At 63.3% G+C, this 56,325-nt stretch carries 58 protein-coding genes (2 of these 58 only partly in view); 49 read left to right on the plus strand and 9 right to left on the minus strand.

Going from position 1 to position 56,325, the window contains the following annotated elements:
- From traL to traN, 17 genes are all read left to right on the plus strand, one after another.
- Positions 1-191, plus strand: partial view of a type IV conjugative transfer system protein TraL gene (traL, locus tag FZ983_RS24265; RefSeq protein WP_149226218.1) — the 3' portion only. 91 nt of this gene lie to the left of the window's left edge; 191 of the gene's 282 nt are visible here — the last part of the coding sequence; its start codon lies beyond the left edge, outside the window; it ends in the stop codon at positions 189-191.
- 16 nt (positions 192-207) lie between these two features.
- Complete coding sequence (locus FZ983_RS24270; RefSeq protein WP_149226220.1) at positions 208-861, plus strand: TraE/TraK family type IV conjugative transfer system protein; 654 nt, start codon at positions 208-210, stop codon at positions 859-861.
- Positions 858-2,072 carry a type-F conjugative transfer system secretin TraK gene (locus FZ983_RS24275; protein WP_149226222.1) on the plus strand — a complete coding sequence of 405 codons (1,215 nt, stop codon included), beginning with the start codon at positions 858-860 and terminating at the stop codon, positions 2,070-2,072. The genes FZ983_RS24270 and FZ983_RS24275 overlap by 4 nt, the downstream gene beginning before the upstream one ends.
- Positions 2,069-3,553 (plus strand): TrbI/VirB10 family protein, encoded by a 1,485-nt coding sequence (locus FZ983_RS24280; protein ID WP_211102976.1) that lies wholly within the window; start codon positions 2,069-2,071, stop codon positions 3,551-3,553. Before FZ983_RS24275 ends, FZ983_RS24280 begins: the two co-directional genes overlap by 4 nt.
- A gap of 91 nt (positions 3,554-3,644) precedes the next feature.
- Positions 3,645-4,268: a type IV conjugative transfer system lipoprotein TraV gene (traV, locus tag FZ983_RS24285; protein WP_149226224.1), complete on the plus strand. Its 624-nt coding sequence runs from the start codon at positions 3,645-3,647 to the stop codon at positions 4,266-4,268.
- Between the two features lie 7 nt (positions 4,269-4,275).
- The gene (gene traA, locus FZ983_RS24290) at positions 4,276-4,626 is read left to right on the plus strand and encodes a TraA family conjugative transfer protein (protein WP_247883952.1); all 351 of its coding nucleotides are present in this window, start codon (positions 4,276-4,278) and stop codon (positions 4,624-4,626) included.
- Positions 4,627-4,868: 242 nt separating this feature from the next.
- Entirely contained in the window at positions 4,869-6,395 is a 1,527-nt protein-coding gene (locus tag FZ983_RS24295; RefSeq protein ID WP_149226227.1) for a thrombospondin type-1 domain-containing protein, read from the plus strand.
- Positions 6,396-6,608: 213 nt separating this feature from the next.
- Entirely contained in the window at positions 6,609-8,216 is a 1,608-nt protein-coding gene (locus tag FZ983_RS24300) for a thrombospondin type-1 domain-containing protein (RefSeq protein ID WP_149226229.1), read from the plus strand.
- Positions 8,217-8,505: 289 nt separating this feature from the next.
- Positions 8,506-12,240: a hypothetical protein gene (locus FZ983_RS24305; RefSeq protein ID WP_188092490.1), complete on the plus strand. Its 3,735-nt coding sequence runs from the start codon at positions 8,506-8,508 to the stop codon at positions 12,238-12,240.
- Positions 12,241-12,444: 204 nt separating this feature from the next.
- Positions 12,445-13,170, plus strand: coding sequence for a DsbC family protein (locus FZ983_RS24310; RefSeq protein ID WP_149226233.1), 726 nt, complete (start codon positions 12,445-12,447; stop codon positions 13,168-13,170).
- Positions 13,170-15,620, plus strand: coding sequence for a type IV secretion system protein TraC (traC, locus tag FZ983_RS24315; protein ID WP_149226235.1), 2,451 nt, complete (start codon positions 13,170-13,172; stop codon positions 15,618-15,620). The genes FZ983_RS24310 and traC overlap by 1 nt, the downstream gene beginning before the upstream one ends.
- Positions 15,592-16,062, plus strand: a complete 471-nt coding sequence (locus FZ983_RS24320) for a hypothetical protein (protein WP_149226237.1) — start codon at positions 15,592-15,594, stop codon at positions 16,060-16,062. Before traC ends, FZ983_RS24320 begins: the two co-directional genes overlap by 29 nt.
- The gene (locus FZ983_RS24325) at positions 16,059-16,577 is read left to right on the plus strand and encodes a S26 family signal peptidase (RefSeq protein ID WP_149226239.1); all 519 of its coding nucleotides are present in this window, start codon (positions 16,059-16,061) and stop codon (positions 16,575-16,577) included. Before FZ983_RS24320 ends, FZ983_RS24325 begins: the two co-directional genes overlap by 4 nt.
- Before the next feature lie 891 nt (positions 16,578-17,468).
- Complete coding sequence (locus tag FZ983_RS24330; protein WP_149226241.1) at positions 17,469-17,717, plus strand: hypothetical protein; 249 nt, start codon at positions 17,469-17,471, stop codon at positions 17,715-17,717.
- Between the two features lie 72 nt (positions 17,718-17,789).
- Entirely contained in the window at positions 17,790-18,920 is a 1,131-nt protein-coding gene (locus FZ983_RS24335) for a TrbC family F-type conjugative pilus assembly protein (protein WP_149226243.1), read from the plus strand.
- A gap of 53 nt (positions 18,921-18,973) precedes the next feature.
- Positions 18,974-19,942 (plus strand): TraU family protein, encoded by a 969-nt coding sequence (locus tag FZ983_RS24340; protein WP_348771070.1) that lies wholly within the window; start codon positions 18,974-18,976, stop codon positions 19,940-19,942.
- Between the two features lie 297 nt (positions 19,943-20,239).
- Complete coding sequence (gene traN / locus FZ983_RS24345; protein WP_149226247.1) at positions 20,240-22,933, plus strand: conjugal transfer mating pair stabilization protein TraN; 2,694 nt, start codon at positions 20,240-20,242, stop codon at positions 22,931-22,933.
- A gap of 1,293 nt (positions 22,934-24,226) precedes the next feature.
- Here the strand turns inward: traN and FZ983_RS24350 are convergent.
- Positions 24,227-25,141: an AcaB family transcriptional regulator gene (locus FZ983_RS24350; RefSeq protein WP_149226249.1), complete on the minus strand. Its 915-nt coding sequence runs from the start codon at positions 25,139-25,141 to the stop codon at positions 24,227-24,229.
- Between the two features lie 335 nt (positions 25,142-25,476).
- On the opposite strand from FZ983_RS24350, the gene FZ983_RS24355 reads away from it, so the two are divergent.
- The 19 genes from FZ983_RS24355 to FZ983_RS24435 all read left to right on the plus strand — a co-directional run bounded on the left by FZ983_RS24355 (position 25,477) and on the right by FZ983_RS24435 (position 40,189).
- Positions 25,477-25,701, plus strand: coding sequence for a hypothetical protein (locus FZ983_RS24355; protein WP_149226251.1), 225 nt, complete (start codon positions 25,477-25,479; stop codon positions 25,699-25,701).
- Between the two features lie 85 nt (positions 25,702-25,786).
- The gene (locus FZ983_RS24360; RefSeq protein ID WP_149226253.1) at positions 25,787-26,332 is read left to right on the plus strand and encodes a single-stranded DNA-binding protein; all 546 of its coding nucleotides are present in this window, start codon (positions 25,787-25,789) and stop codon (positions 26,330-26,332) included.
- Between the two features lie 56 nt (positions 26,333-26,388).
- The gene (locus tag FZ983_RS34280; RefSeq protein ID WP_188092491.1) at positions 26,389-26,556 is read left to right on the plus strand and encodes a hypothetical protein; all 168 of its coding nucleotides are present in this window, start codon (positions 26,389-26,391) and stop codon (positions 26,554-26,556) included.
- Between the two features lie 94 nt (positions 26,557-26,650).
- Positions 26,651-26,914: a hypothetical protein gene (locus FZ983_RS24365; protein ID WP_149226255.1), complete on the plus strand. Its 264-nt coding sequence runs from the start codon at positions 26,651-26,653 to the stop codon at positions 26,912-26,914.
- A gap of 109 nt (positions 26,915-27,023) precedes the next feature.
- Positions 27,024-28,178 (plus strand): phage recombination protein Bet, encoded by a 1,155-nt coding sequence (gene bet / locus FZ983_RS24370; RefSeq protein ID WP_149226257.1) that lies wholly within the window; start codon positions 27,024-27,026, stop codon positions 28,176-28,178.
- Between the two features lie 94 nt (positions 28,179-28,272).
- Positions 28,273-28,491 (plus strand): hypothetical protein, encoded by a 219-nt coding sequence (locus FZ983_RS24375; protein WP_149226259.1) that lies wholly within the window; start codon positions 28,273-28,275, stop codon positions 28,489-28,491.
- 78 nt (positions 28,492-28,569) lie between these two features.
- On the plus strand, positions 28,570-29,577 hold the full coding sequence (locus FZ983_RS24380; protein ID WP_149226261.1) for a lambda-exonuclease family protein: 1,008 nt from the start codon (positions 28,570-28,572) through the stop codon (positions 29,575-29,577).
- Between the two features lie 90 nt (positions 29,578-29,667).
- Positions 29,668-30,618, plus strand: a complete 951-nt coding sequence (locus FZ983_RS24385; protein ID WP_149226263.1) for a CbbQ/NirQ/NorQ C-terminal domain-containing protein — start codon at positions 29,668-29,670, stop codon at positions 30,616-30,618.
- Positions 30,618-31,415 carry a hypothetical protein gene (locus FZ983_RS24390; protein WP_149226265.1) on the plus strand — a complete coding sequence of 266 codons (798 nt, stop codon included), beginning with the start codon at positions 30,618-30,620 and terminating at the stop codon, positions 31,413-31,415. The genes FZ983_RS24385 and FZ983_RS24390 overlap by 1 nt, the downstream gene beginning before the upstream one ends.
- Before the next feature lie 113 nt (positions 31,416-31,528).
- Positions 31,529-32,971, plus strand: coding sequence for a DUF3150 domain-containing protein (locus FZ983_RS24395; RefSeq protein WP_149226267.1), 1,443 nt, complete (start codon positions 31,529-31,531; stop codon positions 32,969-32,971).
- 73 nt (positions 32,972-33,044) lie between these two features.
- Positions 33,045-35,270: a VWA domain-containing protein gene (locus tag FZ983_RS24400; RefSeq protein WP_149226269.1), complete on the plus strand. Its 2,226-nt coding sequence runs from the start codon at positions 33,045-33,047 to the stop codon at positions 35,268-35,270.
- 96 nt (positions 35,271-35,366) lie between these two features.
- Complete coding sequence (locus tag FZ983_RS24405) at positions 35,367-36,062, plus strand: hypothetical protein (protein WP_149226271.1); 696 nt, start codon at positions 35,367-35,369, stop codon at positions 36,060-36,062.
- A 100-nt stretch (positions 36,063-36,162) separates the two neighbouring features.
- Positions 36,163-36,471: a hypothetical protein gene (locus FZ983_RS24410; protein ID WP_149226273.1), complete on the plus strand. Its 309-nt coding sequence runs from the start codon at positions 36,163-36,165 to the stop codon at positions 36,469-36,471.
- A 104-nt stretch (positions 36,472-36,575) separates the two neighbouring features.
- Entirely contained in the window at positions 36,576-37,091 is a 516-nt protein-coding gene (locus FZ983_RS35180; RefSeq protein ID WP_149226275.1) for an RNase H family protein, read from the plus strand.
- Between the two features lie 354 nt (positions 37,092-37,445).
- Positions 37,446-37,574: a hypothetical protein gene (locus FZ983_RS35125; protein ID WP_282187032.1), complete on the plus strand. Its 129-nt coding sequence runs from the start codon at positions 37,446-37,448 to the stop codon at positions 37,572-37,574.
- Between the two features lie 106 nt (positions 37,575-37,680).
- Positions 37,681-38,076, plus strand: a complete 396-nt coding sequence (locus tag FZ983_RS24420) for a hypothetical protein (RefSeq protein WP_149226277.1) — start codon at positions 37,681-37,683, stop codon at positions 38,074-38,076.
- A 76-nt stretch (positions 38,077-38,152) separates the two neighbouring features.
- Positions 38,153-38,365, plus strand: a complete 213-nt coding sequence (locus FZ983_RS24425) for a hypothetical protein (protein WP_149226279.1) — start codon at positions 38,153-38,155, stop codon at positions 38,363-38,365.
- Positions 38,366-38,450: 85 nt separating this feature from the next.
- The gene (locus FZ983_RS24430) at positions 38,451-38,753 is read left to right on the plus strand and encodes a hypothetical protein (RefSeq protein ID WP_149226281.1); all 303 of its coding nucleotides are present in this window, start codon (positions 38,451-38,453) and stop codon (positions 38,751-38,753) included.
- Between the two features lie 77 nt (positions 38,754-38,830).
- Entirely contained in the window at positions 38,831-40,189 is a 1,359-nt protein-coding gene (locus tag FZ983_RS24435; RefSeq protein ID WP_149226283.1) for a toprim domain-containing protein, read from the plus strand.
- A gap of 327 nt (positions 40,190-40,516) precedes the next feature.
- Here the strand turns inward: FZ983_RS24435 and FZ983_RS24440 are convergent, their stop codons facing one another.
- Entirely contained in the window at positions 40,517-41,548 is a 1,032-nt protein-coding gene (locus tag FZ983_RS24440) for a M48 family metalloprotease (protein WP_149226285.1), read from the minus strand.
- Positions 41,549-41,716: 168 nt separating this feature from the next.
- Here FZ983_RS24440 and FZ983_RS24445 point away from each other — a divergent pair, with 168 nt between their 5' ends.
- Positions 41,717-41,983, plus strand: a complete 267-nt coding sequence (locus tag FZ983_RS24445) for a hypothetical protein (protein WP_149226287.1) — start codon at positions 41,717-41,719, stop codon at positions 41,981-41,983.
- A gap of 59 nt (positions 41,984-42,042) precedes the next feature.
- Here FZ983_RS24445 and FZ983_RS24450 read toward each other — a convergent pair whose 3' ends face one another.
- Together FZ983_RS24450 and FZ983_RS24455 are read right to left on the minus strand one after the other, a co-directional pair.
- Entirely contained in the window at positions 42,043-42,573 is a 531-nt protein-coding gene (locus FZ983_RS24450) for a hypothetical protein (protein WP_149226289.1), read from the minus strand.
- A 5-nt stretch (positions 42,574-42,578) separates the two neighbouring features.
- Positions 42,579-43,520: a DsbA family protein gene (locus tag FZ983_RS24455; protein WP_149226291.1), complete on the minus strand. Its 942-nt coding sequence runs from the start codon at positions 43,518-43,520 to the stop codon at positions 42,579-42,581.
- Between the two features lie 157 nt (positions 43,521-43,677).
- On the opposite strand from FZ983_RS24455, the gene FZ983_RS24460 reads away from it, so the two are divergent.
- A complete protein-coding gene (locus tag FZ983_RS24460) occupies positions 43,678-44,247 on the plus strand; it encodes a hypothetical protein (RefSeq protein WP_149226293.1) in 570 nt (189 codons plus the stop codon).
- Positions 44,248-44,437: 190 nt separating this feature from the next.
- On the opposite strand, the gene FZ983_RS24465 is transcribed toward FZ983_RS24460, so the two are convergent.
- On the minus strand, positions 44,438-45,037 hold the full coding sequence (locus tag FZ983_RS24465; RefSeq protein ID WP_149226295.1) for a hypothetical protein: 600 nt from the start codon (positions 45,035-45,037) through the stop codon (positions 44,438-44,440).
- Between the two features lie 442 nt (positions 45,038-45,479).
- Here FZ983_RS24465 and FZ983_RS24470 point away from each other — a divergent pair, with 442 nt between their 5' ends.
- The 8 genes from FZ983_RS24470 to traF all read left to right on the plus strand — a co-directional run bounded on the left by FZ983_RS24470 (position 45,480) and on the right by traF (position 50,292).
- Complete coding sequence (locus tag FZ983_RS24470; protein ID WP_149226297.1) at positions 45,480-45,908, plus strand: hypothetical protein; 429 nt, start codon at positions 45,480-45,482, stop codon at positions 45,906-45,908.
- Positions 45,909-46,113: 205 nt separating this feature from the next.
- Complete coding sequence (locus FZ983_RS24475) at positions 46,114-46,485, plus strand: hypothetical protein (RefSeq protein WP_149226299.1); 372 nt, start codon at positions 46,114-46,116, stop codon at positions 46,483-46,485.
- Positions 46,486-46,673: 188 nt separating this feature from the next.
- Positions 46,674-47,300, plus strand: a complete 627-nt coding sequence (locus tag FZ983_RS24480; RefSeq protein WP_149226301.1) for a hypothetical protein — start codon at positions 46,674-46,676, stop codon at positions 47,298-47,300.
- A gap of 108 nt (positions 47,301-47,408) precedes the next feature.
- Positions 47,409-47,807, plus strand: a complete 399-nt coding sequence (locus FZ983_RS24485; RefSeq protein ID WP_149226303.1) for a hypothetical protein — start codon at positions 47,409-47,411, stop codon at positions 47,805-47,807.
- A gap of 128 nt (positions 47,808-47,935) precedes the next feature.
- Positions 47,936-48,217 (plus strand): hypothetical protein, encoded by a 282-nt coding sequence (locus FZ983_RS24490; RefSeq protein ID WP_149226305.1) that lies wholly within the window; start codon positions 47,936-47,938, stop codon positions 48,215-48,217.
- A 108-nt stretch (positions 48,218-48,325) separates the two neighbouring features.
- Entirely contained in the window at positions 48,326-48,847 is a 522-nt protein-coding gene (locus FZ983_RS24495; protein WP_149226306.1) for a hypothetical protein, read from the plus strand.
- Positions 48,848-48,858: 11 nt separating this feature from the next.
- Entirely contained in the window at positions 48,859-49,029 is a 171-nt protein-coding gene (locus FZ983_RS34290; RefSeq protein WP_188092493.1) for a hypothetical protein, read from the plus strand.
- Between the two features lie 297 nt (positions 49,030-49,326).
- Positions 49,327-50,292 (plus strand): conjugal transfer protein TraF, encoded by a 966-nt coding sequence (traF, locus tag FZ983_RS24500; RefSeq protein ID WP_149226307.1) that lies wholly within the window; start codon positions 49,327-49,329, stop codon positions 50,290-50,292.
- Here the strand turns inward: traF and istB are convergent.
- The 4 genes from istB to FZ983_RS24520 all read right to left on the minus strand — a co-directional run bounded on the left by istB (position 50,235) and on the right by FZ983_RS24520 (position 53,708).
- The gene (gene istB, locus FZ983_RS24505; RefSeq protein ID WP_085082852.1) at positions 50,235-50,966 is read right to left on the minus strand and encodes an IS21-like element helper ATPase IstB; all 732 of its coding nucleotides are present in this window, start codon (positions 50,964-50,966) and stop codon (positions 50,235-50,237) included. The genes traF and istB overlap by 58 nt on opposite strands.
- Entirely contained in the window at positions 50,953-52,473 is a 1,521-nt protein-coding gene (istA, locus tag FZ983_RS24510) for an IS21 family transposase (RefSeq protein ID WP_136702786.1), read from the minus strand. Before istA ends, istB begins: the two co-directional genes overlap by 14 nt.
- A gap of 133 nt (positions 52,474-52,606) precedes the next feature.
- A complete protein-coding gene (locus FZ983_RS24515; RefSeq protein WP_188092494.1) occupies positions 52,607-53,377 on the minus strand; it encodes a tetratricopeptide repeat protein in 771 nt (256 codons plus the stop codon).
- A gap of 85 nt (positions 53,378-53,462) precedes the next feature.
- The gene (locus FZ983_RS24520) at positions 53,463-53,708 is read right to left on the minus strand and encodes a hypothetical protein (protein ID WP_149226311.1); all 246 of its coding nucleotides are present in this window, start codon (positions 53,706-53,708) and stop codon (positions 53,463-53,465) included.
- 119 nt (positions 53,709-53,827) lie between these two features.
- Between FZ983_RS24520 and FZ983_RS24525 the strand changes: the two genes are divergently transcribed.
- The 3 genes from FZ983_RS24525 to FZ983_RS24535 all read left to right on the plus strand — a co-directional run.
- Complete coding sequence (locus FZ983_RS24525) at positions 53,828-54,157, plus strand: metalloregulator ArsR/SmtB family transcription factor (RefSeq protein ID WP_149226330.1); 330 nt, start codon at positions 53,828-53,830, stop codon at positions 54,155-54,157.
- Positions 54,150-54,806, plus strand: coding sequence for a cation transporter (locus tag FZ983_RS24530; protein WP_247883953.1), 657 nt, complete (start codon positions 54,150-54,152; stop codon positions 54,804-54,806). Before FZ983_RS24525 ends, FZ983_RS24530 begins: the two co-directional genes overlap by 8 nt.
- Before the next feature lie 66 nt (positions 54,807-54,872).
- A protein-coding gene (locus FZ983_RS24535) for a heavy metal translocating P-type ATPase (protein ID WP_149226313.1) crosses the window boundary here: on the plus strand, positions 54,873-56,325 show its 5' portion. 1,280 nt of this gene lie beyond the right edge of the window; the window shows 1,453 of its 2,733 coding nt (coding positions 1-1,453); it begins with the start codon at positions 54,873-54,875; its stop codon lies off the right edge, out of view.

The raw sequence follows: 56,325 nt of genomic DNA on the forward strand, positions 1-56,325 counted from the left end.
ACGTCATCGGTATTTTCACTGGAAACGTGCTGATCATGACGGCGCTCGGCTTTGCCGCCTCGTCTCTCTACAAGAGATTTCGCGACGGGCACCCGGACGGTTACTTGCAGCACCTGCTCTATTGGATCGGGTTGATGCCCACGAGCGCGCGCACTATCCGCAATCCGTTCGCCGATCACTACAAGCCTTGAGCCGGGACACGCACAGATGCATTTGAAGGATTTTCTGGCGTCCTGGCAGGGGGCCAGAGCTGAGAACAGGTTCCAGAGGGCAGCTAACCTCGGCCTTCTCGGCGTCGCCCTCCTGCTGGCCATCAACGCCATCGCCAAAGACAAGACGGTGGTGATCGCCCCGCCGGAACTGACCAAGGCCGTCGAGGTTTCGCGATCGTCCGCCAATCAGGACTATCTGGAGGCTTGGTCGTGGTCGACGTCCATGCTGCTCGGCAACATCACGCCAGCGAATGCGGATTTCGTGCGCAAGGGTCTGGAGCCCCTACTGGCTCCGGACATCTTCCACGGAGTTATGAAGTCTGTGGAAAGCACCATCGACGAAATCAAACACAACCGGATCACCGCACGCTTCGATCCGCGCAAAATCATCTATGAGCGGGAGACGAGCAAGTATTTCGTCACCGGATATCGCGTCGTAACGGGGCCTTCTGCCGATGAGAAGCGTGAGGAGGCAACCTACGAGTACACGTGGACCGTACGGAACTTCCGGCCACAGATCACCTCGGTTACGAACTACGCGGGAGCCGCGCAGACCTCCGCAGAGAGGGAGCGCCGGCAGCAAATTCAGGAGCGTGCCCAGCGGATCGAAGATCTGAAGGCTCGCAAGAACCAGGAGAACAAGCCGTGAAGCGGGTCCAGCCCATTATCCTGGCCAGCGTGAGCGCCTTCGCCGTTCTCGTCGGACACCAGATCGCACAGGCGCAAACTCCGGAGCTTCCGGTGGCGCCGTTGAGTGAGATTGAGGCCGCCTACGATAGTTCCAAGGCCGCCGCTCCGGCCTCCGAGTTGGACACCCTGCAGAAGGCTATCCAGGAGGAGATTGACGCGCGCGGTGGGAAGCCCAACGTAACGCTGCCTTCTCAAGCTTCCAAGGGTGCTGCACCGGCAACGCCGGTCGCCACGACCCCGCCGCGCTCGGCATCTCCGACCACTCCCGCCACGACGCAGGCAGTGGTTCGGTCCGGCACCGCGGCGGCTCCGAAGGTTGAAAGCGCAGTGGAGCTTCCGGCCGTGCCTTCCAGTGTCGTTGCTCCAAGCGCGGCTCCACCGCCCGAGGATCTGGCTGCGATGACCCAGCCGGCCGTTATCACCATCCGCCCTGGCACCACGGAGCTGTTGGCAGTGGCGGAGGGGCACGCGAACCGCATCGTAACGCCGTTTGCCGAACCGGCGGTCATGACGACAAGCGATGCCAAGTTCAAGGTTTCCGGAAACGTCGTCTACGTGTCCACCACTTCGCCTGCGACGATCTTCATCACGCCGAAGGGAGATGAGTCCGTGGCGATTCCGCTCGCCCTCGTGCCCCGGCGCGTTCCCCCGCGCGAAATCCAGCTGCAGCTGCCTCGCGGTGGTGTCTGGAATGCCTCGTTTGCCGCCGGCGGGGTTGGCGCGGCCGGCGCAGCCGTGGCTGGCAACAAGAAGGCGCAGCATTGGGAGGAGAGTCAGCCGTACGTCGAAACGATCCGGTCGATCATGCGTGAGATTGCACTCGGCACCGTGCCCAGCGGCTATCAAATGCGCGACATGGAGCGTGGCGAACAGACCGTCGGGTGTACCGGGCCGGCCGGTGTCACGTTCCAGTTTGGTGGCGGTCAGGTGATGGAAGGGTCACACCTGCAGGTCGTCATCGGCGTTGTCTCCAACCAGTCAGGATCGTCCGTCGAACTGGCCGAGCCCTGGTGTGCCGGACCGAACGTCGCAGCGGTCGCATATTGGCCGAACAACGTTCTCGCCGCCGGTCAGTCCACTGAGGTTTTCGTGATCCGTCGCCCAGCACTGCCGTCGGACACCGACGCGCGTCGGCCGTCGCTGCTGACACGAGCGGGAGCGGTCCGGTGAGCGTACTGAATATCACTGAGCACTGGCGGAACGCGAATCCGACGCTCCGTCGGGTGGTAACCGTCGGTGCGATCGCGACGTGCTTGATCACGCTTGTCGCGATTTTCCAGCCGGGCGATCGAGTCCGCGCGTCGCGCAAGGACCCGAACGCGATCCAGGAAAATGTGCTGCTCGATAAGAACACGCGGCAGGTGTCTCTCGACAGCATGGCCGCGCGGATCGAGAACCTCGAAACCAACTTGGCGAAGAAGGAACAGAAGATCGAGCGCCTGGAGGAGGACCTGAAACGCAAGCAGCGCGAACCGGCGCAGTCCAGCGATCCGGATCGGTCTGCGTCGGATATGCAGCTTCAGGAATTGCAGAAGCGTGTCGGCGACCTTCAGCAAAAGCTCGCGGATCAGGAGAAAGGCGCGGTGCCGGCGCAGGGCGGCCGCTCGCCTATCGGCCGTGCGCCTACCGAGATGGCGCAGCGTCCGGGGCCGACGCCCGCAGCTCTTCGCCCGCCTACCGCACCGCCGAGCTCGGCAGAGATGTACGAAAAGAGCGGCCAGCCTTCAGGGCAGGGGCAAGCTGACGGTGCCAAGGTCGAGCGTACCAACGCCGCCGCATCCGGGTCACAGGCTGCCGGCGACATCCGGGTGGTGGTTGAGGAGGTGCCAGAGACCCCGGTGGACGAGATCCAGGAGGAAACTGCGCAGAACTATCTCCCGTCCGGCTCCATTTTCTCCGGCACCCTCATCACCGGCATGGATGCCCCCACGGGAAACAGTGCCCGGAAGGAGCCGTTTCCCGCCCTCCTGCGCATTAAGCATGACGCCATCCTGCCGAACCGCTGGAAGGCGGACGTGAAGGAGTGCTTCCTGCTCGCTGCGGGCTTCGGTGATCTGTCCTCTGAGCGCGCGTATTTGCGCGGAGAGACGATCAGCTGCGTCACTAAGCAAGGGAAGGTGCTCGAAGCAAATTTCCCGGCCTATGCCGTTGGCGAAGACGGTAAGGCAGGCATCCGCGGGCGCTTGGTGAGCAAGCAGGGACAGGTGATCGGCCGCGCGCTGATGGCTGGCTTTCTTGATGGTGTGAGCAAAGCGTTCGATGTGAAGCCGGTCCCGGTCCTGGCAACCAGCAACACGGGCAAGTCGCAGTATGCTGACGTGTTTGCGGGTGAGCAATCGCTGCGGTCCGCTGCTTTCGGCGGCGCATCGTCCGCGCTCGACAAGATCGCTCAGTTCTATCTCGACATGGCGTCCAACATCTTTCCCATCATCGAGGTGGATGCAGGCCGCAAGATCGACCTCATCGCAACTCGTGGCATCAGCTTGACCTTCAAGAAGAAGGGGAAGGAGCAGGCGCTCCAGGACATGCGGTTGCCGGGCCAAGGGCAACAAGGCTCCGGCGCCGCGGGAGGAACTTCCGGGCTCCTGGGGTCGATGTTCGGGTTTGGTGGCAACGGTGCCGGCGGTATGGCCGGTAATGGGCCACGTTGATGTTTGAGAAAGACGTTGAAAGTCGTTGTCTTTCGGCGGCGCGAGAAAAATCAGAACGCGGCAAACTGCCCCCGAAACAAGGTTGCGAGAAATGAGCCTAAATTCCTCGAAGGTTATCGCCTGCCTGGCGCCGCTCCTCCTTGGCGCGTGCTCCAACCTCGGGATCGGGGCTGGCGATTACAGCTGCTCGGGAATGCCGCAAGGTGTCTCCTGCAAGAGCGCCCGGGAGGTCTATGAGCTGACAAATACCCGCGATGCGGTGAACGGCTTGACGTTAAGCCAGGAGGCCCAGCGCAACACGGAAAGCGCGGCGGAGACCGGGTTGGTCCAAACCATGCGGAAAGCGGCAGCGTCCGACCCGTCGGCACTCGGCGGCTCTCCGGTTGGCTACGGCGCGACGCCCGTGGCTTACACCGACGATGGCCGTGTGCCGATCCGCACACCCGCTGTCGTCATGCGTGTTTGGATTGCCCCGTATCAGGACAACAAGGGTGATCTGCATATGCCGGGCCTCGTCTTTAGCGAGGTCGAGCCGCGCAAGTGGCAGGTCGGTCTGCCCGACGCGGCGTCCGGTTCCCCGTCGGCCTTCCGGCCCCTTGAAGCGACTGCTCCCAAGGCGAAGCCGCCGGCCCACGATAGCGCCCCGGTCCGGCCGGCAAAAGCTGCGGACAAGTCGGAGCACGTTTCCTCAATCCCCGTAAAGCAAGGGAAGTAGCAAGACCATGAAGCACCGCATTCACCCCAACACGCAGGTCGCGCTGGCGCTCGCGCTGATCGTCGCCTTTACCGCGGGCGATGTGTTCGCTGGCACAGGCGGCACGGCGTTCGACGACATCTGGCTGACGCTGACCGATTGGACCCAAGGAACGCTCGGCCGCATCATCGCCGGCTCCATGGTCGTCGTCGGCTTGGTCGGCGGCGTCGCTCGCCAGAGCCTGATGCCGCTGGGCCTCGGAGTTGGCTCGGGCATGGGTCTTTACAACACCCCCACCGTGATCGATTCGATCATGACCGGTACTTTGCCCGTGCAAGTCTCGGAAGTGGTCGCGACCACTCCGGTGCTGCCCATCTAGGACATCTGCACGGACGGGTGGACAGGCAACAAGGGCGCTTCCACACCGGAGGCGCCCTTTTACTATGTCCGCTCGGAGCCCCACAGTAGCAGGCGGACACTCACGCGACGCGCGGAGGCACCGCCAATAGACGATGGTTTTGAGTGCCTTTCAGCGGCGCGAAGAAAGGCTGCGTTGTGGAACTCTCCAGGCTGCGCGTAACCGCCCTCGGATGGCGGCCTCGCGCCGTGCTGGAGGGGGTTATGAGAAAAGTCACCGCGGCGCTGCTGCTCTCGATCATCGCCATGCCGCTCGCCGCGTGGGCGCAGAGTGGCCCATTGCTCGAGCTGCGGGTGAAGAATGCCGGGGAGGCCACGGGGCTGGAAGGAGCAACGTATCCAAGCGTTGTCAGCCCCGCCGCGCCGCGGCCGGACGCGGTGGTGAGCGGCGCCGCCGTCACCATCACGGACTTTCGTGATTTGGTGCTCTCGGTCAATGGTGCGCCGGCGGCGGTGACCAGTGTCACCCTGCAGAATGGTGGGGGCAGCGCCGGACGGGCCGAGGCGCTCGGTCTCTACATGGACAAGCCGCTCGCCGCCACGATCAGCGCCGGGGCGGAACACTTCACGATCACGGGCGACAATTGCTCCGCCGCCCTGCTGGGGCCACCGGGTGACGCGGGAAGCACCTGCCAGGTGACCGTGCAGCCGCGCGCCAGCTGGTTCGGCCCATTGTCCGGGACACTGCGCCTGAGCACCGGCGGCTACACGATGGACGTGCCGCTGTCGGGCACGGCGCGGCATTTCGATCTGCCCAACCTGACGATCACGTCCATCGCGGGCGCACCCACATCGTTGAACGTCGCCGGGCAGACCGAAGGGGAATGGCGCGTGTCCGCCTCAGCCACCTTTCGGGTCACCAACACGTCGACCGAGGAGGCCACGGACATGCTCGTGGCTTTGTTCGGTGGAGACAATCCAGGCAGCTTCGAGTTCGTCAGCAACGCGTGCTCGGGGCAATCCCTGGGGATAGGCGCGTCCTGCGATATCACGGTCCGAGCACGCGCCGATCGCAATGGCAGCTACGCCGGCATGCTCCTGCTCGCGAACCACAACCAGCCCAGTGTTGCGCTCGCAGGGACAGCTACGGGCTTCTTGCCGGTGGCGTGGAAGACCGCCGTATGGGGGGCGTGTGACAACGCCTGCGGCACATCCAGCCGGTCACGGTCGGTATGGTGTGAGCGCTCTGATGGCGTGACCGTTGCCGACAGCTTCTGCGGGGCCGGGAAGCCGCAAACGGTGGAAGCATGCGCCAGCTACGCCACCTGCACCTACGCTTGGCAGGTGGGCGATTGGGGAGGTTGCTCCGCGTCGTGCGGTGGCGGATGGCGCAGCCGGTCGGTCTGGTGTCGCCGATCAAATGGCGAGCAAGTGGATGGGAGCTATTGTGGGTCTGCACCGGCGTCGAGCGAGCAGTGTAATACGCATGCCTGCCCAAGGATCGCGATGCAATTCCCCTCCTCCGTTCCGGCGCCCGAAGGATGTGGCCAGTTCCGCATCGAGTTTATCAACGTCACTCCATACGCTGGCCGGCAGACGTTTGAGGGGAACTGTGCCATTGCCGGCGATCACGACTGGCCCGGCGGCTACGCATTTGGAAACTATGACCGCTGGGTCTGCGATGATGGCAACAACATGCGCCGTGGTTGTGTCGGTCGCTATTGCTCGTGGGCTCGTGGGCCGAATGGTGAGGACATTCAATCCTGTGCGACCGTTGACTTCCGCTACTAAGGCGAGTTGTGCCCGGCCGTGGCGGCATTGCCTATCGCAAGGCCTGTCTTCCGGGGTTCGTAACCTCCGCTTACGCTAAGAGCGGCGACACCGCCGAAAGACGATGGTTTTAGGTGCCTTTCAGCGGCGCGAAAAATGGCTGCGTTGTGGAACTCTCCAGGCTGCGCGTAGCCGCCGTCGGCAGGCAGGTTCGGGCTGTGCTGGAGAGGGTCTATGAGAAAAGTCACCGCGGCCCTGCTGCTCTCGATCATCGCCATGCCGCTCGCTTCCTGGGCGCAGAGTGGCCCATCGCTTGAGCTGCGGGTGAAGAATGCAGGGGAGGCCACGGGGCCGGAGGGCGCGACGTATCCGAGCGTTGTCAGCCCCGCCGCGCCGCGGCCGGACGCGGTGGTAAGCGGCGGCGCTGTCACCATCACGGACTTTCGTGATCTGGTGCTCTCGGTCGATGGTGCGCCGGCGGCGGCGACAGGCGTGATGCTGCAGAATGGCGGGCGCAGCGCCGGGCGGGCCGAGGCGTTGGGTCTCTACATGGACAAGCCGCTCGCCGCCACGATCAGCGCCGGGGCGGAACACTTCACGATCACAGGCGACAACTGCTCCGGCGCCCTGCTCGGGCCGCCGGGCGATGCGGGAAGCACCTGCCAGGTGACAGTGCAGCCGCGCGCCAGCTGGTTCGGCCCATTGTCCGGGACACTGCGCCTGAGCACCGGCGGCTACACGATGGACGTGCCGCTGTCGGGCACGGCGCGGCATTTCGATCTGCCCAACCTGACGATCACGTCCATCGCGGGCGCACCCACATCGTTGAACGTCGCCGGGCAGACCCAAGGGGAATGGCGCGTGTCGACCCCGGCCACGTTCCGGATCACCAACACGTCCACCGAAGAGTCCACGGACATGCTCGTGGCTTTGTTCGGTGGAGACAATCCAGGCAGCTTCGAGTTCGTCAGCAACGCGTGCTCGGGACAGTCTCTTGGGGCAGGCGCGTCCTGCGATGTCACGGTCCGAGCACGCGCCGATCGCAATGGCAGCTATGCCGGCACGCTCCTGCTCGCGAACCACAACCAGCCCAGTGTTGCGCTCGCAGGGACAGCTACGGGCTTTCTGCCCGTTGCCTGGAAGACCGCTGCATGGGGAGCCTGTGAAAACGCCTGCGGCACGTCCAGCCGCTCACGGTCGGTATGGTGTGAGCGCTCTGATGGCGTAGCCGTTGCCGACAGCTTCTGCGGCTCCGGGAAACCGCAAACGGTGGAAGCATGCACCAGCTACGCCACCTGCACCTACGCTTGGCGGAGCGGCAACTGGGGAGCCTGTGCCAATGCCTGCGGAGGCTCCAGCCAGAGCCGCTCGGTCTGGTGTGAGCGCTCAGACGGAACCTCGGTCGATGGCAGCAACTGCGGCTCGGCCAGCCGGCCAAACGACTCTCAGAGCTGCACCAACTATTCAGGCTGCTCGTACTCCTGGGTGGCGGACGGCTGGGGCGGTTGCTCTGCCTCGTGCGGCGGCGGCAGCCAGTCGCGCTCGGTTTGGTGCCGACGCTCCGACGGTGCGTCGGTCGATGGCGGCAACTGCGGCTGGGGCAGCCGGCCAAACGACTCTCAGAGCTGCAACACGCATGGGTGTTGTGTTGGAAATATGGGCCAGGCCTGCGCCCGGTATTGGTGCCAGTCCACCTATGGAGACTCCTGCGGTAATTGGATCGCCACGCCGTCTACGTGCGAGCAGTACCGCGGCGGATGGATAACGTCCTGCTCTGAAGGGAACAGCATCTGCTGTGGCGTTAATGATGGTCGGATCCAGTGCAATGGCAGCTGCCAATAAGCGCTGCCTAGCGGTGAACTCGCACACCGTCTACTGGGGGGACTGCGCCAACACCTGCGGCGCCCTCGACAGGCTGGCATCAACAACCTGCGCCGCGGCTGTGTCGGCTGCAACTGCTCTTGGGGTCGTGGGCCGAATGGCAAGGAGATTCGAAGCTGTGCAATCGTTGACTTCCGCGAACAGGGGGAACTGGCCTCAGTCCTGGCGACGGTGCATATCGCGGGCACGGTCTTGCGGCGCTCCTCTCCATGAACACGCCAACCGGCTGAGGTCCACAGCCCTCGCCGTTGTGACGACTATCGGCGCTGTTCTGCTGATCACCAGCGGCGTTGCAATGGCTGAGAGTTATGGCGGCACAGCGCCTCACATCGAGCATCGTGCGGGCGATGCCGCGTCGTTCAAAGTAATCGGACCGGGAACCAATGTAACTGGTGATCCTGTGATCTTGACCCTCGCCAACCGCGCCGAGGGCTACAAGATCATCACCGATAATCCTCTCCCGTCTTCCTGGGTGGGTGATTACAAGCTTTCTGCGACGACGAGAGATGGGAATGGGGCGTCGGCCACCCGGGAGTGGACGATCACATACGCGCCAGCCACCGTTCCCGTCGTGACAGCGGCCGCCAACGAAATCTGGATCCCAGGGGTTCAACACAGCTTCCGTAACGGCGCTCGTCTAAATCCGCTGACCACAGACGCCTGGAAACTCCCAAATGGGGTCACGCTTGGCGGCACGCACGAGATGCGCGTTTCAATGCACAAGGACTCAAATGTCTCGCTGGTGATTGCCGGCGTGAGGATAAATCCCGGCGATGTGGGTGTGCCGATCGGCTCCTATGATTTTTCCACCGCGTCGGGAAAGCTCTCGTTGCCTATGATGGCGGCGGACGACGGGCGGGAAGGGCAGGCTCGGCTCTGGATCACCACTGTCGCTCCGAACAGCCCTGGCGTTGATCTCCGGGTGAACACCTGGGTGCCGCATGTTGCCATGAAGGCTGAGTCCTGGTCCGTGCGTCAGGCATTTGACATGGCGAAGCTCAAGGTCGAGCCGGTCGCTGGAAACCGATGCGAACTGACGTCCAGCCGTTCGACCGCGCGATCCAGTGACGCACTGGCCGCGCCGAAGTGTCTCGTTGAGTGGGAACCACTGCCGACGGACCTCAAGCCCGTAACCGCGCTGACGCCCATGGCAGAGGGACGCATGTGGGTCCACGGAGCGTACGACGTCGGCTACAAGATCAGCTTGGTCGATCCCAACGATGTGCAGGTGCGCGTAGCGTCGGGTACGGCGACGCTCACTGTTACGCCCATCGGCAATCTTCTCGCCTACCAGCCGCAGCGTTCGTCAGATCGCGCCTACCGGCTGGTCCAGCCCTTGGACGTGATGTTGAAGCAGTCAGCGGGACCGGCCTGCGACACGTATTGGAGTTATGAGGGGGCAGAGTATCGGTCCTCCGATGCGGTGGTGCGCTGTGCACTGACATGGACGGCGTTGCCCAACACGCTGTCCCAGGATCAGTATTGGGTGCGCCCCTACTTGAAGGGGGCACTGGAGCAGGCCGGCACTCAGGAGGTGCGGTGGAAGGTCGATGTCATCACCCCGCTGGGCTCCAAGATCCCGGCTGGAGAAGGATCGTTTGCGTATAACGTGATTGAGCCCCCGGTGCCGGCAATCACGGAGGACATGCTGACCGTTCTAAAAGACGGTCTCTACGCGGTCTCGCGTGACGGCGGCTACGCCGGCAACTCCGTGATCAAAGGAGCTAACGCAGTCTACCGTGTCTCGGTCGTGCGCGGAGGCGAGGTGATCGAGGATGGTGAGTTCGATGCCTCCCCCTGGGGAGAGACGAGGGAGATACAGCGGCGCCTGAACGCGGTAGAGGCGGAGCTGTGGAGCCGCACACCCTGGACCGTGAAGGCCCGCTACTCCCAGATGCCCGATAACAAGTCCGAGCGTACGTTCGAACTGCTCGCTGTTCCTAATGCCAACATCAAGCCCGTCGTTACGGTGCCGACAACGTTCATGTTGGACACCCAGGACCTGCCGGTCGCGGTGGGCATTCGGGACGTCTACAAACAGGAGGCGGGCTACAATGCCGAGACGATGGGCGTGTGGGAGGTCCGCCTCGTCAAGTACATCGATTATCAGACGACCGAGCCGCTGACCGAATTCGTCTCGGCGGACAACGGCGACGTTTCGTTCACGCTGCCGGAGGGCACCTTCGACACCGGCTACGTCCGCCTCACGGCTGAGGCGCGCGTCAAGTCGCCGGTTCCGGAATACTCGCGCACCGAATTTGCGATCCGGCCGCTGAACCTCACCGTCGTCAAGGGCGGTGCGATCGGCGCCGGCCTGACGGCACGCCGGATCACCGGTGAAGCACCGCTCACTTCCATCTTTAGTCTTGCCCTCGATCACCGCCTGGATGCTACTGCCCTGGGCACCGTGACCTGGCAGGTGAGCGCTGATGGTGGATCGACGTGGAGCGTTGTTCCCCCAATGCGGAACAACAAAATGCGCCTGTCGTACACGTTCCCGAAAGGTGAGTACGATGTGCGTGCGGTCCTCCAGAACAAGTTCTCCGGTGCGGAACACACGACAGACCCGATCCATGTCATCGCTTACGACGTGCCGCAGGGCAAGTTGGACGGCCCCGAGCACGTTTTCCTCGGCGGCAATGGTCATTACAAGCTGCTGCTCACGCACAAGGGCGAGCCGGTAACCGACGAGCAAGTCTCGGTCGAGTGGTCGCTGGATGCCGGGAAATCCTTCACCCCCGGCAAGCTGGAATTCAACGTCACCCGCAACGAGCCGGAGCGCATGGTTCTGGTCGCCCGCGCCCGTATGCTGGACGCGCCTGCCGACGACCCGTTTGCGTGGCGTGAACTGCGGCGGCGCGTCAACTTCGTGCCGGTTCGTCCGCCGATGATCCGCATCGTTGGCCCGGCGCGTGTCGAGTACCCGCAGACCGGCACGTTCCGCGGCGTGATGGGCCTGCCCTACCGGAACATGGATGTGGAACTGCGTGGGTGGTGGACACTTCCCGACGGGACTCGTGTCGATGGGCCGCTGCTGACCTGGGGGCCTACGTCGGAGAACCTGGCAGCTGACACGGTGACGCTCACCTACCACGCTGAGATTGTCGGATTCGACGGTACCTTGGGCAGCGAAGACAAGCGCGTGCGTGTCTGGGAGTACGTCTGGCCGGAGTTCAGCCTGGAGCCGACCAGAAGCTCACAGTATGCGCCGGCGGATGTGACGGTGCGCCTGCGCCAGATCGGACGGCCGATGCAGCTGGACAACCCGACTTACAGCTGGACGCTACCGCCGGCCGCCACATTGCTCGAAGACGCCAACCAGACGATGCGAGTTGTCCGAACCGAGACGCCGGGGGCCTATCCGTTCTCTGCGTCCGTTTCCGACGCTCGCGGCAATTCGTCGACGGTGACCACGACGGTGAACATGCTTGCCGCTCCGAACTACAACATGACGCTCGCAGTGTCTCCGTCCAACCCATACTACAGAGCCCCTCTGGACCTAACGTTGAAGCCATCGATTACGGGGGGCCATCCAAGTGACCGGATCACATCGCTCGCCTACTATCTGAACGGCGCGCCGACCGGGCCTGCCGGGTCCTATTCGAAGATGAGCCTGGGCGAGGGTACGCACACGGTGGAGGCGCGAGCGAAGACGCTGATGGGATGGAGCTTTGGGGCCACGCAGACCGTCACCGTAGTGGCCAACACACCGCCTCGCTGCACCGCCACCATGCGGGAGTGGACGAGTGGCTGGATTTACTATGCCGATTGCCGCGACGACGACGGACGCATCGTAGGGTACCGCTGGACGCTCGATGGCGAGCCGGTTTCCTTCAACTCCAACCGGATCTCGGTATCAAAGCTGTCTCGCAGCGATACCCCGCTTGTGACGCTGAGGGGGGTTGATGACTCCGGAGCGGAATCACCGGAGGTGACTGCTGGGGCCGAGGTCGAACCGCCGGAAGTCCCGCCGACAACTCCTTAGCTCCCCCCAAGCGGTAAGGATGCGAGGCAAAGCTCCGGCTTAGGACGCCAGGCTTTTCCGCCTCTCGCGCAATCATCTGCGCATGTTGTCAAGGATGGTCACGCCGTCGAAAGACGCTGGTTTTAGACGTCTTTCGACGGCGCGAAGAAACAGCCGAAATGAGTAGCCTCCAAGCCAGAAGTTTCCTGCACTTGGAGGACTACCGTGCGCTTCGCACTCGGACTTTCGGTCGCATTTCTGGCCCTGTCCTGCAGCTTGGGACCGGCCTCGGCCGAGACCGAGGCCCAGCTCAATCGCAACGCCCTGACGGCCGGAATCACGGCAATGGAAAAGCTCCCCTCCGGCGGCTTTACCGCCGTTGAGGGCGAGGGCTTTCCTGGGATGGCGTTCATCTCCGACAATGGCCGCTATGTGGTGCGCGGAGAGCTTTACGACACTTGGACTGGAAAGCGGGTGAGCAGCCTGGCCGACCTCCGCGACAACGCGAGCCGCGTCCAGCTCTCCAAGCTGGGTGTGACGCCGGCTGAGTTGGGCGCATTCCGCTACGGCTCCGGTGCGAAGGAAGTGACGATCTTCGTCGACCCCAAGTGCCCCTACTGCCACGGCGTTTTGCAGCAAATGCCCGCGCTGGCAGGCAAGTACACGTTCCAGGTCATCGTCGTCCCCGTTCTCGGCCAGGAAAGCGAGCGGCTGACGCGCATGGTGTCCTGCGCGACCGACCCTGCTGCGGCGCTTGCGGCGCTGATGGCCGGTCCGATACGCGACAGCCTGCCGCAGAACGAAAACTGCAACCTGCTGCCCATCCAGAAGCGACTGGTGACGGCGCAGCTTGTCGGTGTGAAGGGTGTTCCCTTCATGATCGCGCCGGACGGCCGCACCAAGGGTGGGCTTCCCCAGGACCTCGACAGCTGGCTGGAGGGCCGCATCTAATGCCCCTGAACCAACGCTACAAGGCCGATCGGTGCGGCGAGCTGCTGATGCCGCTCGCCTACGAGCCTGATAGCGAGATCTTCTACTGCGCAGACCAGACCATCGGCTTTGGGTTCATGTGCCGACCGCTCACCTCTGGTGATCCTAAGGCGGCCGAACGCCTCAACGTGATGCTAAAGGATGCGTGGCCGACGGACACCATCCTCCAGTTCATTCTGCTCGGTTCGCAGAACATTCAACCGCCCCTGTTCCACATGCGCCAACTCCGGGCCGGGCAGGAAGACCCGCTGCTGCTGGAGACGGTCGAGCAACGCGCGAAGTTCCTGACGGCCGGCGTCAATGACCCTGTGGAGAAGCGCAGCGGGCTGCGTGTTCGTGACATCCAGCTTCTCGTCACGGTCAAACTCCCGCTGTCCGGCCATGAACCCACCCAGGCCGAGCTGGACCGGGCCAGCGAGCAGAAGGTGACGGTGCAGAAGAGCCTTGAGTCGGTGGGCCTCTCGCCGATCCCCCTTACGTCGCAAGCATGGCTGGACGTGATGGTGCCGCTCATCAACCAGGGCAAGGATGCCTCCTGGCGCCTGGATGGGACGAGCGAAATCGAAACCGACAAGCTGCTGCGGGATCAGGTGTTCGACTATCAGACCGACCTGAAGGTGAGCGCGAAAGGGCTGTCGCTGGGCGAAACCCGCGTCCGCACGCTGTCGATCAAGCGCTTTCCGCAGCGCATCTATTTCGGGCAGGCAGCCAACTTCATCGGTGACATGTGGGAGGGGATTCGTGGCATTCGCGTTCCCTTCATGATCAGCGCCAGCCTTCATTATCCGGACCCGCAGAAAGCCAAGGCGGGCCTTTCAACGAAGCGTCAATGGGCGACCAATCAAGCCATTGGCCGCATGCGCATCTTCGTGCCGAAGCTGGCGCACAGGAAGGACGATTTTGACGTCCTGTTCGAGGCGCTGGACGACGGTGACCGGACCTGCCGCCTCAGCCTGTCCATGACCCTGTTTGCTGACGATGACGATGCCGCCACAGGCGCTGTGTCGAGCGCTCAGGCCTATTGGGGCGAGATGGGCTACAACCTGCTGCCCGACAAGTTCTTCTGCCTCCCGATCTTTCTGAACGCTCTGCCGTTCGGTGCGGAGAAGAAGGCAATCAAAGAGCTGTTCCGCTACAAAACCATGGCCACGCGTCAGGCCGTTCCGCTTTTGCCGGTGTTCGGTGATTGGCGAGGCACGGGCACGCCGGTTCTCAATCTCATCAGCCGCAACGGCCAGCTGATGTCACTGTCCTTGTACGACAGCACATCGAACTACAACACGACCATTGCGGCGCAGAGTGGCTCCGGTAAGTCGTTTCTGACTAACGAGCTAATCTCGTCAACGCTATCGATGGGCGGGCGCGTATGGGTGATTGACGTTGGCCGATCCTATGAGAAATTGTGCGAACTGCTTGATGGTGACTTCATACACTTCGGCAAAGGCACCTCAATCTGCTTGAATCCTTTCGAGCTGATTCAAGCGATCGAAGATGGCGAGGACTTCGAGGATCAGGAGGATGTTCTCGTTGGTCTTCTCGCCGCAATGGCTGCTCCGACCGAAGGCCTCAGTGATCTGCAGACCCAGGAAATGAAACGGGCGCTGCACGAAACATGGGAGGCTAAAGGGAACCAGATGGTCGTGGATGACATGATCGAGTGGTTCCTGCGAGAAGGAGAGGCACGCGAAGACAATCGCATCAGCGATCTCGGGCATCAGCTTTACAGCTTCTCCAGAAGCGGACAGTACGGAAAATACTTCAACGGTAAGAACAACGTCGCGTTCAACAACCGGTTTACCGTGCTGGAACTCGAAGAGTTGAAGGGGCGCAAGCACCTCCAGCAGGTCGTCCTTCTGCAGCTGATTTACCAGATCCAGCAGGAAATGTACCTCGGCGAACGCGACCGTCCGAAGCTCGTGATTATCGACGAGGCATGGGACCTGCTTATGCAGGGTGACGTTGCCAAGTTCATTGAGCATGGCTACCGGCGTTTCCGGAAATACGGCGGCGCGGCCGTGACCATCACGCAAGGTGTCGGCGACCTCTACGCAGCGCCGACCGGTCGGGCAATCGTCGAGAACAGCGCGAACATGTACCTGCTGGGTCAGAAGCCCGAAGCGATCGACGCGCTGAAGAAGGAGAGCCGGTTGCCGCTCACCGAGGGCGGTTATGAGCTGCTGAAAACCGTCCACACAGTCCCGGGCGAGTACTCGGAGATCTTTGCCATCACGTCGTACGGCTGCGGCATTGGGCGGCTCATCGTCGATCCGTTCCGCCAGCTGATCTACTCGACAAAGGCCGAGGAGGTGAACGCCATTAAGCGCCTGAGCGCGCAGGGTGTTTCGGTTCGGGATGCAGTTTACATGCTCATCGAGGAGAGAAATGGTGCAAACCGCCGTTCCGCCGCCTGACGCACAGGCTGCCTCCAGCACCGGACCTGACGGTGTGCCCTCTCCGGCTCCAGCGGCGCGCCAGAATGCGGGCCGCAAGCCGGACATTCTCGACGGCATGCTCCGCTTCGTGCTCACCGTGGTGGTGAGTGTCGGTGTCGCCTACCTCGGGATGGGGCATCGGGTGGCACTGCTGGAAGCGGAGATCGCAGCCCGTCCTCCCGTCATCGTCGTCGACTTCACGAAAATGGCAGCGGCGCTGCAGGGGCAACCGAACGACGTCATCGAGACAGCGATGGGTCGCGTCCGCGGTGATATTCGCCGGCTTCAGGAGGGTGGTTACATCGTTCTGGATGGCCAGTCGGTGCTTGCCGCCCCGGACGAGGCCATGATGATGCCAGCCGGCGCCAAGCCGGTGTCGCAGCCGGCACTGCAGCCCGGCAGCCAGGAGAAGAGGGAGTGACAGGCGCCGCCGCACGCCAGCGGGAGCCGTGGGGGCGCTTCGCCCTGAAAGCAGGAGCGCTGCTGGCGGCGCTCTACGCCGCCGGCGCCTATGTTACTGACCGCTATCGCATCGGGATCGACCCGCAAATCTCCCGGTGCCTGCCGGATACGCGGGTGGTGCTCATCGATCGCTGGGATCGGAGTGTGGAGCGTGGGCAGCTCGTCGCTTTCGCGGCGAGTGGGCTCGCGCCCTACTTCAAGAACGGCACCACGATGGTGAAGGTGATCGACGGTGTGTCCGGTGATCGCATCGCCGTCAATGAGGCTGCGGTAACTGTCAACGGAGCCAGGGTGGGCGAGGGGCTGGCCCTTGCCCGCACGCTCGGCCGGCCCGCAGGCGACTTCGTGCGCGACCTGGTGGTGTCGCCTGGATCGATTTGGGTGATGGGGCGGACCATCGACTCCTACGACAGCCGGTACTGGGGTGAATTACCAGCCGCTCAGATCATTGGACGAGCGTACCGCCTCTTCTGACTCGCTGCACAAACAGGTCCCTTATGCTCGCGTTTCTTCGGCGTCTTACCACAACGGCGGAGCCAGTGTTCGAAGGGCCTCTCGCCAGCGCTCCAAACCGGCCAAACACTGCTCTCCCCGCCGATCCGCCGGCGGACGCGCAGTATCGACCACACGGCTGTTCGGTGACGGTGTGTGTCCGTCCGATGACCAGCGCTGCCGTCGCTGACGACATCGCCGCCTGCTTGCCGGCGCCAGATGGCCTTCTGCTGCTCTTGGCCGATGGCGCTGGGCCTCGTGGGTGCCGCGCTCCCCGCGTCCTGTTTAGGGCGGTCCAAAGGGCGCTGGAAGCCATGGAGAGACCTCCGTCCGGAAATGATCTTGCTGCAATCCTTGTTGACGCTGACGCGGCCCTGCGCGGGTCGGATGCTGGCACCACGACAGCCATTCTCGGGTACTTGGGCGGCGGGCGGCTGACCTTTGTGAGGGTAGGGGACTCGGAAACGTGGTCGAGAGATGAGTACGGCCCGGTTGAGATTTCAGGGGGCGAGCGGAACCAGAGGGTAGGCGCCGGGATCACCGTTCCCGCTCCCACCGTGATTGGTGCGATCACCAATCCTATTGTGATCGGCTCGGATGGGCTCTGGCGCTACCTGTGGCCGGAGAACGCTTTGGCGCTCCTGAAGCTGTCACAGGGCCGGAGCCCTGCAGCTGCGCTCGCATCTGCGGTTCAGAGCCGATGGGGCCAGTTTACCGACGATCTGTCGGTGATCGTCATCCTGCCAACATCATGGCGGGAACCTCCGAAAGGCGACGATTTCCAGCGTCTTTCAGCGGCGCGGATAGATCGCGGATAGCGGTAGTCTTGAGGGCCTTGGACGGGAACCCTTTCCCGATGCTCTCGAGAATCCGATGCTCGCAAAAACCATGACCTTGCTTGGCTTTGCCTTCACACTGGTCGGCTCCTTTGTCGTTGCCGCCATGGTCGTGGCTGGCCTGTTTTTTTGGGCCGACCTGATCTGGACGGGAACAGAGAGCACCGAATTTCCAATCGCCTTTGGGGCTGCGGCGCCGCCCGCCATCGTCGCCGTGATCGCCGCGGTTGGAGTTCTGGTTTATCTGGGACTGAGCGGCAGCACGCCTGCCAGCTTGCGCAAGTAGTGACCTGCTGGTGCCGCCGCCCCGCCTGACCGCGGCGGCCGTTTCAACATCCCCTCACATTTAGGACCGTCCATGCGCAGTTTCGCCCTGTTGCTCCTCGGCGCGACCATCCTGGCCACGCCAGCAGTCGCGAGCGACGATGAGATCCGAGCTATTGTGGAGCGGGCGCAGCGTATCAAGCAGCAGGCAGTCACCCAGCCACCACCGGCGTGGCTCTATGGCAAGGAAGCCGCCGAGCGACAGATGTCCATGCCTGACACTGGGCCTGTCGCGGGCCAACCTCCGCGTGACGAGGGGGTGCGGGTGAAAATCCTGGCATCCTGGGCGCTGGGAGACGCAGCGCTCAAGGAACTTTTCCAAAGCGTCGCCGGCCGCGACGACGTGCAGGTGGTCTTCAGGGGCGTTCTGCCAGGTGAGACATTTGGCCAGGGCGTCCGCCGGCTTCACGCAATGCTGCGGGACATGGACCCGCTGCCGAACGTGATCATCGATCCAACGGTCTTTCGTGAACTGTCCGTTACGGCGGCACCGGTGGTCGCGTACACGGAGGGTGCGAATGTGCTCGCCCATGCCACCGGCCTTAGCTCTCCGGAGTTCATCGTCGACAAGGTGAGGGCGGGCGCGACTGGTGATCTTGGCGTTCTCGGCCCCACAGTTGAGGTCGTAGAGCCCGATCTGATCGAGGTGTTGCAGGTGAAAGCCAAGGACTTCGATCTTGAGGGCTACAAGCGCCGAGCCCGAGATGAGTTCTGGAGCAAGGCCCGGTTCGACGAGCTGCCGGAGGCAACGGAACGGCGGGTGCGCTCTATAGATCCGACCGTCGTGGTCACCAAGCCAATCACCGATGCTCAGGGGCGCGTCCTCGTCGAAGCGGGACGCCGGATCAACCCGCTCGATAAGCTGCCCTTCACACAGCGGCTGGTCGTCTTCGACGCCCGCTCTCCTGGCCAAGTGGCAATAGCTGCCAAGCTCGCTGCCGAGGTGCAGGGCAGGCGGCGCGTCACGTTGGTCATGACGGCCATGGACCGGGAAGGTAGCTGGGAGGGCCTCGACAAGCTGGAGCAGCGTGTTGATAGCCCAGTCTATCTGCTGACCCCCGACATCAAATCCCGCTTCAGGTTAGAGCGCGTGCCGGCGCTGATCGAGTCCGATGGGCGCGCCTTCGTCGTCACCGAAATTCCTCCAGAGAAGGACAAGCCCTGATGCGCCGCCTTTTCGCCGCCGCCGCTCTGGCCCTTGGCCTCGTCGCAAGCCCCATGTCGTCTGCTTTAGCTGACCCGGCCTGCCAAAACTCTGAACTGTTCTCGGGAAAGCTCCTCACCGACATTTGCTGGAGCTGCATTTTCCCCATCAAGGTCTCAGGCATCCCCCTGGGCGGGGGAAACAGCCGAGTGCCGGAAGGGGCCACCAAAAAGGCGCTGTGCCTGTGCAACGACCGCGCGGGGCTGCCGAAGCCGGGCATGACCATTTCCATGTGGCAGCCGGCGCGAATTGTGGAGCTGGTGCGCAAGCCTGGATGCTCAATGGCGCTCGGGGGAATTACGCTGCCGATCTCCCGGCGCATGCAGGGCACAAAGGGCAACTCGGAACTCGACTATGGAGACAGTGCCTTCTATCACTATCACACATACGCGTTTCCGTTGCTCATCATGCTCGACCTGTTCGTCGACAACAATTGCGTCAGCGACGGTTTCTTCGACTTTGACCTCATGATGATTTCCGAGCTGGACCCGACCTGGAATAACTCGGAGTTGGCATTCTTCACGCAGCCCGAGGCCGCAGCCGTCGCCGATCCCATCACGCAGTCTGCGTGTGTGGCGGACGCTGCCGCCGCAACGGCTGGGCGGCCGATTACGAAGATGTTCTGGTGCGCTGGCGCCTGGAGCACATCAATCTATCCCTTCTCGGGATGGGACGAGGCACTGGGCTCCTTGGCGGAAAACACCAACCTCTTGGCCGCGCGGTCCATTGCGGCGGCTCATCGCCGCGGGCTCTCCTGGCGGACCATGGGGGATGACGCGCTGTGCGCCGGCCGTATCGATCCTATGTTCCCCAAGTCGCAGTATAGGTGGAGTATGTTCTTCCCGCTGCCAGAAGCAAGAAGTGATCATGTCACTGGGGAGTCCGATTGGCGTTGGGGGATGGGAAAACAGATCCCCGCCGTCGGTGAAGATACTATGTTTATTCTGTGGCGTTGGGTCGATTGTTGCTCATCGTTCATGTAAACTGCTGTTGAATTGCAGAACGGCGCGACACCGCTTTGTTACATGAAACGCGTTAGTTGCGACGCTCTTGCGTCCGCCGGGTGGGTGCAAAGCACCGCTGAGGTGACGCCCTCTAGCAGAATGCCATGAGGGGTTCCTGGACCCGAGAGAATGGCTTGACAGCGAGGGGGCGAAAGACGCGGAAAACACGCGTCTTTCAGCGGCGCGCAGGACGTTTGCGATAGGCGATAACTGGAGGCGGAAAACTCTGTGGCGTTTCGCCGCGTCCGCCTCGTTCTTCGTCCGCGTGAGACCCCCATGAAACTGCTACGCACGTCTTGGCTCGCCCAGCCGATCGCGGCCATTGTCGTCTCGGCGCTGGTGACAGTGCAGACTGGCGCGATCGCCCTGGCCGCAGATCCCATCGCCACCGGCGCCGCCGCCGGCCGGGCAGTAGGTGGTTCCATCCCGAACGTGAATGACCTCTTCTCGGCTCAACAGGATGGTCAGGTCACTCTGTGGCCGAACTCGTCGAAGCCGCTCTCGCTCTCCTCTGGCGATATGTTCCCTGGTTCGAACGGCCAGAACGCCGACACCACCCAGGCGCTCTACGGCAACGACAGCGCCATGATCAACGCTGGCACGGATGCTCACAAGCGCCTGAAGACCGAGGGCAGCCGCACTGGCGACGCGTATCGAACCTTGGTGGGATCGTCCAACGTGACGAGGCCGAACCTCGACAACGATCCGCTCTGGGCTAAGTCCGATTTCACCTGGAACAACCTACCTGCTGATTTCGCCGACTGCTCGACAGATACAACCTTTAGCAAAGGGTCTTATTCAGTCCATGTGCCGGCGTACAAGACCTGCGAGAGGATTCAAGACACAACCAAGAAGTGCTCCATTATCCATGATTACCGTGTAGGTGTCCTTGAGCACACCGGTGGACCGGCCAATTTAGCTAGTTGCGGTCCCGGGTGTGTAGATATGTGGATTGGCACAGTCGGGGATAATTACTTATCCGGCAACTGTACAATCTTCGAAGAGTTTATTGAGGTGGATGTATTCAACCCTGATGCGGTGATTAGCGCTACGCTTGAGCACGCTAAGTGGGATGACTACATGCAAGTTTATCTTAGAAATACTAAGGTATGGCAAGGTCCAGACTGGCGCTTCGCTCCAGAGACGGAAGGGCCGTGTGAACTGCGTACAGAGTGGCAGGCTACGCCAAATCTCGATGTTACCTCGTTCTTCAAAGTGAGCGGGAAGCTAGAGATGCGCACGCGCGTGTCTGTAGGCGTCAAGGGAGAAGGTTACGCTAGAATTCGCATTGTCTATGACCCTGCAAAGATCCTTGCGAAGAGCGAGTATTATCCACCTGAATGCAAGACGGCGCTTCAAGGGGTGTCCGATGGCTTCTGTTCCGGGACTGTGACATGCACTGACATGCCCGTGACTGACGCTTCAGGGTGCGCAACTATAAACGGCATTCGCCTGTGCCCGACCGATTTCGCGAACTCGCCGATGCCTGCCGGAACGTCTCCGCTGTGCCGCCGCGCCTCAGTAGATGCCCAATGCAACTTTTACAAAGGACAGATGGATTGCTGGACCGACGCACAGGGGCAGCAGCAATGCCCGAAGACCAACGGGGAGAACCTCGAATCTTGTGCAGCGTTCGAGTCAAATCCGTCATGCGGTTTCATTAAGTCGAGCTGCCTTGAAGGGGCTTTGGGCGCCTCTGGGGTCTGCTATGTGCGTGAGGAGCAATGGGACTGCGGAAGCTCGGCGACAGTGCCGACCGTTACCCGCAACACGACGACGAGCTGCCCTGGACCTATCCGGTGCATGGGCACAGAGTGCGTGAACCCCCAGGCGGAACTGAGCAACGACTTTGCCCGTGCGGCAGCCACCTTGTCGGCTGCCCGCTTCATGGCAATGGATGCCGAATGCAAAGAAGACTCTAATGAGGAAAACAGAAGCTGCACGATATTTAAAGGAAAGGCCCAGACATGTAAGAAGGCGGTAGGCGGCATTGTCGATTGCTGCAAGGAAACCTCTACAGTATCTCTAGGCGATTATATCTCGTTGATTCTGGCGGTCGGCAAGCTAGACAGTGCTGTGTCCGCTTTGGACAAAAGCAATGCGCTGCGCGGTGCCTACGAGACGCTCACCGGGCCGATTGATAGCGCCTGGACTGAGATCAACAAGCCATTCGTTCAGGGCTGGGAGAACATATGGGGCGGAACGGAGAGCGTCGCATCGGACGCTGCGTCGAAGACGCTCATCGGTTCCATCCAACAGACCCTGTTGAACAAGGTGGGCGACTGGACTGCTCAGGTGTTCGGTGACGCGGCAGCCAACAGCCTCTTTTCGGTCGCAGAAACCGGAGGGTCAGCGTTCATTGGTGGGACTGCGCAGGGTCCTCTGCAGTTGGGCGGCGGCCAAGCGATTATCGGGTCGGTGCTCGGCTGGATCATGATTGCCTATACCGTCTACCAGATCGTGATGATCCTGATTCAGATTATCTGGGCATGCGAGAAGGAAGAGTTCGAGCTTAACGCGCAGAAGCAACTTAAGAACTGCCACCAAGTTGGCAGCTACTGCAACAGCAAGGTGCTGGGCGTCTGTATCGAGAAGAGGGAATCCTACTGCTGCTTCAACTCGCCGCTATCCCGGATCATCCAGGAACAGGCACGACCGCAGCTCGGCCTGTCCTGGGGCACTCCCAAGGAGCCAGACTGCCGCGGGATCACGACCGACGAAATCCAGCGGATCGACTGGTCGCAGATCAATCTTGACGAGTGGCTGGGGCTGCTGGCTCAAACTGGACACCTGCCCTCGGAATCGAGTGTGAACATTGACAACCTCACTGGTGCCGGGAGCAACTTCAATGTCGGAACTCGGGTGAACACCACCCAGCGCGCAACGGAACGAGTCGGTGGCATCGACGTCGACAAGGCACGCAAAGACGCAACAACCGAACTGAAAGCCAAGCCCTTGCCTGGAAACTAACCAGCTAGCGAGACCGCACAAACGTGTGGTCCGCCACACTGTGGGGCGCCGGCTTAGCGACCCCGCCCGAAGGGGGCAGCCAAAGCTAAGGAGCGGTAACGCTGCGCCTTGGTGACGTTGCCTCGGCACAACGCGTAACCATGGTTGCTAAAGATGATAGTGGCCGCTGGGCATGGTGAGCATGTGCCGACTGCGCGGCGGCTGAAGGAGGAGGGCCGGAGGGCCGGCAGGCAAGGGCGCAAGCCTGCGTGCTTTCCTGCGTGGAAAGGCGTCGGCCGGTCCCTCCGCCTGTTCACGGCCGTAGGTGCTGGCCGAGCCAGCCGGCACCGCCTAATGCTGCCTCAATGTGCCTTGTGGTGAACCGCGTCGTCTGAGCAACTACATGGCTCCCTCAACCGTCCAGACAACTAGCCGCCATACCGCAACGGCATTGTCCATGGCCGCACGTCCGAGCGGCCCGCGGTCCCATCAGAGAATTTAGCAACAACCTCGGATCTTCGGTCCCGCTCGTTCGTAACTGCCGAATGCGGGTCGGCAGACCAACATTCTTGCTAAAATAACAGATATCTGTTATCGGTCGTTAAGAGATATCTATTAATGCCTTTTAAGATATCTCATCAACTGGATGAAAGAGATATCGCCTTGACGAAATCAGACATATCCCCGAAAAGGCGGGGCATGGCCCGCCCCAAGAAGTACGTCGAGGACATGGTTGCCCGTTTCGCCGAAGGGACCTTCGAGCGGATCAAAAGCGTCCTCACAACTGGTGAGGATCGCGCTGACTTTGTGCGGGATGCTGTCGAAAAAGAACTGCGGCGCCGAGAGCGAAAGGGCCCCGCGCGAACTCCCGGCGCGGCCGACGCTTAGCCACCCACTGCCGCTTATCCTGCTGGCGGGGTGGACATCAGCTAGTGACTGAGACTGTGCGAGCGGCGGCCGTCCTTGCTCTTTAGAAGACGCCGCTCATCCCGATTTATCAGCCTGTCCGCAGGATGTCGTGCCCAGAAACCAGAAAGGCGTGGCCCGAAGACCACGCCTTCCCAAGGTGCATCATAAGAAGTGTGTTCCCCAACACACTGCCCTGCGAGAGGGCACCGGAACCTTATTGTGGCCCGGCCGTACGCGCAAGATCCAACTGTCTCAGAAGCCACGCCGCTTGGGTTTTGCCTTTCGCCGTCCACGCCGAACGGTGGGCCTGAGCATGAGCTAACGCCATGTCGCCGTAGCGCCATGAAAAGAGGGAGCCAACTGATCGGCTCCCTCTTCTCCGGTCGTCAGGTGGTAAGGGGGCAATCACTCGGCCGGCGCTGCCGCGATCTTCGCGGCAGAGACCACACCGGCGCCGGTCGGTTCTGTCGCCGCCACCGCTGCCATGGCGACGGCCACCGGAGCGGGACCCGATGCCACATCATCTTCGGATTGAGGGGCAGGTGCTTGGCCCTTGGAGGCGCGCTTTGTCTTGTTGCCACCTGCGTCGGTGTCCGACACCGTGGCCGTCTCCGTGTCGCCGACGACCTTGCTGACCTCCTCGCCCTTGTTCTTGCGAACGGCCGCGGCGCGAGCGCGACGCTCCAGAGCGATGACGTTGTTGCCGAGCCTCACCAGGCGACGCTGCCATTCCCACGTTGCCGTTGCTTTTTGCTTGCCATCCATGAGGCCGGCGAACCACAGGCCGTCGACCACCCGGATGAGCTTATCGTAGCCTTCCAGCAGGAGCACGAAGCGCATTGCTTGGGGCGAGCTGACCTCAAGGGGCTTGGAGATCGGCTTCGAGTACTCGGGCTCGAAATCGACCATATTCGACGACCGGACCTGTTCAAGCTGAGCGAGGGTAGCCCGGAGCGCTTCCTCCTCGACCTTCAGATGGTTGTTGATGATCTCGGAAACCGCTTCGGCTTCCTTGGAATCGCCGATGATGCGCAGCACGACCTCGGTGATGTACATCGAGGACATGGTGGTCGCGAGGATCCGGGATTCCACCTGCTGCGCCTGATGGGTCTTCAGCGCGAGTGTCTTGTGCAGGACCGGCGTGGAGTAATCGGCGTGGGTCCGCGGCGCGCGGGTGGACAAGCGGCCCTTCCCTGGCTGCCGGCGGGTACCGGCGGAACGCTGTGAAGCCTTTTCGTTCTGCGCGTCCTTCGAATTCCGGGCCGGACGGGACTGGGGCGACGCAACCGACTGTGCCGGCTGCTGGTCGGCGTTTTCCATGGTGATGAATACTCCGGGGAGTGGTGGACCTGTGCTCCACAGCCTAATCAACCAGAGGGCTATTCCGCGCCTTTGAAAGACGCGCAAAATCGGCGTCTTTCTGGCCTATCGCCGCCAGTGTCGGCACGGTACATTGGCTCCACTTAGCGCCGCTTGCTTGATGCAGCGATGCCAAAGTGCCCGGCTTCAGCTGGGGACCTAGTTGGGGTCCTAAAACAACCAGCATGTAGCTCGCCGGTTTGCCGCCGAGCGTGTTCCCACCAAGAGGGAGGCTTCTCCCTCCCCGCGTGGGGTCGGGACGCGCCTCCTTCATCCTCATGGAATGAGGGCGCATCATGTCCCTAAACCTCTGTGCTTTTGAGGGCGTCCAGTCCTCCGAGCTCAAACTTAGCCTGGCAGCCGACGTTTACGCCGGCTACCGAGCGGGTCGCTATCCATGGCGCACTGCCCACTCCGCTCTTCGGCGGCTGGCCGTGCCTTCGGATGCGATCAACACGGGGCTGCACACCGAAACCGTTCATGCGGTACCGGCGGTGATCCGCCCTTATCTCGAAGCCTGACCTTCCCCAACCAGCACGGACAAGTCTCCACCCTGGGCAAGGGAGGAGTTCCGTGCATCGCAACCTAAATAGGATGAGGTGCATCATGAACATCTGGCATTTCAATGGTCGTTTGGGCCGCGACGCCGAACTGCGCACTACGCAGGGCGGCGAAAAAGTCCTCAGCTTTGCCGTCGCCAATGATATTGGCTACGGAGAGAACAAGACGACACAGTGGGTCGACTGCTCGATCTGGGGGACCCGAGCTGAAAAACTCGCCACCCTCCTCAAGAAGGGCAGGGAAGTGTCCATTGCCGGCGAAGTCACGCTTCGTGAATTCGAGCGTCGCGACGGCAGCAAGGACAAGGCCCTCACAGTTCGCGTGAGCGAACTCGATCTGCACGGCGGTCAGAGTCAGGGTCGGGAATCCGACAACGGCGCTGGCAACGGTCGTAGCAACGGCTCAACCAATGGCGGGCGTCCCGCCGGCGAGCCCGGTCACCAGGGTGGTTCCGATCGCCAGGGTGCCGCCGGTCGTCCAGGTGGATCCGACCGCAAGAGCAGCCAGGATCGTTCTCGATCCCAAAGCTCGGCAAACCGCAGCCAAGGCAGTGCCGCTGGTGATGATGGATGGGATCAAATCCCGTTCTAATTTCGCTCGCGGTTTCAAGTTAAGGGGCGCGGCTTAGCGTCCCCAAGGGGAATGCCGTGTCCTCCGATTTGGAGGTCGTTATGCGGGTTCTCCCGAACATCGTCTTCGGCATCATCGTGGCCGCTATGGCTGGGGTGACTGTCCACCAAAGCCTGTATGCGATCGTCAAGACCGTCGAACAGGCAGAGATGACGATGACCGTGCGGCTCAGCGACAACCGCTGATCTGCTTTACTCCTTCCCACTGGGGCGCACTTTCTCGTCCCAACGTGGGGCGTGGAGTGTGCCTCTGCAGCATTGCGCTAGGAGGCGCAAAACCATGACCGAGATCATCAAACCCGTCCTGAAGGCTTTCGTGCTCGCCATGATCGCGCTCTACGCGATCTACCTTGTCGCAGGCTTCCTGTTTGCGCTGGGGGAGGCGGACACACTCCGGAAGGCACAGGAAAACCTGCTGCTCAGGACCAAATGCGATGCCGAAGCGATGGGCGTCGGCTACGTGGCTCGCAAGCCGGGGGAACCCGATCCGTGCGAGCCGTTCCGGCCAAAGCCGGCCGCCGAGGCTCCGTCTTCGTCCAACTAGGACAACGACGTCTCGCGCTGACCTGAACTGACCGTCACAACCCATAGGGGGCGCCGCTCGCCCTCAGGGGGAAGTGGCGCCTTCTCATTTAATTGAGAGGGACAGAAAGATGGGCGAAGTCATTTCGCTGCAACCGCGGATCGCGTATCCGGTGGAAGCAAAGAGCTACGGGGTCAATGAGCAGACTTGGCGGGTACTGGTGGAATCCACCTTCCCGTCCGCCAAGAGCGCTGAGGGCATCTTGCTCGCGGTGGCCTACTGCCAAGCCCGCAAGCTCGACATCATGAAGCGCCCCGTGTCAATCGTGCCCATGTGGAGCTCCGCACTGGGGAAGTCCGTGGAGACGGTTTGGCCGGGCATCAACGAGGTGCAGACCACGGCCGCCCGAACGGGCGAGTTCGCCGGTGTCGACGCCCCGATCTATGGGCCGGAGATCACGGAGACGTTCACCGGCCAGGTGAACGATGAAGACGGTCCACGTGGCTCGAAGAAGACCGAGACGGTCACCCTCAAGTTCCCCGAATGGTGCCAGGTCACCGTGTACCGCCTCGTCAGCGGTGTCCGGTGCCCGTTCACCGCGAAGATCTTCTGGTTGGAGACCTACTCTCGGAAACGCTCTCGAAGCGCTCTCCCCACAGATATGTGGGTGAAGCGGCCAAAGGGCCAACTCGCCAAATGCGCCAAAGCCGATGCGCTGCGCGCCGCCTTCCCTGAGGAATGCGGCGGCTACAGTGCGGAGGAGATGGATGGCAAGGTGATCGAGGCCGACGAGGCTGACATCCCACGCCGCTCCAAGCGTGGCGTGCCGCAGTCCGCGACCGTCATGGACATCGACCCGAAAACGGGGGAGGTCCTTGGCGGTCAGCCGGTTCCGGAACTGAAGCCCGATCTGTTTCAGGTCGGCGCCGAGGTGAAGGAGCTGATCGGAAAGCTGGTGCGCCGTGCGCTTCCCAATGGTGCCTGGGAAACGGCCGTCGGGTATGCCGCAGAGCGGCTGCAGGACAACGACTTGGCTTACGCCAAATATGTCCTGCGGCATGCCGAGCGCTCCCAGTCCGTGTCAGACAAGGTGCGAGCTTCCACGATGGAGCTGATCCAGCGTGCCGGTGCCGCCGGCGCCTGGACGGGAGCGAAGGACTACCTGTCCAAGCTCCGCAACGACGGAAAGCTGAGCGACCTCGACTTCGAGTACGCTCAGACCGAAGTCGAGCTGGCCCAGGCGGAAGCGGCCGCTACTGCCGCCGCCATGAAGCAGGCCGGGTAGGCCCTGTCCACATCCATTCCTGTTCCGGGGCGCGCGAGCCCCCAGCGCGGGAAGCATGACACCCTGACCGGGGCCTACCCCGGAGGAGAGCAGCATGCTCAGCAACATCAGAAAGTCCGAGGCTATGAAGGACCGGGCGTTGGGGCATAAAGCCACGACGCAAGTCTTCACCTTCGAGGACATCACCGCGATTGCCACCACGGCGTTGCGATCGGCCGGCGTGACCGCGATCCGTTCGCTGCCGGACGAGCATTTCGCTCGCTACTCGCCCATGTCCCGAAACCGGGGCATGGGGACAGACTGGCAAGCGTAATTCACGACGAAAACCCCGCTGGGGCGCACGACGCCCCGACCGGGGAGACGTGCGCCTCCGCCCTTGCAGAGGTGCATCATGAAGATCGTCAACCTTCGCCAGGGCTCGGCCGAATGGCTGGCATGGCGCGATCAAGGCGTGTCGGCTTCCGACATCGCCGTGGTCCTCGGCATTAGCCCCTACAAGACGCCTTGGCGCCTGTGGGCGGAGAAGGCAGGCAAGATTCCTCCGGAGGATTTGAGCGGCAACATGTTCGTCGCTCATGGCAAGCGGTGCGAGCCCGCTGTTCGCGCGTGGTTCGAGGCGAAGCATGACACCATGCTTTTTCCCGCCTGCGCCGAAGCGGACCATCCCTTCATCCGCGCCAGCTTCGACGGCCTGAGCGATGACGGAATCCCCGTCGAACTCAAGGCACCGTCGGACTCGGTGTTCGATGAGGTGGTGGCGCTCCGCGAGGACGCGACTGCGTTTCGCCTCTATTCCTGCCAGGTGCAGGCTCAGATCTTCGTGGCCGGCACGGACCACGGCTATCTGGTGTTTGGTCGCGTGATCGAGAAGGAAAATGGCAGCCTCGTCGTTGACGAAGCTGTCGAATTCCGTGTCGACCGGGACGAGGCATTTATCGCCGACATGCTCCAGAAGGCCGAAACCTTCATGGAAGCGGTGAAAAGCCGCAAGGAGCCGAAGAAGGATCCAGCCCGCGACAGCTACTCTCCAGCGTCCGACGAGGAAAGGCAGGAGTGGGAAGTTGCTGCGACGGAGTACCGCGATGCTAGTGCGAAGATCGATGCCCTCAAGGCCGAGATCGCGGCGCTGACCCTGAAGCAGGACACCGCTAAGGAGCGGCTGATCAAGCAGATGGGGCAGTTCGCCCAAGCTGAAGCATCGGGCATCCTCATCACCCGCTACATCTCCAAGGGACGGGTCGATTACACGGCCCTCCTGGAGCATCACAAGGTTGCCGTCAGCGACGCTGATCTGGACAAGTTCCGTGGCGCCTCCTCGGAGAGCGTCAAGGTAAGTGTCAAGAAGGTGAAGCCGGCGGACACCCAAAGCGTGAGTCCGGTTGTAGCCGTGGCCGCGTAATTCGCAACTCAAGTTCATCCCCACCTGGGGCGCAGACATGCTCCCCTCCGGGGCATGGTGCGCCCCGACTTCCTCAAGATAGGGTGCATCATGTTTAAGAACTTCAGCGTTCGCGACACGTTCGATCAGCCGAAGGCTCCGCCGCAGTTTACGGTCGAGGGCTTCGCCGACGATTCGAACCCTCTCATCCCAAAGCGGGACGATCTCTATGTGTTCGATCGCATCAAGCTGCGGGACATTCTTGCCTTTGCTGCGGATCCGATGGGAGACGCAATGTGGATCGGTGGCCCCTACGGAGCCGGCAAGACGTCCATCGTTACCCAGACGCTCTCGCGTCTGAATTGGCCGACCATGTGCTTTTCCTGGCACAAGCGTCGTGAATTCGCCGATCTCGTTGGCCATCAGGCCATCGTCGGCGGGCAGACGAAATTTGTTCACGGGCCGCTGCCTGTCTGCATGACCCACGGCTACGCTCTCGTCATCAACGAGGCGGACCGTGGCGATGCCGGCGAGTTGGTCGGTCTCAACGACATCTTGGAAGGATCGCCACTGGTGATCCCCGAGACCAACGAGGTGATCCATGCCCACCCGAAGTTCCGGCTGTTCGTCACGGCGAACAGCATGGGGTCGGGTGATGCCTCGGGCCTTTACGCCACCAGCATCCAGGTTCTCGATCCCGCCTTTCTGGATCGCTTCCGCTTCATCAGCGTGGGCTATCTGGAGCCGGACATCGAGGAATCGATCTTGGAGCGCGTGGCGCCGAAGGTGCCGCAGGCTATCCGGGAAAACATGATCAAGGTCGCCAACGAGATCCGTCGCCTGTTCCTGGGCGGCGAGGACGGTGGCTCCGAGCTTTCCCTCACCATGTCCACCCGCTCTCTCGTGCGGTGGGCACGGCTGACGGTCGCCTTCAAGGGGGCTCCCAACGCGGTCGGCTTTGCTCTCGAGCGAGCCTTCAGCAACCGGGCGGAACCTGAGCAGCGGCAGGCGATCCACCAGATCGCAGCCGATGTCTTTGGCGATCTCTGGGAGGCTAATTGATGGCGGGCGAGCGCTGGCTGTTGGCGCGGTTCAACCGCTCCGACGGCACCTCCAAAGACTGGGCTGTAGCCGTGATCGGCGGAGACTTGTTCGTGCGCTTCGGCAAGACCGGACAGGCCATGCAGAAAAAGCCCATCGCCAAGTCGTCCTGGAAATCCAGCGGCGCGGCGGCGGAGGGGCGTCGGCGACTGTGGGAGCAGACTGAACAGGGTTATGAGATCCTGGGCACTTGCACCTTCGGCGCCGACGGTAAGCCCACCGACCTGCAAAGCAACCCGGCTGCGGAAATCCCCGCGGCCGAGGAGGTTACGTCGAGACCGGCAACCATGAAGGACGCCGACATCTTCTTCGAAATCACCGCTGCCTCCTGGCAGCGGCTTTTTGAGGTGATGGAGGTGGCCGTGGGTAGGCTCTCCGATCACTATGAATGCCGGTGGAGCACCCGTGAGGGTATCCCGACCGGGGTTCCGGTGATTGAGGGCTGGACGCCGGCATTCGACGGCCACACCGGCATCGGGAGGGTGCGGCACGCGGGCTCGCTGCGGCGGGCCAACGGCGTCGGCGCCCTCCTGTTTCTCCTGACCATGCGGTTGGTCGCGTCTGCGGACGTGACGGTCAACGTGGTCAAGGCGGACGGTGGCACCATCGACAAGGACCTGCGCAAGGAGACGGCTCTGCTCGCCACCTTCGAATCCTCGGTCGATCTCATCACGCCGGCTGCCGAAGATGCCGGGCTGATCCCGAAACGGATCAAGCTCTCACAAATCGACACCGGCCAAGCCGACTATTGGTTCTGAGCGGGCTTACAGCCCGCTCTGCCACCCAGAACATCCTTCCCCAATGGGGCGCGGTTCACTTCGCCCCCAGGGGAGGAGTGGGTCCGCGCCTCGTTTCACAACGAGGCTGCATCATGAAGACCCTTGATAAAGTTGACATCCTCTCGCTGGGTGTGACGATCTGGACCGGACGCAAGAAGCTCCGGGCCGAAGATTTGAACCTCGGCGTGGGTGGTGAACTGCCTTCTGAAGACGTTGCCAGTCTGGGCTCCAAGAAAGTCATGGACCCTGATCGGCTCAACGTCTTCCACAAGCTGAAGAAGCAGATGGAACGCCTCTTGGAGAGCGTTGGCATCCGCTTCCTAAGCGGCTACGCGATCCCACGCGAGAAGACCGAAGCGGTCACCGAAGCTCTGGACAAGATCGTTCGGGAGTTTCTCGGCGAGAAGAGCACCTTCCTGGCCGAATACGACAAGGAGGTGGAAGAGTGGATCGCCAAGCATCCCAACTTCGAGGACGCGCTGCGCCGGGCCATTGAGCCCGCCTCGGCGGTCAGTCATCGACTTTGGGCCGATTACAGCACCTTCCGGATCTCGCCGGCCGACAAGAGCGGCTCGCTGGACCGCGAGGTTGCGCGCATGGGCAATCAGCTTCTGGCTGAGGTCGCACAGGAGGCCAACGAACTCTATGAGAAGTCGGTGGCTTCCCGGACGGAGAAGAGCCTGTCACGGCGTATCGCAGGGCCGCTCAAGCGGATGCGCGATAAGCTCGACGGACTTTCATTCTTGGATGGCGCTGTGGCTCCAATGGTGGCTGGCATTGACGAGCTGATCGCCAGCTTTCCGGAGAAAGGCAACATCGAGAACGGTGTCTACCACGAGGTCGTCGCGAAGATTCTGATCCTGTCGGACCCCGACAAGATCCGGTCCTATGCGGCGAGCCGCCCGGCGACGGGCGGCATCGGAGACCTCTTTGCATCTGTCGAGGATGGGGACATCGTCGATCCTGATGCTGACTTCCCGGAAGAGGAAGATGTGGACGAGCCAGAGGCTGTCGTCCACGCCACGCCCGTGCGGGTGGAGGCAACGGTGGCTGAAGGGCTGTCAGACCTCTCCATCTTCGATGGCTTGTTCGGGGATGGTGATGACGGCGCCTCTCCTGCCACGGATGGCGTGGTGGTCGAGGAGTCCAACTCCGACACCGCGGCGCCAGCACAGGCAGAGCAGGCGGTTCAGGTTACACCCGCCGCCGCTGAGGCTGTCCCGACCGCACCGGTTGAGGCAGTCACGGCGACGGTTGAACTCGCGCAGGAAGCCGACCAGAAGCCGGTAGAGCAGGATGCCCACCTGGGCGCCGAGCCGGTACCCCTGGGGGCGGAAGCTGCGCCAGCGGCTAGTGAAACTCCGGAGGAACCGGAGACCGAGCCCAAGGCCGCGCCGGCTGCTGTTGAGGCGGCGGTCGAAACCGAGGTGGACGAAACCGACGACCTGGACGAGGCGGAAGATGACGGGAAGCTCCCCGACATGATCCCGCCGACGGCCGCACCGGTCGAGGTTGTCGAATCCTTCTTCTTCTAAGCAACCCAAGGCGGGGGAGTACTTCTCCCCCGCCAAGGGGGGCTCCTTCGCCCCCCAGGCGAAAGGCACGAGAATGACGGTCAATCAGACCACGCAAGGGACAGGCCTGGCTGCCAAGCCGGCCAAGACGTCCCGCAAGGCTCGCACGCTCTATGACTCGCTGCCCATTGTGGCAGCGGCGCTGGGCAAGAAATTCGGGGTACAGGTCATTGTCTCTGGCAACGAGATGATGACCGACGGAAACCGCGTCTACGTGCCGGCGTTCGACCCCGACGAGCCGGACCTGTGCGATCTCGCGTACGGCGTCATCGCGCATGAGGCCGGTGGGCACATCCAATTCACGGATTGGATTGTCGTTCATCGCGCATACTACCAGCCGCTCCGTCGGGAGCTGTTGAACATCATTGAGGATGTCCGGATCGAAGCGGCGCTCGCCGTTGATTATCCGGGAACTCGCAGAACCATTGCCAAGGTGATCGACTATCTGATCCGCCGCGGCGAAATGAGGGCCGTCAACGAGAAGGAGCACCCGGCTGATATCCTGTCCGGCTACTGCCTGCTACGACTGCGAAGCGATATGCTTGGCCAGAAGGCCTTGGAATCGCTCGCGGACGAAAGCGAGGCCGTAGCGGGACAGACCTTCCCGGCCGGTGCCATGGTCAGGCTTCACGCTTTGCTTTCTGAGGTGAAAAACCTGGAGAGCACTGCGGATGCCCTCGATCTCGTAGACCTCATCCTCACCATGCTCAAGCAAGAGGAGGATAAGGCTCGCCAGCCCCCTCCGCAGCCGCCGCAACACCAGCAGCAGGACCAGCAGAACCAGAGCGCTCCGCAACAGCAGGGCGGGTCCGGGTCTGACAACGAGCAGGACGCCCAAGGCGATGACGACGGTAGCGATGCCGACGATGCCACGGACGGTTCCGGCAAGTCCAAGGGCGGCACGTCCGAGGATGGTGGCGCAACTGACGACGCCGGCAGCGATGCCGACGGCGACGGTGGCGGCGATGATGAAGGGCAAGGCGACAGTGCGACGCCTGGAGCCGCTTCTGACAGCGCCGACGACGACCAATCCGGTGACGGGGAGGGTGACGACGGTGACGATAGCACGGGGTCCGGCTCGGACACCGATGACGAAGCCGACGACGGTCGATCCGGTGACGGAGAGGGCGACGATGGTGACGATAGCACGGGGTCCGGCTCGGACACCGACGACGAAACCGACGACGACCAATCCGGTGACGGAGAAGGCGACGATGGCGACGATAGCTCAGGACCCAATTCGGCCGGCAGTGATGCCGGCGATGCGGGCGGCTCTGGCTCAGACCAGGGTGGAGATTACGATCCCAACGGAGCCGACGCGATTGCGAAGGCTCTGTCGGCCTCGGCCGACGACGTGGGGTCGAAAGACCTCTTCCAAAAGGCGGCTAAGGACCTGTCCAACAGCGCTGCCAAGGCACCTGTGCAGAGCCGGGTTCCGGCCATGGCTCAGCCGCAGGAGGTGCAGGCCAACCCGCTCGTCGGACAGGGGATCGTCTCCCGCGTCCGTGGCACGAGCGGTCGGGTACGCGCCCAGCTGTTGGGTCTGGTGCAAGCCAGCCAACGGGAGGACGAAATCACCCGCCGGCGTGGCCGTGCGGTGAACGGCCGAAAGATCACCCGGATCTTGACGGGTGACACGCGGGTCTTCACGCAGCGCACGGACACCCGTGCCCCCAACGCCGCGATCCACATCCTCGTGGACCGCTCCGGTTCCATGGCGACGCAAGCCGCCCATGTCAACGGAGGGGCCAGTCGGAACCGGCTGGACGTGGCGATCGACAGCGCGGTTGCCCTCGCGACGGCTCTCGAAGCCATCCCGGGCGTCAACTCCGCGATCACAGCCTTTCCGGCAAGCCGGAGCGACTACGATCAAGATCACCAGCGCGCCATTGGCGTTCTGCCTCTTCTGAAGCATGGACAGAAGGTGCGTCAGGTGGTCGGCAACTTCGCGGTGGCCCCGGCCGGCGGAACCCCTCTGGGGGAAGCCATGTGGTATGCCGCCGCGCAGCTGGTCAACACGACCAAGGAGGAGCGTAAGTTGCTCCTGATCGTGACCGACGGCGAGCCCAACAACTCAGACCAAGTCATCGACATGGTTAGGCGTTGTCAGGCCTCGGGCATAGAGGTGATCGGCATCGGCATCCAGATCGACCGCGTTCGGCAACTATTCCCGACCGCGGTCGTCATCCAGGACCTTACCGAGTTGAGAAGTGCGCTGTTCGAGATCACGCGCAAGGCTCTCACGGCGGCGGCTGCATAGCAGTCTCGCCCTTGGTCCAGCAACCCCGAGGGGGAGCAACGCTCCCCACCGGGGGCGATCTCCCCCTCTCTTTCCCCAAAGAACGAGAGGTGCAGCATGGAGCTCATCGAGAAGATGTTGATCTCCGCTGTGGCCTTCGTCTGCGTCACGGTTTTGCGGCTCTTCTTCAAGGAGTTTCGCGACCATAAGGACCCGACGAAGGCCCTGGAGGAGGTCTTCCGCCGGCTGTTTCAGCGGCGGAACAAGGATGTGATCCCGCAGCCGCCGACCGAACCCCATTTGGATCGGCGTGCGAAACGGGGCCGACTGGTTACGGTGTTTGGAGAGGCGGCGTTCGACGCCACCCACCAACTCGGTGCCTGGTCGGTCTACGCGCGGGACAATACCAAGACGCTCCAGAAGCGGGGCGTCTGGGACAAGCACATCCACACGCGTGACCACGCTTCGGTCGAGGCCCTGGCCCTGGGCATCCATCTGACGGTGGATGAGTTCGACCTGAAGCGCGGTGACATGATTGTGGCGCAGTCCGCAAGCGAGCACGCGGTCGATGTCCTGTCTGGACACAAGACCCTGCGCGAGAACCGCATAGATGAAGCCGCCACGCTGGCGGGCGTGAAGGCGATGCTGATCGGAAAGGGTGTTTCCCTGACCGCCAAGCATGTCCACGACCCCGGAGGCGACATCACCAAGCGGTTCCGCGCCAGCACGCTGGCAGAGCACCACGCGCAGCGCGCCCTCACCGCCCACCTCGCCGAACGCGAGCGCGGTGAGAGCAACGCCAAGCGGGCCTAAGCACGGGACATACCCGAGCCGCAGCCTGACGACCTGACCCCGAGGGGAGCCGATCCCCTCAGGGGCGGCCTCCCTCTTCGATCCCAGGAGGATGGAAGCCATGAAGATATCGACCCAGGCCGTAGTTCCGGCCGAGCAACTTGCGACGCCCGCCTATGGCCATCTGGCCCCGGTGGACCTGACCGGTCCGGTGGACGAGGTGTGGACACAGCGCGAGACCGACGTTTCGAAGATGGGCTTCCAGGAGTACGTGGAAGCCGTGGATGGGGCGATGCTCAGGCACTGGCGGGTCGACACGTTCGATGCCCAGGTGGACCCGGACGCCTTGTCCGACGCGCTTGACCAAGGAGTATCCCCGACGGAGTTCGCGCTTCGTTGGGGCTCTGCAAACGCGGTCAGCGGCCACTGACCATAGACCGGCGCTTCGGCGCTGGCCTTCAATCAACCCGAACCCCGGCGGGGAGCCCTCTCCCCGCCAGGGGAAGGGCGTCTCCCTGCGCCAACAGGTGCATTATGGAGAGGCGAGCAACACGAGTAACCGTCTTTGCCGACGCCAGTTTCTGTGGGAAGCGGCTGCGGGCAGGCTGGGCGGTGTGGGTACGATCGGGACGGAGGGTCTTCCGCTACAGCGGTCACGGACCCGCCGGCGATTCCTGCGAGGCTGAGCTGACAGCTCTGGGCAATGGCGTCATCGCCGCCGTCCATGACTTGAGGCTCTGTCGCGGCGACATCGTAACGGTGCAGTCGGACAACCAACACGCTCTCGGCGTGCTTGGCGGTTCGCAACGGGTTCGCGAGGACCGCACCGCCGATCAGGAAATTCACGGCGAGGTCATGGAGGTGGTCCGCAACCGCGGCATCACGCTCCGAGCCGAGTTCGTGAAGGGCCACCGAGGGGACGTTGACGTTCGGGCAGCGATCCAGGGGTGGTGCGACGCGACCGCCCGTGCCGCATTATCGGCGGCGGTGGTCGAGGAACTGCTTGTCCAGCAGGGGCAGCCCTGCTTGGCCAAGCCCGTGATTGGTTAAACGGGAAGGGGGGATGCTCTACGGCATCCCCCCTTTTTTGTTTCCACGCCGGGTGATGTCTCGGGGGCACGTGCGGGAGCGTTGAACGATGAATGAGAAGATCGTCTTTTGCCTCTATCGCTCGGCCTTGACCCTGGCTATTATGGGTTCACTTGTTGCTTCCTGCTTGATGCGGTTGCGTGAGTTCCAGCGCCGCTGGCGAGCTAGTTGGGCTCGATAAATAAGCAGCACTCAAGCCGCCCCTTGCTGGGCGGCACTCGCGCCGGGCCTGATGGCCTCGGCAGATTCCCCGCAGGGAGCACAGCCTCCCACCGGGGGACGTCTGCTTCCTCCGCCTTCGGCAGAGAGGTTCTCATGCGCAATTTGATCCTACTGGTCGCCGCCGCGGCGACGCTTGCGGGCTGCACTCCGGCCATCGTCCTCATGACGCCAGCCGTGCCGCCCTCTGTCAAAGGCATGTTCAACGTGCCTTCCAAGCTGTAAGCCGCCAGGGGCCAGTAGTCGCCACGACCACCCTCCCGGGGAACGATCCCCGGACACGGGATTTCTCCCCCTGGCTTTCCTACCGAAACCAGTTTTGGAGACTCCCATGAGCAAGTGGTTCTATGAGATCCTGGATGACCAGGAGAATCGTCTGTCCCTGAGCGAAGTGCTGAGCAGCGATGCTCCGCGCATTTCGTTGATCCGTCGCTTCGATAAGGGAAGCGTCGTCTCCAGCCGGGTTGTCACATGCTTTGACGTGGACGACTACCCGGAAGCTGCACTGCGCAACATAGAGTGCTTCCATCTGTGTGTCCGCGTCATGGGCCACGATGGTGCGATCCAGACGGCCCAGAGCCTGCTGACCATTCTTACAACACTCCGTGAAACGTCCGTGAGGGATCCGGCGAGTGCGCTCGCCACCCTCCGCGAAGGGGACGTCAACACGATCCTGTCAGCGTCGGAAACCCGGCTTCGGTCTTCCCGGATTGCCGTTGCCGCCTGACAGCCATACACCGGTCCCATGGGGAGTACGTCTCCCCGCCGGGAGACGCCTCCCTTTCAACGCGAGGAGGACATACGTGGAACCTGTCACGACGCAAGTCCGCTGGCTGGCGAGCGGAACGCTCGCCCATCTTACCAGCCAAATGCAGTACGAACAGATCGACACGATCCGCTGCGCTTTCATTCGCTTTGTCGATGAGGCCGAACAGCGGGCACCCGGAACCTTCGAAAGGTGGCCGGATGCCTGGGCAGCTTTCCTGAACAGCACGTCCTACCCGCGTCTGCAGTAGGCGTGCCTGACAAGATCCAACCCACCCGGGGAGACTGACCCCGGAGGGGAACAGGTCTCTCCCGATCACAGCAAGGAGAGACCTCATGCTGACCAACGAACGTGCGCCACCTGTGGCGCCGGCCGACTGGCTGCTAGACATCGCCTGGACCGATCAGGACCTCGTCGCGCTTTGCGAGACGATCCTGCTCGAAACGATGGCGGCGGCAGTCGATGGTCGTAGTTGTCAACGCACTCGGGCCGAAGCCTGGGAGTGGATCGACAGCGACGGCGAGAAGCCCTTTGGCTTTCGCATTTGCGCGAAGGCGCTGGGAGCTGACCCGGATGAACTCCGGGCGATGTTCCGTGATCAGGCGACCAAGCTCGGCCTGATCGCTTCCCACAACTGAAAGAAACCCCGGCGGGGACGCTCTGCTCCCCGCCAGGGGGAAGGTGCGTCTTTGCCGAGTGTCGTAGGAGAACAATCGTGAGCACGCTGAAAGCTGATGACGTCCGGAACGCTGCGCAAAAGCACGGTTGGATGGACATTCACGAGCGACTGATCGGCAACAGGCTGGACGGCCGGATCTTTCAGAAGGCGCCGGGAAGAGGGCGGTCCGTCTGCCCGATCCACGGCACGAGCAAGAGCAACGGCAGGGGTGACGGTTTCCGGTTCTTCAAGGACGCCGAAACCTCGGGCGGTGGCGTATGCAATACCTGCGGCAAATTTGCGGACGGTTTCCGGTTGCTGATGGCGATCGAAGGCTGGACATTTCCGCAGACGCTGGAGGAGGTCGCGAAAGTCGTCGGTTTTGATGTGGGCAGCGGTCGTGTCCGCAAGGACGCTCCGCCGCCTCGTGCCCGGCCGAAGGTCGAGGCCAAGCCCCCGAACGACACCTTCATCCGCAACCTGTTGCGGCGGGCGTGGGGGGAGGCTGTTCCGGTGACCGATCCATTGGCGGCGCCATTGATGCGTTACCTAATGCGGCGCAAGCTCTCCATCGAACCCATCGCAGGTCTGAAGAACTTCCGCTTCCATCCGTCGCTCGATTACGTCGACGATGACGGCGTGGTGGTCGGTCAGTTCCCAGCTCTGCTGATGGGCGTGTCGGACGCCCTTGGGCGGCCCGCCACCATCCACCGGACCTATCTCACCGAGAACGGCGAGAAGGCTCCGGTGGAGGAACCGAAGAAGGTCTTTCCGCTGCCGAACGACCGCTCTCTGGTCATGCCCGTCGAGCATCCGCGCTTTGACGGCATGATGGTGGACGGTGGTGGCTTCATCCGCATGGGTGAACCGCAAGCCGGCGTGCTCGGTGTTGCCGAGGGCTTTGAAACGGCCCTTGCAGTGCATCTGGCGACCGGCATGACGGTGTGGCCGTGCGTCTGTGCCGACCTTATGGAGCGGTTCATTCCGCCTGAAGGTGTGGAGCAGATCGTGGTCTGGGGCGACCTGGATCGCAGCGGCCGTGGCCGTGAGGCCGCACAACGGCTCAAGGCGAGCGCATGGGACATGGGCCGGAAGGCCCTGGTTTTCATGCCGTCGTTGTCGATCCCTGACGATGCGAAGGGGGTGGACTGGCACGATGTCTGGGTCATGCACGGTCAGGCTGGCTTCCCTCGGTTCCGCACGGAACAGCGGGCGGTCATGCCGATGGCTGTCGGGGACGCGGGTCCGCGGTACGTGGATCGGGATGAGGGAAACCTCGAACCGACCTACGTCCAGGGTCCATGTCCGACACCGCAGAGCGATGGCGTTCGCGGCCTCGTCGCGGAACCGTCGATGCGATCGGCGGCACCATGGACCGGTCTCCTGGGGCGGCTGCGCAGCTTCGTCAAGTTTTGACGAAGCTGCAGCATGATCCTTGACGTTAGTCTGGTCCGCATCAGGCCGGCGGCGGGGGGATGCAGATCCCTTCACCCAGCTGGCCGGCTTCGAAGGCTCATCGGAGGATCACCTGGCGCTGGTGCGCCAGTGGTTCAAAGGTGCGTCTTCCCTGCACTGGTAGCGCATGGTGTTGGTGGCGCGGTTTGCCGTGTCCCCAACACCGGCGTTCTCCGGCTTACTCTTCAGCCGTGATGCCAAAACCCGAGAGCCCGTCAGTCGTCCGGTCCGGACGTCGGACGGGCTTTTTTCGTTTTCGCCTTATGACCTCGCACCTAACTCCCGCCGTTAGCGAAACCGCCCGCTGATGAGAGCGTCCACGCGATCTTGGATGGGGGGATGGGTGGCGAACAACCTCCCGGCCAGACCCGCGAACAAGATCGTGTCCTTGATCCCGAACCCAGCCAAGGCGGGGGAGTGTAGAGGGTTGGTCACGACGCGCTTGCCCGACCCGTCTTCGGCTATCTTTGCGAGGGCCGCCGCCATACTGTGCGGTGATGTGAGGGCCGCGCCAGCAGCGTCCGCGTGGAACTCGCGCCAGCGGTCGAGATGGGCAATCAGCGCGCGGCACGCAAGCAGGACGATCCACGCCAACTGCGGAAGGAAGAGGGCGGCCGCGCACGCCATGGCAAGATCTCGTTGTCCATGCCAGATGCCGTACAGCAACCCGGCGCTCAACAGCAGCAGCAGGGCAGGCGAGGCGCGGAGCAGGCTGTGGGCGAAGGCCAAAGGCGAAATCAGGAACGTCGCGATGCTGTCCTGGACCGCCAGGGCGAGCGTCTTCACAAACGAGTCTCCGTGGGCGACGTGCCCGACCTCATGCCCCAGGACTGCCGCCAGCTCGTCAACTGATAGCCGGTTAACCGTGCCGACGTTAACGGCAATGAGATAGCTGCCGCGCCGGCCGATAGCAAACGCGTTAATGTCGTCGCTGGGCACGACCCCTACCATGGGCGCGGCCCGGAGGCCCGCTCGTTCGGCCATGCTCCTGACCAGTTGGTAAAGCGCCACTTCGGCCGGAGAAACGTTCTTGTTCCGCTCGACCATACGCAAGGTGATGACCTTGGCTCGCAGCGTTTTCGCGGCGCGCTGGCGCGCGAAGAGGAGGCAGCGCAGAAAGCGCTGGCACCAGCCAGCGAAGGGCAGGCCAATGAGCACCAACGCGATCCATGCAAAGGGTGTAGCGGCGCCCTCTTCCACGATGATGCAGGCGCTGTTGACCGTCACCCAGCCGAAGGGAGCCGCGGCGACGGTTGTGAGCGCAAGCAGGGCCAGAGCTGTTGTGGTCGATCGGGTCCGACCAGGGATCCGGGGGGGCATGATTACTCCGTGGGAAGGGTCGCAGAGCTGCGGCAACTGCGCCGATCCTAGAGCGTCGGCTGGTTCTATCGCGCCGCTGAAAGACGTGGAAATCCGTCGCCTTTCCCCGGCGCGAAGCGGCTGCGCGTCCCGGTAGGATGCCGGCAACAAGCACTGGAGTTTACCCCGATGGTCAACATGATCCTGCGAACCTTCTTGTTCGCCTTCTTCCTGCAGGTCGTGCGTTCACCGTTGGTTATGATGGTGATCGGTGTCGGTGTCGGCATGTACTTCGAACACACGCGGCCGGGCACGACTGCCGTTGCAGTTCACTGGGCCACCGGCGAGTTGGGCGGGGCTCTTGATGCCGTGAACCCGTTGGCCGGGTGGCTGGGCACCGATCCTCGGCCCGTGCAAGCGTCGGGATGGGACACCGGAGCTTACAAGCTGCGCTGAAATGCGAACGGCCGGGGATGTGCCCCCCGGCCGTTCGTCATGTCTCAGCTCTGCCCGCGTCACGGGGGCAGCATCGCCTTGTCGTAGCGGGCTTGGTCCCGTTGGGACGCCGGATAGAACCGCTTGCGGCAGAGGTCGATCACTTCTTTAACCGGCATCGGCTCGCAGACACAGGCAGGCGGGTCGTTGGTGGCCGCCATGTACGCTAGATATGACGCGAGTTTGCCCACGACCTTGTTGTTGAGGTACTTGGCCGGCAAGGCATCTTGAACGATCTGACCGGCGATAGGCGCGAAGTAGGGATTATCGGCAAATGGCGAGTTGGTCACCTCTTCGTAGAAGAGGCACTCTTGGCCGCTGTAGCGAGACCGCACCTCCGCTGTCAGCGGCGACATCGCGACAGAAAACTCGGCGGTGCTGACGCTACTGGCAAGCACCCGGAGGATGATGGTTAGGTCGCCCTTTTCAACGGCCACCGCCTGCGTCGCCGCCTCCGTGCTCTTCCATGGGTTCTGCTGGGGCGCCGCGCTGGCGGAGCCCGCAGCCGCCATCAGCAACAAGCCGATGGCGAGCGTGCGGAGGTGAGGCATTTGGCTCAGCTCTTCTTGCGGGCCTGATCGATCATTGCCTGCATCTGGGATGTCGGAGCGTACCCCGGCATGGTCGCGCCGCCGTCCAGATAGAAGAACGGAGTGCCCTGGATCCCCAGGCTCTGGCCGAGATTGAAGTCGTTGGTGACCAGTGAGGCCACCTTCTCCGACGTCATGTCCTTCCGCAGCTGTTCGACGTCCAATCCGATGTCCGAGCGGGCGGCCAGTTGCAGGATGCTCGCTTCGCTGATCTCCGTCAGCTTGTACAGTTCGCGATGAAAGTCATTGTGCTTGCCCTGCAGCGCGGCTGCACGTGCCGCCTGGGCGGCGAGCCGGGAGGTCGGAGACAGGATGGGCAGTTCGCGATAGACCACCTGAAGGTCCGGGTTGTTGGCAAGAAGCTCGTCGATGACCGGCTGGGCCTTCTTGCAGTAGGTGCAGTTGTAGTCTGCGAACATCACCAGCCGCACCTTGGCGCCGGTCACAGCACCGGCCTTGATTGCGTCCTTTTCGAATAGCTCGGACGCACGGGCCGCGAAGTTCTCCGACTTCGGAGCACGCGCCTGCTGCTGCTCAGCCAAGTGCTTGTTGACGCTCTCGAACACATAGCCCGCATTGTCTTTCACCCACTGGCGCAGCACCTCGTCGAGCTGCTTCGCGTCGAGGGCTGTGTTCGTTGAGACCGCTGCCGACGGGGTGACCGCGGCAGCTTCTGCGGCTTTACGAAGGACCTGCCCCGTATTCGCGGGCATGGCGTCGCTGCGGTCTCGGATCTGAGTGGTTTGCCGCAGCTGCTCATTCTCAATGGTGAGCTTCGCATTCTGCTGGGTAAGCCGCTCGACGCGATTCATCAGAGCGTCGACGATGCCGTCGACGTCCGCTGCAGACGCAGGAGCGGCGACGGAGAGTGCGAGAAGGACGGGCAGGGTCAGTAGGGGGCGCTTCACTCTTCATCTCCGGGTAGTCACGTTGCCGGAAGACTAGCGCCATTGACCAATTTGGCGCGCCGCCGAAAGACACCGAAAACCGTTGCCTTTCTCTGTAGAGAAACGGCGTTTGAAGCTGCTAGGCGGTTCAATTGGAATTGCCTCGGGAGCTTACGAGATGACACGCGCGCTTGCGGTCGCGGCCATCGCCCTTCTCGCCACCCTTCATGTCGCGGAGGCGGCAGGCACTGCTCCTCTGGATGGTTCTCTGGCAAGCCGATGCGGCCAAGAGAGCGGAGCGGGCATTCAGGACTATGCGTCCAATCCGGCAGCCTCACTTGTCGTCGAGGTGACGCTGTTTGACAGCGCGAACCGCGTCATCGAACAGGTGCCATTCATCACACAGCCGAACGCGGAGGTGTCTGCGCACTCCATCGAGAAGCGGACCTTTGCGCTGGCCGGGAAGGATGGCGCACCGCCGGCGATCGTCTGTACCGGCCATATCACTGCGGTGCGAGTGACGCCGCATACTTCCCGCGACGCCTCTGTCGAGTTGGTGGTAGAAGCGGCGGCGCTCCGCCGACCGGACGTGATGGTAGAACAGCGAAAGCTGAGCAAGGCGCCGGAGCCGGATCAGGTCCGGGTCGAAGAAACGGTGCGCATGCAAGAGGGGCAGCGTGTGGTGCTGAAGGTCGGCGGCAACGGGCCGGTGCGACGGATTGCCGTTGCTTTCGGCCGCACGCGTTGATGCCGCCGGACAGTCCAGCGCACGGTCGGGCACGACATTAGATCGTCTGATTTCCCGCTATACCAACTGGGCCGGTCCCCACTAGCTCCGACCGTACGTGGGGCCTTAGGCCTGTCACGTTGTGGAACTGTGGGCGAGAAAGAACGTCCGACGGTAGGTCGGACCCGGTGCCCTTCGCTCGGAGGTGCGCTCACTCGGCCGCAAAGGCCACATTGGCAAATGGTGGGGTGGCATCTTGGGGGCGTCCCCGTCGAAGCAGCTTCCGCGCACGGTTCGCGATTGCCCCTTCCGTCCGGTGCGGCAGCAAGCGCCTGATCTCTTTGAGCGTGGCGCTCTTCCACATCCGGAGCACGAGTGCGTCCTCGTCGCCCTTCCAGACGTTTTTGGCATGGCGACCTGATACCGCCGTGGCCTGGGCACTCCTGGGTCGGCGAAGATGGGCCTCGCGGGCGGCTCGACGAATTCGGGACAGCGACTTTTCTGGCAGCCGGCGCACGATGTCATCCATCATCACGTCCGGCGACGGATAGCTGTCCAGCAACACCAGAAACTCGCCGGTGGTCCACCCGGTAGGCGGGGCGGGCGAGTTGATCCTAACGTCGGACTCTCCTGTCTCCGTTGCAGTCAAACCGAGTTCCAGTGAGCGATCGATGTTGCCAATGCGGTGGGGCCCAGGCAGTGCGGCGACGATCTCAATCAGGCAAGCATCGGCGGGTTCCATCTCCTGCAGTACGCGGTCCTCGTCCGGTTTCCACTTGCGATCCGGATTGGTCTTGCGCCGAAGCTTCATGCGTCGCGCCTCGGATCGAATGCCATTCCAACTCCGCTTAGGCAGCAGGACCTGAAGCTGGGATCGCTCCATGGTCGGGTAGTGCTTGCGGATGATCTCTCGTTCTTCGTCAGTTATGTGGCCCATAGCATGCAAGCGCGTGGTTCGTCGTCCAGCGTCACTATAGCGGCAATGGATTGCCCTTGCGCCGGAGAAAGGCATTGGAAACAACCACATTTTGGGCTTTCAGCAGCGAGCCGAGAAGCGATGAAAATCATCGTCATTTGGTACTAGCGGAACGAAACTCGTTACCGTAAAATCAAGCCACTTTGATTCGTATGCTTGTCGCGACGAATCTAGTCGGTTTCCATGCATGTTGCTGGAAGCTAGTTGATCTAAAAAGTGCTAGTTGGGCACTATAAATAACCAGCATCTATGTTCTGGTACTCGCCAGAACACATGCATGAAGCGCTCCGCCTTAGGGCGTCGCTTCAGCAGATGTCGAGGCGCTCTTCTTGTGCGCTTGTCGATGAACATCCCCATCCGGGACCACGCTTCCCGGAAGGGGCGTGGTTTATCTTCCATCATCGTAGTGGAGAAAACCATGACTGTTCTTTTGTCCAACGTCACCAGCAACCTTGAGAACGCTGAGCTGAACGCCCGGTTTGCGGCGGACTGGCAGCGTTACAAGTCTGGCGATGCGAATGTCTGCTTCGTCACCACGAGCGACGAGGACGGCGACATCGCCTACTGGCTGGTGCTGCGAGAAGCCTCCGAGATCCTCGTCTACTCGATGGATCTGGACGAGACGATCGAAGCGATTGCCTGGTCGCTCAGCTGCTTCGGCAGCGAGGCGGCAATGCTTGAGCAGTATCCGATGCTCAAGCGGTAAGGACCATCTGCGCGCCCCTGAACCCGGCGCAGTTGGTTGAGCGGCGTAGCCGCTCAACGCCAAAAATGGTGCTGCCTAGCGCGTCGTTTCCGCACGACCGCTCGGCCGGCGCTTGTTCGCCGAAGCCTCAGCTTCGGTCCTCTTGGGGGCGCATCGTCCCCGTCGGGAACCGAGCGTCCTCTCCCACCACCGTCGGAGAGAGACGATGAGCATCTTCCATTGGATCATGAACGAGCTCCGTGCTTGGGAAATGTTGGGCCGCGTCTACTTTCATGCCCAACGTGACTTCGAGAAGCTGCTCGACATAATCGGTGATCTGCGCGACCCGACTCTCCACCTCTGCCCCTTTGATGAGGAGGACCTGGTCCGCAAGTTCCGCTCCGGCGCGAACTTTATGATCGCCAGCTACGAGTGGATGCTGCAAGGGTACCTTGGACAGAAGCCGCGCATTGCCGCGGATATGACCAATCGTCGCAACATCCTTCTCTCGTTTATGGCGATTGAGCCGGAGGAGTTCCGAGAGGTTCGCGGCCAATCGCAGCAACTTGAATCCGCAGCAGAGAATTCAATGCTGTGATGATTCAGCAAAGTTGACTTGGCCTACTGTCTCATTTGAGCGGTTTCGATGGTCGACACCTTCTTCACCTACGGTGACGCGCATCGCGATTTAGCGGGCGCGTAGCAACGAAAGACCCAACCCCAACCGGGGGCGCGCCTGTGCCCCGTGTTGGGCCGTGGCGCGCCTCACTTCTGAAAAGGTGCATCATGGACAATCAAATCACCCTTTCCCCGATTCCCGGCACGCCGGAGTATTTCGCGGCTCGCAAGGTGGCCTTCGCCCTCATTCGTGAGGTCGAGATCGCCAAGCAATCCGCCGACAGAGCTCCGACCTACATCGCTGGGCGCTGGGACGAGGATAACGAGGACTATGAACCGGTTGAGAACACCAAGCCTTGGGATCACCTGGACAAGGTGCAGACGATGGCCAAGGCAGACCGGCTTGTGGTCGAGACCCTCAAGGCACAGAACCGCCTTGATCTCCTGAGCATGTCCCGTTGGGAAGCCGAGGCGATCATTCACGGCGCGCCCGCTGATATCCTGGCCGAGACAACGGTGCTCGTTGCTTGGCAGGGGCTTACCTACCATCAGCCCTGCGCATACGCTCAGCGGTTCGATATCGAACTCGCCCGGCCGCCGCGCAGCGACTGCTATGTCCTGACGAAGACGATCCACTATTCGGGGGTCCGTCCCGGTTTGCTGGGACGCTGGAGGGAAACCACTAGCAGCGCTTTCACCGACCGAAATGAGGCTGACAGCGGCTACTGCCATGCCGTCTCGGAAGCTCAATCCTTCGCTCAACAGGTTCGCGGTCGCTACAACCGCGCCGCCTGACGACGCCGGCGTCTCCCGCCGCCATTCATCAGCTCTCCCCCTGGGGCACACGTTGCCCCTCGGGCATGGTGTGCCTCGTCGTCTAACCTAGACGCCAATAGGTGCATCATGACTGGCCACCTGCTGAAATCCGTTCCAGCAGATATCCTACAACGCGTGACCGCGGCCCTGCGGGAGCACGCAGACCGTCCAAGCGCGGGCTTCACCTACAGTGGACCCGGCGCCATACAGGCCGACTTGGAGACGTTGGAAGCGATCCTCGCCAACAACACTCCCCGCCGGCTGGCCATCGTGCTTGACGGCGGCCTTGTCCAGGCCGTCGTCGGTGAGAACATCCCAGGCAATCTCGGGGTCGCGATCATCGACTACGACACCGAGGGCGCAGACGAGGTCGATCTGGCGCGCATCCGCCAATCCGACGGGTCCGATGCCGAGGCAATCGTGACGCTTTCGGCCATCGATCCCCCTGGCATCGACCTCAATAGCGTGTTCAGCAGCGTGACCTGATCGTCACGCTCTCCTGAGCTCGCAACCACAGCCGGCTCCGGCCGGCCGCCACAGCTACATTCCCCAATCGGGGCGCGCTTCGCCCCAACAAGGGGAGTGGTGCGCCTCACCCACAGACAAGGTGCATCATGAAGAAGCTGACCAAGTTCATCGGGCTGACCGCACAGTTCCTCTACGAAGTGTCGGATGGCGAGCTCTTCAGCAAGCCGCCGGCGCCTGTCGTTGTGACGGAGCGCACGGTCTACACGGGTGAGACCCTCCAACTCAAACGGCAAGCTTCGCTCGCCGGCGGGTACTACCGGGTCTTTCTCAAGCCGAGCACCGAAGGCGTCCGCCAGTGGTTCAGTCCTCGTCTGAACCGTGAGGAAGCCGTTGCGACTTTCTCGCGCATGGCGCGGCGGCTCGCCTGAACGTCAATCCGCGCCGTCCGGCTCCCCCTGGGGGTCGGGCGGCGCCATCCCCAAGCGGGCACATGATGCCCCATACGGGGAGCGTGTGCCCCAACCACGAGATCGCACATGCAACAGCAGTCCATCACACTGCATAAGATCATCGGGCCGTTCTTCGACATCTTCAACTGCCCGCTGCCAGTGTGGCACGTCGTCATCGAGGTTCTCTCAACGGGCGAAGTGTTCCACTTCGTGGTCTATGGGGAATCCCGAGACGACGCATGGGACGCAATAGACGGTGCCCTCGGCGCCGGGAAGGCGTTGAACGATGGCCGGAAGATATCAACGGCCGACCGGGCCATTTGGATCAACGCACTCCCACCGGGGCAGACCCGTCCGCAAGGCACCGAGCGTGTCGTCATCGCGTACGGCGTCACGCCCTACGATGGGGAGTTTCGTTGGTTCGTGACCGTCACCGCTGAGGGGTGCAAACCTCGCTCCATTAAGGAACGGTGGCCGCGGTCATACTTAACTGCGGCGACGGCGCTCCGGGAAGCCAAACAGAAGGCGGAAGAGCAAGCGGCGCTGTATGGAGCCAGCTGGCAGGTGACCGTCACAGGCCCGAGCGTACTCGCGCCGGCTGCTACGTGAAAGGGGGAAGGATGATGCAGAGTGTCACCATTCAGACCCTCGACGACGACGGCAACATTATCAGCGAGGAGACGTCGGGTGTGGTTCGGATAACCGACACCAGCCAATTCCAGGAGATGCTCAACCTCATGCAGACGGGGTTGAGTTTTGAGGAGGCCGCGGCGCGGATCGAGGCCGCCTGAGGTCGCCCATATCATCGCACCGGATCGCGAGGCACTGCCTTCAAATCCGGGGGGGTTAACCCGCTGTGGTCTCGGTGTTCTGCATGAACTCCGAGACCGCAGCACTCTTTCGTTTGTTCATTCCAGCCGGTCGATAGGAAGTGCGGGGCATGCCTATCCAGGCAAAGACGACGCACAGTCGCTGCTGCGCCCCATGCATGTCCAGCTTTATCGGACTGCGCACGCCCGAGAAAGACATCGATTTCCCGCGCCTTTCGGCGGCGCGAAAGAGGGGTCTGGAAAGGTAGCTTTGCGGACATGACGATACGCTCCGCCCTCATCAGCACCACTGCCGCCTTGCTCGCTGGCTCGATGGCTTTTTCTGCGTCGGCCCAGCAGCAGGCACAGTCCGCGGGCTTCTTCGGCGATCGGGAGCGCGGCTGGTTCTGGTATGAGGTCCAGCCGGAGCCCGACGAGGAACCGCCGCCCCCAAAAAAGGAAGAGCCCGCACTGCCGCCAGCGGCGGCGACCCCACCACCTCCTCCTCCGCCTCCGCAGCCCCTAGAACAGCCAAAGGTCCCGGAACCGCCCGCCTTCGGCTCGGCCGCTTGGCTACGGGAGAACCTGCCCAAGTACCGGGACCGTGCGCTGGATGAACCCAGCGCCGAGAACGTGCGCGCCTACTACGTCATTCAGCGGCTCGCCATGGACAAGGCTTCGGCTTTCACGGATATGGCTCAGCGCGTTGTCGTGGGCGATCCGCTATTGGATGAGACAGGCCGTCGTCCGACCGCGACCTTCGCCGCGAACGAGATGAACGCCGTGGCTGGGGAGGCCACCGACGCGGAGCTGAAGGAGATCGCGCAGCAGGCCGGCATTTGGTTCTTCTACCGAAGCGATTGCGTCTACTGCGACAAGCAGGCGCCGGTCCTCGAGATGCTGGAACGCGCCTATGGCTTCCACATCACGCCGATCAGCCTTGATGGAAAACCCCTGCCTGGTGGGCAGTTTCCGAACTTCCGGGCGGACACAGTGTCAATCGGCTTCCAATTTCCAGCCGGCATCGGCTTGCAATTTCCAGCCACGCTTGCGGTTGCAGAACCTGTTGTCCAGGGAGTCCACGGGAGGGTCCCGCGCGCGCCGCGGAGTGCCCTCATGGCTGACGCAGCGGCGCGCGTGGGAGGGGCCTGTGGGCCCCCCTGGGCAACGGACGGGAAGGCTTTGGATCAGGAGCGGTTCTTGAACCGCCAGCTCTCGTTGCCGGTTTCCAGGATGTCGCAGTGATGCGTCAGCCGGTCGAGCAAAGCGGTGGTCATCTTGGCGTCGCCAGCGAACACCGTCGGCCATTCAGCGAAGCTCAAGTTGGTGGTGATCAACACCGAGGTCCGCGAGTACAACTGGCTGAGCGCGTGGAACAGCAGTTGGCCGCCACTCTGTGAGAACGGCAGGTAGCCGAGTTCGTCCAGCACCACGAGATCAACGCGGGTCAACTGGTCAGCGAGCTTGCCCGCCTGCCCGATCCGGGCTTCGGCCTCCAACCGGTTCACCAGGTCGATGACGTTGAAGAACCGGGCACGGGCGCCGCGGCGCACGCAGTTGGCCGTGATGGCGATGCACATGTGCGTCTTGCCGGTCCCGGTTCCCCCGATGAACACGGCGTTGCGCTGGGTTTCCAGAAAGCCGCCATCGTGCAGGTCGCGCACCAGCCCCTCGTTGAGGGGACTGGCGGTGAAGTCGAACTCGGCCAGCGTCTTGGCCAGGGGCAGCTTGGCGGCGCCGAGCTGGTAACGGATCGAGCGCGCCTGCTTCTCCGCCCGCTCCGCCGCCAGCAGATCGCCCAGGATCTGCTGGACGGTGCGCTGCCGCTTCAGCCCGTCGCTCATCACCTCGTCGTAGGCGGCACGCATGCCGGCCAAGCTGAGCTCGGCCATCAGCGCCATCAGCTCATGCCGTTCCATGGCAGCCCTCCCGCACCGCGCGCAGGCGGTCGTAGCGCCCGCAGTCGGCGGCCGGCTCGATGGACAGCGTCAACGCCGTCGGCACCGCCATGGCCGGTGCCGGTGTGACGTCGTGGCGCCGGGCGAGGATGTTCAGGATCACGTCCCGGCTGTGCGTACCGCTCGCCAGTGCCTCGCGGCAGGCGACCTCCACCGCCTCCAGGCCATCGGTGAGGATGGCGGCGAGCACGCCAACGAACTGCCGGTCAGCGTCGTCGCCGCGGCCCAGGCGGGTCCGCACCGTCGCCAGGGCTGGCGGCAAATCCCAGTCCCGGAACGGCGCCCCGTTGCGCAGCGCCCCCGGCTTGCGGACGAGAACCGGCAGGTAGTGCAGCGGATTGTACCGCGTGTGGCCGTGCCCGAAAGCCCGTGGGTGCTCGGCGACGATCGCGCCGTTGAACCACACCACGATCCGTGTCGCGTAGGCGCGGACCTGCACCGGCTTGCCGGCGGCGATCGCGGCCACGCTGTAGCGGTTGCGGTCAAAGTGGATCAGGCAGGTTTTCGAGACGCTGAGCGTGGCCTCGTGGAAGCCGTCGAAAGGATCGCTCACGGTGATCAGCGCCGGCCGCTCCGCCTGGAACACCTCCCACACCGTCCGGCTCCTATCCTCTGGATGCGACGTCTGTTGGGCCCAGACGATCACCTCGTCGTGCAGGCGTTCGTTCACCTCTTCCAGCGTCTTGGCCCGCAGCCGCGGCGTGAACAGCCGCTGGCGCAAGGTGCCGACCTGGTTCTCGACCTGGCCCTTTTCCCAGCCTGAAGCCGGGGTGCAGGCCACCGGCTCGACCAGGTAATGCGAGCACATCTGGGCGAAGCGGCGGTTGAAGCGGCGCTCTTTGCCGACAAATACGGCGTCCACCGCCGTCTTCATGTTGTCGTAAATGCCGCGCTCGCACAGGCCGCCGTAGAAGGCCGCGGCACGGGCGTGGGCGTCGAACACCATCTCCTGGGTCTGGCGCGGGTAGACCGCCACGAACGGCATGCGGCTGTGGCACAGGCGGGCATGGGCCACCTGCACCTTGGTCGTCACGCCGTCCAGGATGATCCACTCTTCCGCCCAGTCGAACTGGTACGCCTCGGCCGGGGCAAAGGTGAGCGGAACATAGGCGTTCACCGGCCCACTCGGCGGCTGGCGCTGCTTGAAGCGCTTGATGTAGCGCCGCACCGTGTCGTAGCCGCCCTGGAACCCGGCATCCTTCAGCCGTCCGAAGAGCCCCAGGTAGTCGAGCCGGTCGCGGGCTGGCCGCCGCTCGTTCTCCGTGATCAGCCGTTCCAGCTCCTCCTGGAACCCGGCCAACTTCGGAAGCGGCTGGTGCTGGCGCTCGTAGCGCGGCGCCGTCTCGCCCGAGCGCAGGTATTTCGTCACCGTCTCCCGCGACACCTTCAGCGACCGGGCAATGGCCCGGATGCTTTTCCCCTTCGCGTGCTCGCGTCGTATCCGTGCGATCGTCTCCACCGTCAACATCCCTGTCCGCCACCCCGTCGTCCAAACCCAGGGTGGTAGTCTGCCAGATCAGGGGTGGCTGGTTATTGGACGCCGATCACCCCTGAAACTGGCCCAGTGTTGCAGGCCGATGCACAGTTCACGGACACGTCCGTCAAGGCGGTGGAAGGATGTGCCCGCTCTGCCTGTCCGGAACCGGGCGCCCGGTGCGCCACCGCGCGTTCCGATCGGTCACCGCCTGGCGCTCCCCATCTGTCATCCGCTGCTCGAGCGTGGCCAGGATGTCGAAGATCCTGGCCTTGAGCGCCTTGTCGCCTTTGGCTGCGGCGCGGGTGATCCAGAGATGCGCCTCGAGGGCGTCCCGCGGTACGCCATCGCCGTCCAGATACAGTTCGCCCAGGTTGAAGGCGGCCGCCGGAACGCCGCGCTCGCCCGCCTGCCGGTACAGCCGGGCTGCCTCCGCAACGTCCCGCCCGCCGCCCACGCCCCACCGCAACAGGTTTGCCAAGTCGTTCTGGGCGAACGGATGGCCCTGCTCCGCGGCCTTCCGGTACCAGGAGCGCGCCTGAGCGAGGTCCTGGCGCGCCACGTGCCCTTCCTCGAGCAGCAGCGCCACGCTGTACTGAGCCTTCGCGTACCCCTTCTCGGCCGCCTGAAGGAGAAGGGCGAAGCCCTTCCGCCCGTCGTGGAATCGGCTCGCGCGGTCGAGGTGCATCTGGGCAAGGTTGTTCAGCGCCTCGGTATGGCCGCCCTCGGCGGCTCGCGCGAAGCGGCGGAACGCCTCGGTCTCGTCCGGCCGGGCGCCCTTGCCGACATAGTGGGCCAGCCCGCAACGGAAGTCGTCTTCCGCGGTCGGGGCGAGGCTGGCACAGGCCGCCGCGAGCGTGCCGGGGTCCAGACCCTGGGCAAGCGATACCGTCGTCATGAGCACAGGACCGCCCGCTGCTACGAGCGCCCCCCGCCGATGTCCTCTCCTCACCATGCCGCCTCCCTGTGCCAGCGCCTTGACGCTACCCTTCACGGTCCATTGGTTTTTGCCCGCGCGCCCTACGATCCATGATCGCACGCCAGATCCTGCGGATGGCCACAGCGGCAGCGATGGCTATGGCGACGACCAGGAGCACGTCCATCAAGCCGTTCAGCAGAAGCCACCAGATCCAGCCCTCGTACTCGGCGCCGTGCAGGATGGGGCGCTCCCTGGCCACCGCCTGGCGGCTCGCAAGCACCCCGATCCCCGCTGCGGCGACCGGCGCCAAGAACGCCCGCTTTCGCACGCCACGTGTCCTCCCTGGTCCCTCGCCGGGGGAACCAGTGTAGTTGACAGTCGTCGATAAACCAAATACACAAATGAACGTTGGAGCGTTTGATAGTGGCCATGCGGGACCTGAGACTGGATGAGGAGCGGGCCATCGAGCTCGCCGAGATCTTTCGCATGCTGGGCGACCCGAACCGCCTGCGCATCGCGGTTGCTTGCCTGGGCGAGCCGCTGTGCGTCGGCGACGTCGCTGAGCGCGTGGGCCTGTCCGCCGCGCTGGTCAGCCACCACCTGCGCGTGCTGCGCGCCGCCCGCTTCCTGACCGCCCGCAAGCGCGGCAAGCAGGTCTTCTACGTGGCCACCGACGACCGGGTGCGCTGCATCATCACCGACATGGTCGAGCACGTCGTCGAACCCGCCGCGGATCCAGAGGACGAGTGCAATGGATGAGCCCACGAAGGCGGCCGACATCGACGACGATGACGACCGGGTCCAGGACTACGGAAACGTCACCACCGGTTATCGCCGGGCGCTGTGGACCGTGGTGCTGCTCAACGTGACCTACGGCCTGGTGGAGATCGTCGCCGGTTTCCTGTCCGACTCCCAGGCCCTCCAGGCGGACGCGCTCGACTTCCTCGGTGACGGCACGATCACGCTGCTCGGCCTGCTGGCCATCGGCTGGAGCTTGGCTTGGCGCGCGCGGGCGGCGCTCCTCCAGGGCTGCTTCCTCGGCGGCCTCGGCACGGCCGTGCTGGCCTCCTCCGCCTACCGCGTGTTCGTGCTCTACGAACCCGAGGCTGGGGCGATGGGGCTGTTCGGCGCGGTCGCGCTCGTCATCAACGTCATCTCGGCGGTCGTCCTGCTGCCCCACCGCACCGGCGACGCCAACGTCCGCGCGGTCTGGTTGTTCTCGCGCAACGATGCGATCGGCAACGTTGCGGTCATCATCGCGGCGGGGCTCGTGGTGTGGACCGGCACGCCCTGGCCGGACCTCGCCGTCGCGGTCGTCGTCGCGGGCCTGTTCCTGCAATCGGCGATCTCGATCATCCGGCACGCGCGCTCGGACCTCCGGCAGGCCAAGGCCGCCGCGTCCACCTGACCCACGCCCCCACAGCACACGTCCGGCGGCACCGCCGGATCCCGCATGAACACGGCGGAGACGAGAATGGACAAGCACCAAGAGACGACCACCCGCCTGCCCGGGCCCGAGCCCCTGCGCTTCCAGGTCGAGGGGCTGGACTGCCAAAACGAGGTCCGCGCGCTCAAGGCGGCCGTCGGCCCTCTGGTTGGTGGCGAGGACAAGCTCGCCTTCGACACCAAGGCCGGAACCATGGACGTCGCGCCGCAGGACCGTGCCGCGCCCGCGGACATCGAGCGGGCGGTCGCCGCCACCGGGATGCGCGCCAGCCTATGGCGCGGCGAGACGGTCGAGCTCCGCTTCAAGGTCCGTGGGCTCGACTGCCAGAACGAGGTGCGCGCGCTCAAGGCGGCCGTCGGGCCCGTTGTGGGCGGCGAGGAGCGGCTCGCCTTCGACACGAAGGCCGGGACGATGACCGTGTCCTCCGCAGCCCCGGCCTCCATCGACGACATCCGCCGCGCCGTTGCGACCACGGGCATGCAGGCCGAACTCTGGCCCGACGGCGCTGTTCCGCCACCGGCACCAACCGGTGGCTCCTGCGGCATGTCCTGCGGGGCATCCGCCCTGACCACGCCCGTCCCGGTCCAACTGCCGGGCCAGACGGTGCTGCGCATCCACGGCATGGACTGCGGCGAGGAGGTGGCCGCGCTGAAGCGCGAGGTCGGCCCGGTGGTCGGCGGCGAGGACAAGCTCGCCTTCGACCTCATCAACGGCCGCATGTCGATCTCCGGCGACCCGGATGCCGCGACCCTGGAGCGGGTCAGCACGGCCGTGGCCCGGACCGGCATGCAGGCGGAGCTCTGGCAGGAGGGAGCCAGCACGGAGGCGACCGAGGCGGAGGAGCGCCGACGGCGCCTCCAGACCACGCTCACGACGGCCAGCGGTGTCCTCGCGGCCGTCGGCTTCGGGCTGCACGCCTGGCTTGGCGGCGGCGCCGCGGTCGCCTTCATGGGCGAGGCCGAGGCGCCGTGGGTTGCCATCCTCACCTACGCCGTCTCGATCCTCTGCGCGGTGCGCTACGTCGCTCCGAAGGCGTGGTTGGCGGCACGGCGGCTGCGGCCGGACATGAACCTGCTGATGGTCGTCGCCGTCATCGGCGCCGTCCTGATCGGCGAGTGGTTCGAGGCGGCCACCGTGTCCTTCTTCTTCGCCCTCGCCCTCGCCCTTGAGGCGTGGAGCCTGGGACGGGCGCGCCGCGCCGTCGCCGCGCTGATGGAGCTTGCCCCGCCGACGGCGCGGGTGCGCTTCCCGGACGGCACCGAGCGCGAGGTGCCCGCGGGCGAGGTCGCCGTCGGGGCGCACATCGTCGTCCGCCCCGGCGACAAGCTGCCGCTCGACGGCCGGGTCGCCGCCGGAACGAGCGACGTCAACCAAGCCCCCATCACCGGCGAGAGCGCGCCGGTGGCGGTGGCGCCAGGCTCCGAGGTCTTCGCCGGGACCATCAACGGCGCGGGCGCGCTCGAGATCGAGACCACCAAGG

The organism is Azospirillum sp. B21 (assembly GCF_008364825.1).
Classification (GTDB): domain Bacteria; phylum Pseudomonadota; class Alphaproteobacteria; order Azospirillales; family Azospirillaceae; genus Azospirillum.

What these genes read in the sequence shown, in the direction of transcription:
- FZ983_RS24270 (WP_149226220.1), top strand. Translation starts at nt 208, where the DNA reads ATGCATTTGAAGGATTTTCTGGCGTCCTGGCAGGGGGCCAGAGCTGAG.
- traV (WP_149226224.1), top strand. Translation starts at nt 3,645, where the DNA reads ATGAGCCTAAATTCCTCGAAGGTTATCGCCTGCCTGGCGCCGCTCCTC.
- traA (WP_247883952.1), top strand. Translation starts at nt 4,276, where the DNA reads ATGAAGCACCGCATTCACCCCAACACGCAGGTCGCGCTGGCGCTCGCG.
- FZ983_RS24295 (WP_149226227.1), top strand. Translation starts at nt 4,869, where the DNA reads ATGAGAAAAGTCACCGCGGCGCTGCTGCTCTCGATCATCGCCATGCCG.
- FZ983_RS24300 (WP_149226229.1), top strand. Translation starts at nt 6,609, where the DNA reads ATGAGAAAAGTCACCGCGGCCCTGCTGCTCTCGATCATCGCCATGCCG.
- traC (WP_149226235.1), top strand. Translation starts at nt 13,170, where the DNA reads ATGCCCCTGAACCAACGCTACAAGGCCGATCGGTGCGGCGAGCTGCTG.
- FZ983_RS24320 (WP_149226237.1), top strand. Translation starts at nt 15,592, where the DNA reads ATGGTGCAAACCGCCGTTCCGCCGCCTGACGCACAGGCTGCCTCCAGC.
- FZ983_RS24330 (WP_149226241.1), top strand. Translation starts at nt 17,469, where the DNA reads ATGCTCGCAAAAACCATGACCTTGCTTGGCTTTGCCTTCACACTGGTC.
- FZ983_RS24335 (WP_149226243.1), top strand. Translation starts at nt 17,790, where the DNA reads ATGCGCAGTTTCGCCCTGTTGCTCCTCGGCGCGACCATCCTGGCCACG.
- FZ983_RS24340 (WP_348771070.1), top strand. Translation starts at nt 18,974, where the DNA reads ATGTCGTCTGCTTTAGCTGACCCGGCCTGCCAAAACTCTGAACTGTTC.
- traN (WP_149226247.1), top strand. Translation starts at nt 20,240, where the DNA reads ATGAAACTGCTACGCACGTCTTGGCTCGCCCAGCCGATCGCGGCCATT.
- FZ983_RS24350 (WP_149226249.1), bottom strand. Translation starts at nt 25,141, where the DNA reads ATGGAAAACGCCGACCAGCAGCCGGCACAGTCGGTTGCGTCGCCCCAG.
- FZ983_RS24355 (WP_149226251.1), top strand. Translation starts at nt 25,477, where the DNA reads ATGTCCCTAAACCTCTGTGCTTTTGAGGGCGTCCAGTCCTCCGAGCTC.
- FZ983_RS24360 (WP_149226253.1), top strand. Translation starts at nt 25,787, where the DNA reads ATGAACATCTGGCATTTCAATGGTCGTTTGGGCCGCGACGCCGAACTG.
- FZ983_RS24365 (WP_149226255.1), top strand. Translation starts at nt 26,651, where the DNA reads ATGACCGAGATCATCAAACCCGTCCTGAAGGCTTTCGTGCTCGCCATG.
- bet (WP_149226257.1), top strand. Translation starts at nt 27,024, where the DNA reads ATGGGCGAAGTCATTTCGCTGCAACCGCGGATCGCGTATCCGGTGGAA.
- FZ983_RS24375 (WP_149226259.1), top strand. Translation starts at nt 28,273, where the DNA reads ATGCTCAGCAACATCAGAAAGTCCGAGGCTATGAAGGACCGGGCGTTG.
- FZ983_RS24380 (WP_149226261.1), top strand. Translation starts at nt 28,570, where the DNA reads ATGAAGATCGTCAACCTTCGCCAGGGCTCGGCCGAATGGCTGGCATGG.
- FZ983_RS24385 (WP_149226263.1), top strand. Translation starts at nt 29,668, where the DNA reads ATGTTTAAGAACTTCAGCGTTCGCGACACGTTCGATCAGCCGAAGGCT.
- FZ983_RS24390 (WP_149226265.1), top strand. Translation starts at nt 30,618, where the DNA reads ATGGCGGGCGAGCGCTGGCTGTTGGCGCGGTTCAACCGCTCCGACGGC.
- FZ983_RS24395 (WP_149226267.1), top strand. Translation starts at nt 31,529, where the DNA reads ATGAAGACCCTTGATAAAGTTGACATCCTCTCGCTGGGTGTGACGATC.
- FZ983_RS24400 (WP_149226269.1), top strand. Translation starts at nt 33,045, where the DNA reads ATGACGGTCAATCAGACCACGCAAGGGACAGGCCTGGCTGCCAAGCCG.
- FZ983_RS24405 (WP_149226271.1), top strand. Translation starts at nt 35,367, where the DNA reads ATGGAGCTCATCGAGAAGATGTTGATCTCCGCTGTGGCCTTCGTCTGC.
- FZ983_RS24410 (WP_149226273.1), top strand. Translation starts at nt 36,163, where the DNA reads ATGAAGATATCGACCCAGGCCGTAGTTCCGGCCGAGCAACTTGCGACG.
- FZ983_RS35180 (WP_149226275.1), top strand. Translation starts at nt 36,576, where the DNA reads ATGGAGAGGCGAGCAACACGAGTAACCGTCTTTGCCGACGCCAGTTTC.
- FZ983_RS35125 (WP_282187032.1), top strand. Translation starts at nt 37,446, where the DNA reads ATGCGCAATTTGATCCTACTGGTCGCCGCCGCGGCGACGCTTGCGGGC.
- FZ983_RS24420 (WP_149226277.1), top strand. Translation starts at nt 37,681, where the DNA reads ATGAGCAAGTGGTTCTATGAGATCCTGGATGACCAGGAGAATCGTCTG.
- FZ983_RS24430 (WP_149226281.1), top strand. Translation starts at nt 38,451, where the DNA reads ATGCTGACCAACGAACGTGCGCCACCTGTGGCGCCGGCCGACTGGCTG.
- FZ983_RS24440 (WP_149226285.1), bottom strand. Translation starts at nt 41,548, where the DNA reads ATGCCCCCCCGGATCCCTGGTCGGACCCGATCGACCACAACAGCTCTG.
- FZ983_RS24445 (WP_149226287.1), top strand. Translation starts at nt 41,717, where the DNA reads ATGGTCAACATGATCCTGCGAACCTTCTTGTTCGCCTTCTTCCTGCAG.
- FZ983_RS24450 (WP_149226289.1), bottom strand. Translation starts at nt 42,573, where the DNA reads ATGCCTCACCTCCGCACGCTCGCCATCGGCTTGTTGCTGATGGCGGCT.
- FZ983_RS24460 (WP_149226293.1), top strand. Translation starts at nt 43,678, where the DNA reads ATGACACGCGCGCTTGCGGTCGCGGCCATCGCCCTTCTCGCCACCCTT.
- FZ983_RS24465 (WP_149226295.1), bottom strand. Translation starts at nt 45,037, where the DNA reads ATGAAGCTTCGGCGCAAGACCAATCCGGATCGCAAGTGGAAACCGGAC.
- FZ983_RS24470 (WP_149226297.1), top strand. Translation starts at nt 45,480, where the DNA reads ATGAAGCGCTCCGCCTTAGGGCGTCGCTTCAGCAGATGTCGAGGCGCT.
- FZ983_RS24475 (WP_149226299.1), top strand. Translation starts at nt 46,114, where the DNA reads ATGAGCATCTTCCATTGGATCATGAACGAGCTCCGTGCTTGGGAAATG.
- FZ983_RS24480 (WP_149226301.1), top strand. Translation starts at nt 46,674, where the DNA reads ATGGACAATCAAATCACCCTTTCCCCGATTCCCGGCACGCCGGAGTAT.
- FZ983_RS24485 (WP_149226303.1), top strand. Translation starts at nt 47,409, where the DNA reads ATGACTGGCCACCTGCTGAAATCCGTTCCAGCAGATATCCTACAACGC.
- FZ983_RS24490 (WP_149226305.1), top strand. Translation starts at nt 47,936, where the DNA reads ATGAAGAAGCTGACCAAGTTCATCGGGCTGACCGCACAGTTCCTCTAC.
- FZ983_RS24495 (WP_149226306.1), top strand. Translation starts at nt 48,326, where the DNA reads ATGCAACAGCAGTCCATCACACTGCATAAGATCATCGGGCCGTTCTTC.
- FZ983_RS34290 (WP_188092493.1), top strand. Translation starts at nt 48,859, where the DNA reads ATGATGCAGAGTGTCACCATTCAGACCCTCGACGACGACGGCAACATT.
- traF (WP_149226307.1), top strand. Translation starts at nt 49,327, where the DNA reads ATGACGATACGCTCCGCCCTCATCAGCACCACTGCCGCCTTGCTCGCT.
- istB (WP_085082852.1), bottom strand. Translation starts at nt 50,966, where the DNA reads ATGGAACGGCATGAGCTGATGGCGCTGATGGCCGAGCTCAGCTTGGCC.
- istA (WP_136702786.1), bottom strand. Translation starts at nt 52,473, where the DNA reads ATGTTGACGGTGGAGACGATCGCACGGATACGACGCGAGCACGCGAAG.
- FZ983_RS24515 (WP_188092494.1), bottom strand. Translation starts at nt 53,377, where the DNA reads ATGACGACGGTATCGCTTGCCCAGGGTCTGGACCCCGGCACGCTCGCG.
- FZ983_RS24525 (WP_149226330.1), top strand. Translation starts at nt 53,828, where the DNA reads ATGCGGGACCTGAGACTGGATGAGGAGCGGGCCATCGAGCTCGCCGAG.
- FZ983_RS24530 (WP_247883953.1), top strand. Translation starts at nt 54,150, where the DNA reads ATGGATGAGCCCACGAAGGCGGCCGACATCGACGACGATGACGACCGG.